Source organism: Pedococcus sp. P2_A3 (assembly GCF_056405035.1).
Genome location: NZ_JBFUCW010000002.1, coordinates 112524 through 168910 on the forward strand (window position 1 = coordinate 112524; position 56387 = coordinate 168910).

55 protein-coding genes and 1 tRNA gene (2 of these 56 cut by a window edge) are annotated in these 56387 nt (G+C 70.5%); 33 read left to right on the forward strand and 23 right to left on the reverse strand.

The annotated features are described in order from the left end of the window. The 3 genes from AC1DX8_RS02555 to AC1DX8_RS02565 form a co-directional block, all read right to left on the reverse strand. Window positions 1-640, reverse strand: partial view of a zinc-dependent alcohol dehydrogenase family protein gene (locus tag AC1DX8_RS02555; protein ID WP_477628476.1) — the 5' portion only. The gene continues 338 nt to the left of window position 1, outside the view; only the first 640 of its 978 coding nucleotides appear in the window; its start codon is at window positions 638-640; the stop codon falls past the left edge of the window. A gap of 255 nt (window positions 641-895) precedes the next feature. Then, window positions 896-1360, reverse strand: coding sequence for a hypothetical protein (locus AC1DX8_RS02560; RefSeq protein WP_477628335.1), 465 nt, complete (start codon window positions 1358-1360; stop codon window positions 896-898). 130 nt (window positions 1361-1490) lie between these two features. Then, a tRNA-Leu gene (locus AC1DX8_RS02565) sits at window positions 1491-1578 on the reverse strand. A gap of 149 nt (window positions 1579-1727) precedes the next feature. Between AC1DX8_RS02565 and AC1DX8_RS02570 the strand changes: the two genes are divergently transcribed. After that, window positions 1728-3056: a M20/M25/M40 family metallo-hydrolase gene (locus AC1DX8_RS02570; protein ID WP_477628336.1), complete on the forward strand. Its 1329-nt coding sequence runs from the start codon at window positions 1728-1730 to the stop codon at window positions 3054-3056. A 54-nt stretch (window positions 3057-3110) separates the two neighbouring features. Here AC1DX8_RS02570 and AC1DX8_RS02575 read toward each other — a convergent pair whose 3' ends face one another. Continuing rightward, window positions 3111-3296, reverse strand: a complete 186-nt coding sequence (locus tag AC1DX8_RS02575; RefSeq protein ID WP_056921039.1) for a DUF5703 family protein — start codon at window positions 3294-3296, stop codon at window positions 3111-3113. Between the two features lie 39 nt (window positions 3297-3335). On the opposite strand from AC1DX8_RS02575, the gene AC1DX8_RS02580 reads away from it, so the two are divergent. Further along, on the forward strand, window positions 3336-3683 hold the full coding sequence (locus AC1DX8_RS02580; RefSeq protein ID WP_477628337.1) for a hypothetical protein: 348 nt from the start codon (window positions 3336-3338) through the stop codon (window positions 3681-3683). 31 nt (window positions 3684-3714) lie between these two features. Here AC1DX8_RS02580 and AC1DX8_RS02585 read toward each other — a convergent pair whose 3' ends face one another. Beyond that, window positions 3715-4653, reverse strand: coding sequence for an aldo/keto reductase (locus tag AC1DX8_RS02585; RefSeq protein ID WP_477628338.1), 939 nt, complete (start codon window positions 4651-4653; stop codon window positions 3715-3717). A gap of 64 nt (window positions 4654-4717) precedes the next feature. On the opposite strand from AC1DX8_RS02585, the gene AC1DX8_RS02590 reads away from it, so the two are divergent. Next, window positions 4718-5776 carry an LLM class F420-dependent oxidoreductase gene (locus AC1DX8_RS02590; RefSeq protein WP_477628339.1) on the forward strand — a complete coding sequence of 353 codons (1059 nt, stop codon included), beginning with the start codon at window positions 4718-4720 and terminating at the stop codon, window positions 5774-5776. 47 nt (window positions 5777-5823) lie between these two features. Further along, window positions 5824-6681, forward strand: coding sequence for an undecaprenyl-diphosphate phosphatase (locus AC1DX8_RS02595; RefSeq protein ID WP_477628340.1), 858 nt, complete (start codon window positions 5824-5826; stop codon window positions 6679-6681). Between the two features lie 4 nt (window positions 6682-6685). Here AC1DX8_RS02595 and corA read toward each other — a convergent pair whose 3' ends face one another. Beyond that, window positions 6686-7666, reverse strand: a complete 981-nt coding sequence (corA, locus tag AC1DX8_RS02600; RefSeq protein ID WP_477628341.1) for a magnesium/cobalt transporter CorA — start codon at window positions 7664-7666, stop codon at window positions 6686-6688. A 78-nt stretch (window positions 7667-7744) separates the two neighbouring features. On the opposite strand from corA, the gene AC1DX8_RS02605 reads away from it, so the two are divergent. Genes AC1DX8_RS02605 through mshC form a run of 4 tightly spaced genes read left to right on the forward strand, consistent with a single transcriptional unit; the run spans window position 7745 to window position 11071 of the window. Further along, window positions 7745-8443 (forward strand): MSMEG_4193 family putative phosphomutase, encoded by a 699-nt coding sequence (locus tag AC1DX8_RS02605; RefSeq protein WP_477628342.1) that lies wholly within the window; start codon window positions 7745-7747, stop codon window positions 8441-8443. Window positions 8444-8452: 9 nt separating this feature from the next. Then, complete coding sequence (locus tag AC1DX8_RS02610; RefSeq protein ID WP_477628343.1) at window positions 8453-8992, forward strand: DUF3090 domain-containing protein; 540 nt, start codon at window positions 8453-8455, stop codon at window positions 8990-8992. 38 nt (window positions 8993-9030) lie between these two features. Then, complete coding sequence (locus AC1DX8_RS02615; RefSeq protein WP_477628477.1) at window positions 9031-9801, forward strand: SCO1664 family protein; 771 nt, start codon at window positions 9031-9033, stop codon at window positions 9799-9801. A gap of 22 nt (window positions 9802-9823) precedes the next feature. Continuing rightward, entirely contained in the window at window positions 9824-11071 is a 1248-nt protein-coding gene (mshC, locus tag AC1DX8_RS02620; protein WP_477628344.1) for a cysteine--1-D-myo-inosityl 2-amino-2-deoxy-alpha-D-glucopyranoside ligase, read from the forward strand. A 36-nt stretch (window positions 11072-11107) separates the two neighbouring features. On the opposite strand, the gene AC1DX8_RS02625 is transcribed toward mshC, so the two are convergent. Beyond that, window positions 11108-11959 (reverse strand): PAC2 family protein, encoded by an 852-nt coding sequence (locus AC1DX8_RS02625; RefSeq protein WP_477628345.1) that lies wholly within the window; start codon window positions 11957-11959, stop codon window positions 11108-11110. 175 nt (window positions 11960-12134) lie between these two features. Between AC1DX8_RS02625 and AC1DX8_RS02630 the strand changes: the two genes are divergently transcribed. Further along, complete coding sequence (locus AC1DX8_RS02630) at window positions 12135-12845, forward strand: HAD family hydrolase (RefSeq protein ID WP_477628346.1); 711 nt, start codon at window positions 12135-12137, stop codon at window positions 12843-12845. Window positions 12846-12857: 12 nt separating this feature from the next. Here AC1DX8_RS02630 and AC1DX8_RS02635 read toward each other — a convergent pair whose 3' ends face one another. Both AC1DX8_RS02635 and metH read right to left on the reverse strand, forming a co-directional pair. Beyond that, the gene (locus tag AC1DX8_RS02635; protein WP_477628347.1) at window positions 12858-13703 is read right to left on the reverse strand and encodes a RecB family exonuclease; all 846 of its coding nucleotides are present in this window, start codon (window positions 13701-13703) and stop codon (window positions 12858-12860) included. Window positions 13704-13751: 48 nt separating this feature from the next. After that, on the reverse strand, window positions 13752-17549 hold the full coding sequence (metH, locus tag AC1DX8_RS02640) for a methionine synthase (protein ID WP_477628348.1): 3798 nt from the start codon (window positions 17547-17549) through the stop codon (window positions 13752-13754). Between the two features lie 59 nt (window positions 17550-17608). On the opposite strand from metH, the gene AC1DX8_RS02645 reads away from it, so the two are divergent. The 4 genes from AC1DX8_RS02645 to AC1DX8_RS02660 all read left to right on the forward strand — a co-directional run bounded on the left by AC1DX8_RS02645 (window position 17609) and on the right by AC1DX8_RS02660 (window position 22498). Next, on the forward strand, window positions 17609-18721 hold the full coding sequence (locus AC1DX8_RS02645) for a site-2 protease family protein (protein ID WP_477628349.1): 1113 nt from the start codon (window positions 17609-17611) through the stop codon (window positions 18719-18721). 11 nt (window positions 18722-18732) lie between these two features. Continuing rightward, window positions 18733-19770: a tRNA (adenine-N1)-methyltransferase gene (locus tag AC1DX8_RS02650; RefSeq protein ID WP_477628350.1), complete on the forward strand. Its 1038-nt coding sequence runs from the start codon at window positions 18733-18735 to the stop codon at window positions 19768-19770. Window positions 19771-19854: 84 nt separating this feature from the next. Continuing rightward, the gene (gene arc, locus AC1DX8_RS02655) at window positions 19855-21594 is read left to right on the forward strand and encodes a proteasome ATPase (protein ID WP_477628351.1); all 1740 of its coding nucleotides are present in this window, start codon (window positions 19855-19857) and stop codon (window positions 21592-21594) included. A 34-nt stretch (window positions 21595-21628) separates the two neighbouring features. Beyond that, window positions 21629-22498 (forward strand): sterol desaturase family protein, encoded by an 870-nt coding sequence (locus AC1DX8_RS02660; protein WP_477628352.1) that lies wholly within the window; start codon window positions 21629-21631, stop codon window positions 22496-22498. A gap of 46 nt (window positions 22499-22544) precedes the next feature. On the opposite strand, the gene AC1DX8_RS02665 is transcribed toward AC1DX8_RS02660, so the two are convergent. From AC1DX8_RS02665 to AC1DX8_RS02675, 3 genes are all read right to left on the reverse strand, one after another. Then, window positions 22545-22967 (reverse strand): DUF3054 domain-containing protein, encoded by a 423-nt coding sequence (locus tag AC1DX8_RS02665; protein ID WP_477628353.1) that lies wholly within the window; start codon window positions 22965-22967, stop codon window positions 22545-22547. Then, window positions 22960-23949 (reverse strand): ribose-phosphate diphosphokinase, encoded by a 990-nt coding sequence (locus AC1DX8_RS02670; protein WP_477628354.1) that lies wholly within the window; start codon window positions 23947-23949, stop codon window positions 22960-22962. Before AC1DX8_RS02670 ends, AC1DX8_RS02665 begins: the two co-directional genes overlap by 8 nt. A gap of 66 nt (window positions 23950-24015) precedes the next feature. Further along, a complete protein-coding gene (locus AC1DX8_RS02675) occupies window positions 24016-25026 on the reverse strand; it encodes an alpha/beta hydrolase (protein WP_477628355.1) in 1011 nt (336 codons plus the stop codon). A 48-nt stretch (window positions 25027-25074) separates the two neighbouring features. On the opposite strand from AC1DX8_RS02675, the gene dop reads away from it, so the two are divergent. From dop to prcA, 4 genes are all read left to right on the forward strand, one after another. Then, window positions 25075-26592 carry a depupylase/deamidase Dop gene (gene dop / locus AC1DX8_RS02680; protein WP_477628356.1) on the forward strand — a complete coding sequence of 506 codons (1518 nt, stop codon included), beginning with the start codon at window positions 25075-25077 and terminating at the stop codon, window positions 26590-26592. A gap of 80 nt (window positions 26593-26672) precedes the next feature. Further along, the gene (locus AC1DX8_RS02685) at window positions 26673-26879 is read left to right on the forward strand and encodes a ubiquitin-like protein Pup (RefSeq protein WP_056914404.1); all 207 of its coding nucleotides are present in this window, start codon (window positions 26673-26675) and stop codon (window positions 26877-26879) included. Beyond that, window positions 26876-27703, forward strand: a complete 828-nt coding sequence (prcB, locus tag AC1DX8_RS02690) for a proteasome subunit beta (protein ID WP_477628357.1) — start codon at window positions 26876-26878, stop codon at window positions 27701-27703. Before AC1DX8_RS02685 ends, prcB begins: the two co-directional genes overlap by 4 nt. Then, the gene (prcA, locus tag AC1DX8_RS02695; RefSeq protein WP_477628358.1) at window positions 27700-28527 is read left to right on the forward strand and encodes a proteasome subunit alpha; all 828 of its coding nucleotides are present in this window, start codon (window positions 27700-27702) and stop codon (window positions 28525-28527) included. Before prcB ends, prcA begins: the two co-directional genes overlap by 4 nt. A gap of 18 nt (window positions 28528-28545) precedes the next feature. Here the strand turns inward: prcA and AC1DX8_RS02700 are convergent, their stop codons facing one another. From AC1DX8_RS02700 to AC1DX8_RS02725, 6 genes are all read right to left on the reverse strand, one after another. Beyond that, on the reverse strand, window positions 28546-29271 hold the full coding sequence (locus AC1DX8_RS02700; RefSeq protein ID WP_477628359.1) for a dienelactone hydrolase family protein: 726 nt from the start codon (window positions 29269-29271) through the stop codon (window positions 28546-28548). A gap of 69 nt (window positions 29272-29340) precedes the next feature. After that, entirely contained in the window at window positions 29341-29976 is a 636-nt protein-coding gene (locus AC1DX8_RS02705; RefSeq protein ID WP_477628360.1) for a peroxiredoxin, read from the reverse strand. Between the two features lie 49 nt (window positions 29977-30025). Continuing rightward, on the reverse strand, window positions 30026-30958 hold the full coding sequence (locus AC1DX8_RS02710) for an alpha/beta fold hydrolase (protein WP_477628361.1): 933 nt from the start codon (window positions 30956-30958) through the stop codon (window positions 30026-30028). A gap of 79 nt (window positions 30959-31037) precedes the next feature. Then, window positions 31038-32030 carry a Rossmann-fold NAD(P)-binding domain-containing protein gene (locus AC1DX8_RS02715; RefSeq protein WP_477628362.1) on the reverse strand — a complete coding sequence of 331 codons (993 nt, stop codon included), beginning with the start codon at window positions 32028-32030 and terminating at the stop codon, window positions 31038-31040. Between the two features lie 6 nt (window positions 32031-32036). Continuing rightward, entirely contained in the window at window positions 32037-33212 is a 1176-nt protein-coding gene (locus tag AC1DX8_RS02720) for a hypothetical protein (protein ID WP_477628363.1), read from the reverse strand. Then, on the reverse strand, window positions 33205-34710 hold the full coding sequence (locus AC1DX8_RS02725) for a coiled-coil domain-containing protein (RefSeq protein WP_477628364.1): 1506 nt from the start codon (window positions 34708-34710) through the stop codon (window positions 33205-33207). Before AC1DX8_RS02725 ends, AC1DX8_RS02720 begins: the two co-directional genes overlap by 8 nt. Window positions 34711-34767: 57 nt before the next feature. Here AC1DX8_RS02725 and pafA point away from each other — a divergent pair, with 57 nt between their 5' ends. The 3 genes from pafA to AC1DX8_RS02740 all read left to right on the forward strand — a co-directional run bounded on the left by pafA (window position 34768) and on the right by AC1DX8_RS02740 (window position 37592). Further along, the gene (gene pafA, locus AC1DX8_RS02730) at window positions 34768-36135 is read left to right on the forward strand and encodes a Pup--protein ligase (RefSeq protein ID WP_477628365.1); all 1368 of its coding nucleotides are present in this window, start codon (window positions 34768-34770) and stop codon (window positions 36133-36135) included. Window positions 36136-36220: 85 nt separating this feature from the next. Beyond that, window positions 36221-37168, forward strand: a complete 948-nt coding sequence (locus AC1DX8_RS02735; protein WP_477628366.1) for an FKBP-type peptidyl-prolyl cis-trans isomerase — start codon at window positions 36221-36223, stop codon at window positions 37166-37168. Between the two features lie 37 nt (window positions 37169-37205). Continuing rightward, complete coding sequence (locus AC1DX8_RS02740; protein ID WP_477628367.1) at window positions 37206-37592, forward strand: FKBP-type peptidyl-prolyl cis-trans isomerase; 387 nt, start codon at window positions 37206-37208, stop codon at window positions 37590-37592. Window positions 37593-37610: 18 nt separating this feature from the next. Here the strand turns inward: AC1DX8_RS02740 and AC1DX8_RS02745 are convergent, their stop codons facing one another. Continuing rightward, window positions 37611-38741 (reverse strand): DUF3866 family protein, encoded by a 1131-nt coding sequence (locus AC1DX8_RS02745; RefSeq protein ID WP_477628368.1) that lies wholly within the window; start codon window positions 38739-38741, stop codon window positions 37611-37613. A 52-nt stretch (window positions 38742-38793) separates the two neighbouring features. On the opposite strand from AC1DX8_RS02745, the gene AC1DX8_RS02750 reads away from it, so the two are divergent. From AC1DX8_RS02750 to AC1DX8_RS02795, 10 genes are all read left to right on the forward strand, one after another. Continuing rightward, window positions 38794-39783, forward strand: a complete 990-nt coding sequence (locus tag AC1DX8_RS02750; RefSeq protein ID WP_477628369.1) for a helix-turn-helix transcriptional regulator — start codon at window positions 38794-38796, stop codon at window positions 39781-39783. Beyond that, on the forward strand, window positions 39780-40763 hold the full coding sequence (locus tag AC1DX8_RS02755) for a helix-turn-helix transcriptional regulator (protein WP_477628370.1): 984 nt from the start codon (window positions 39780-39782) through the stop codon (window positions 40761-40763). Before AC1DX8_RS02750 ends, AC1DX8_RS02755 begins: the two co-directional genes overlap by 4 nt. Before the next feature lie 10 nt (window positions 40764-40773). Next, window positions 40774-41085 carry a hypothetical protein gene (locus tag AC1DX8_RS02760; protein ID WP_477628371.1) on the forward strand — a complete coding sequence of 104 codons (312 nt, stop codon included), beginning with the start codon at window positions 40774-40776 and terminating at the stop codon, window positions 41083-41085. Window positions 41086-41154: 69 nt separating this feature from the next. Next, window positions 41155-41442, forward strand: a complete 288-nt coding sequence (gene tatA, locus AC1DX8_RS02765) for a Sec-independent protein translocase subunit TatA (protein ID WP_477628372.1) — start codon at window positions 41155-41157, stop codon at window positions 41440-41442. Between the two features lie 69 nt (window positions 41443-41511). Continuing rightward, window positions 41512-42282, forward strand: coding sequence for a twin-arginine translocase subunit TatC (tatC, locus tag AC1DX8_RS02770; RefSeq protein WP_477628373.1), 771 nt, complete (start codon window positions 41512-41514; stop codon window positions 42280-42282). After that, entirely contained in the window at window positions 42279-43178 is a 900-nt protein-coding gene (locus AC1DX8_RS02775; protein ID WP_477628374.1) for a YegS/Rv2252/BmrU family lipid kinase, read from the forward strand. Before tatC ends, AC1DX8_RS02775 begins: the two co-directional genes overlap by 4 nt. Window positions 43179-43188: 10 nt before the next feature. Continuing rightward, window positions 43189-46026, forward strand: a complete 2838-nt coding sequence (locus tag AC1DX8_RS02780) for a DEAD/DEAH box helicase (RefSeq protein ID WP_477628375.1) — start codon at window positions 43189-43191, stop codon at window positions 46024-46026. A 355-nt stretch (window positions 46027-46381) separates the two neighbouring features. Continuing rightward, the gene (locus AC1DX8_RS02785; RefSeq protein WP_477628376.1) at window positions 46382-46885 is read left to right on the forward strand and encodes a hypothetical protein; all 504 of its coding nucleotides are present in this window, start codon (window positions 46382-46384) and stop codon (window positions 46883-46885) included. A 303-nt stretch (window positions 46886-47188) separates the two neighbouring features. Beyond that, on the forward strand, window positions 47189-47485 hold the full coding sequence (locus tag AC1DX8_RS02790) for a hypothetical protein (protein WP_477628377.1): 297 nt from the start codon (window positions 47189-47191) through the stop codon (window positions 47483-47485). 137 nt (window positions 47486-47622) lie between these two features. After that, window positions 47623-48963: an HNH endonuclease gene (locus AC1DX8_RS02795; protein ID WP_477628378.1), complete on the forward strand. Its 1341-nt coding sequence runs from the start codon at window positions 47623-47625 to the stop codon at window positions 48961-48963. A 23-nt stretch (window positions 48964-48986) separates the two neighbouring features. Here AC1DX8_RS02795 and AC1DX8_RS02800 read toward each other — a convergent pair whose 3' ends face one another. Continuing rightward, the gene (locus AC1DX8_RS02800) at window positions 48987-49991 is read right to left on the reverse strand and encodes a 5'-3' exonuclease (protein WP_477628379.1); all 1005 of its coding nucleotides are present in this window, start codon (window positions 49989-49991) and stop codon (window positions 48987-48989) included. 39 nt (window positions 49992-50030) lie between these two features. On the opposite strand from AC1DX8_RS02800, the gene AC1DX8_RS02805 reads away from it, so the two are divergent. Further along, window positions 50031-50453 (forward strand): Lrp/AsnC family transcriptional regulator, encoded by a 423-nt coding sequence (locus AC1DX8_RS02805; protein ID WP_477628380.1) that lies wholly within the window; start codon window positions 50031-50033, stop codon window positions 50451-50453. Window positions 50454-50457: 4 nt separating this feature from the next. Here AC1DX8_RS02805 and ybaK read toward each other — a convergent pair whose 3' ends face one another. The 3 genes from ybaK to AC1DX8_RS02820 all read right to left on the reverse strand — a co-directional run bounded on the left by ybaK (window position 50458) and on the right by AC1DX8_RS02820 (window position 53069). Continuing rightward, a complete protein-coding gene (gene ybaK / locus AC1DX8_RS02810; protein WP_477628381.1) occupies window positions 50458-50931 on the reverse strand; it encodes a Cys-tRNA(Pro) deacylase in 474 nt (157 codons plus the stop codon). A gap of 2 nt (window positions 50932-50933) precedes the next feature. Beyond that, window positions 50934-51545 carry a biotin transporter BioY gene (locus AC1DX8_RS02815; protein ID WP_477628382.1) on the reverse strand — a complete coding sequence of 204 codons (612 nt, stop codon included), beginning with the start codon at window positions 51543-51545 and terminating at the stop codon, window positions 50934-50936. Window positions 51546-51623: 78 nt separating this feature from the next. Continuing rightward, window positions 51624-53069 carry a KamA family radical SAM protein gene (locus AC1DX8_RS02820; protein WP_477628383.1) on the reverse strand — a complete coding sequence of 482 codons (1446 nt, stop codon included), beginning with the start codon at window positions 53067-53069 and terminating at the stop codon, window positions 51624-51626. Window positions 53070-53155: 86 nt separating this feature from the next. Here AC1DX8_RS02820 and kdd point away from each other — a divergent pair, with 86 nt between their 5' ends. Both kdd and AC1DX8_RS02830 read left to right on the forward strand, forming a co-directional pair. Continuing rightward, window positions 53156-54244, forward strand: coding sequence for an L-erythro-3,5-diaminohexanoate dehydrogenase (gene kdd / locus AC1DX8_RS02825; RefSeq protein ID WP_477628384.1), 1089 nt, complete (start codon window positions 53156-53158; stop codon window positions 54242-54244). 51 nt (window positions 54245-54295) lie between these two features. Continuing rightward, a protein-coding gene (locus AC1DX8_RS02830; RefSeq protein ID WP_477628385.1) for a phosphoketolase family protein crosses the window boundary here: on the forward strand, window positions 54296-56387 show its 5' portion. Its footprint extends 356 nt past the window's final position; 2092 of the gene's 2448 nt are visible here — the first part of the coding sequence; it begins with the start codon at window positions 54296-54298; its stop codon lies off the right edge, out of view.

The following is a 56387-nucleotide window of genomic DNA, read 5'->3' on the forward strand; positions in this document are numbered from 1 at the left end:
GCCCGTCGGTGAGCCCACGGACGATGGCGACAGCGTCTTCGCGCGAGGGGTTGATGGTGACATCGGCGCCGAACCGCTTCGCGGCCTCGAGGCGGGAGTCAGCGAGGTCGATCGCCACGACGTGGGCCGGACTGAACAGCCTGGCACCCATGATCACCGAGAGGCCGATGGGGCCTGCGCCGACGACCGCGACGGTGTCGCCGGGTGCGACCTTGCCGTTCAACACCCCGACCTCGTAACCCGTCGGCCCGATGTCGGCGAGCATGAGCACTTCCTCATCACTCACGCCATCGGGGACCGGGAACGTGGAGGTGTCGGCGAACGGCACCCGGACGAGCTCGGCCTGCGTGCCGTCGATCTTGTGACCCAGGATCCAGCCACCGCCACCCAGGCACTGTCCGTAGCGACCTTCGCGGCAGAACCTGCAGGCCCCGCACGAGGTGATGCAGGACACGAGGACCCGGTCGCCGGGCTTGACGTTCTTGACCCCTGCGCCGACTTCCTGCACCGTGCCGACCGCCTCATGACCCAGGATGCGTCCGGGCGTGACCGCGGGCACGTCGCCCTTGAGGATATGCAGGTCAGTACCGCAGATGGTCACGGCGTCAACCTTGACGATCGCGTCCGTGTCAGCCGTGATGGCCGGGTCGGGGACGTCCTCTCACGCCTTCTGGCCGGGGCCGTGGTAAACGAGTGCCTTCATGTCTGTCCACTCCTAGATCAGGGCGGCCCGGGTGGCTGCCCACCCCCCAGTGGAGCCGGGGGCTGACCTCGGGGACAGTGCCTTAGGTCCCGCCGCGGAATGCTTCCCGTTGCAGGGCATGCCGATTCATGCGGCGGCCGGGCGCTGGACGATGGACCTCGGGGACCCACCCCAACGCGCCGGGCGCGCTGGTCACGCCAGGCGCTGCGCGCCGAGGCTGGTCCAGTCACTGCGGGCCCCGCGCACCAGGATGTACAGAGCAGGGACGCACCAGGCCCAGATGCCCCACCCGAAGAGCATCAGCAATACGTGGAACGTGATCACGCCCACCCAACCGACGCGCGCTGCCGAACCGCCGCGCAGCAACAGCGCCCCCATGAGCAGCTCTGCGGCCGCCAGGGCCAGCCCCCACCAGACCGGGGCGGCCATGAAGACGTCAGCCCAGCCGGTCCGCACGAACCCGAACAACGGGTGGTCGGCGAAATGGCGGTACGTCTCGGTGTCCGCAGCGACGATGCCGACGTGGATCCCGCCCATCGCGAGGAAGAAGCCTCCCACCGCCCTGGTGGCGGCAGGGACGATGCTGGCCGGCTTGGGCGGCGAGGGTCGACTGTTCCGTGCGATCAGAGCGTTTCGTGACCCCAGGTTCGTGGTCATCAGGTCCACCTCCACTCCCACGATCGTGCGTGCGCGTGGGGCCTCGAAGGGCCGAAGGTCCTGAGGTGCGGCGATGCCGGGCCGGTAAGGGGGCCAGAAAAGCCAGATGCAGGGGCTTTCGCCCCGGCAGTGGTGTCCGGAGGGGGACTTGAACCCCCACGCCCGATAAAGGGCACTAGCACCTCAAGCTAGCGCGTCTGCCATTCCGCCACCCGGACAAGGTGCTTCACAGGCCCCTTGGGGAGCGCCTGCTGCGACCCGGAACGATAGCACGCAGGCCACCTCTTCTCCCAAACGGCCCAGCCCCCAACGAAACCCGGCGAACCGTCACGGGCACGGCATACCCGACGCGCCTAGTCTGGACGCCATGAGCGAGGTCACCGAGCCCACCAGCCCCGTCGACGAGGTCGTGCGCCTGTGCCGCGACCTGATCCGCATCGACAGCACCAACTACGGCGACGGCAGCGGACCCGGCGAGCGTGAGGCCGCCGACTACGTCGTCGCGCAGCTGCGCGAGGTCGGGCTGGAACCCACCGTGGTCGAGAGCGACCCGGGTCGCACCAGCGTGGTGGTGCGGATCGAGGGGGAGGACCGCGAGCGACCGGCCCTCTGCATCCACGGGCACCTCGACGTCGTGCCGGCGAACGCCGGTGACTGGCAGGTGGACCCGCTCGGTGCAGAGCTCAAGGACGGCTGCATCTGGGGGCGCGGTGCGGTCGACATGAAGGACATGGACGCGATGATCCTGGCCAACATCCGCGATCTCGCCCGTCGGGGCGCCAAGCCGCCGCGCGACGTCGTCTTCGCCTTCTTCGCCGACGAGGAGGCGGGTGGGGTCAAGGGCAGCCACCACGTCGTCGACCACCACCCCGAGCTCTTCGAGGGAGTCAGTGAGGCGGTCTCCGAGGTGGGCGGCTACAGCGTCACCGTCCCCACGGCCGACGGCCAGACGCGCGCGTACCTGGTGCAGACCGCCGAGAAGGGCATCCTCTGGCTGCGGCTCACCGCCCACGGCCGCGCCGGCCACGGCTCGGTGCCCAACGACGAGAACGCCCTCGTCCGCCTCGCCGAGGCGATCACCCGGGTCAACGAGCACAAGTGGCCCCGCGAGTACATCGCCTCGGTCCGCGAGCTGCTCGACGGCTTGTCCGACCTGACCGGCACGCCCTACTCCGACGAGGACCTCGACGAGCTCCTCGACCACCTCGGCGGAGCCCAAGGGTTCGTGCGCGGGACCCTCCAGGACACCGCCAACTTCACGATGGCCGAGGCCGGCTACAAGCACAACGTCATCCCGCAGAGCGCCTCGGCATCCCTCGACTGCCGGTTCCTGCCGGGTCACGACGACGAGCTCCTCGACACCATCCGGGAGCTGGCCGGCGAGCACGTCACGGTCGACATCGTCCACCGGGACATCGCCCTCGACGCGCCCTTCGAAGGTCCGCTCGTCGACGCGATGAAGGCTGCCCTGCTGGCTGAGGACCCCGGCGCCGAGGTGCTGCCCTACTGCCTGTCGGGGGGCACGGACAACAAGGCCCTGAGCAAGCTCGGCATCACCGGCTACGGCTTCGCCCCGCTCCAGCTCCCGGCCGACCTGGACTTCGCGCCGATGTTCCACGGCATCGACGAGCGCGTGCCCGTGTCCGCGCTCGAGTTCGGCACGCGGGTCCTCCAGCGCTTCATCGCCACCTGCTGACGGTATGCCGCGTCGCCTGCGACGCGGCATACCCAGCCGGTGCCGGGCCGCGCGTCAGTGCGGGCGGGGCACGCGGATGATCTTGCGACGCAACCAGGTCCGCTGCTGGCCACCGAGGTAGATCCGGGTGCGGTGGAGCTCCCAGTGGCCGTACTCGGCATGCTCGGTCAACGTCCGGCGGATGTCGGATCGTGAATCTGTTCGCGTGAAGCTCACCACGCGGTACTCGTACTCAACCATCGAGCGCCATTTTGCCGCAGAAACCGCTACCGTCGGGACATGACCGCAGACCCGCGTGGCGCGCTGGCCAACCTCATGACCGCGTTCGAGCGGCACCTCGAGGCATCGGCCTCCAAGCGGGGCGAGGAAGACCCGACCGTGATCGCGGCGTACGACGACCTGGCCGACGCCTTCGCGTCCTACGACGACGCCCTCCTGCAGGCCTACGGCGAGATGACGCCCCTCGACATCTATGACGGTGACGACGACGAAGACGACGACGACGAAGACGACGAGGACCGCGAGGACGACGAGGACGACGACGAGCTCGACGACCACGGCGACGAGGACGGCGACGGCAGCGTCTACTCGGGCCTCGACGACGCGGACTACGACGTCGAGCGCTGAGCCGTCAGGTGGACCTGTGGTCCACCTGACCTCAGGCAGACACCTCGTCGAGGGCGGCCACGAGCTCCTCGGGCAGCTCGAGCGACTCGCTGGCCAGTGAGGTCCGCAGCTGGGCGGTGGTGCGGGCCCCGACCACGGGACTGACGACACCGGGACGGTCCCGCACCCACGCCAGGGCGACCTCGGTGGGACTGACGTCCAGTCCCTTGGCGGCGATGGCCAGCGCTTCCACGATGCCGGTGCTGCGGTCGTCGAGGTAGCGCGCGGTGAAGCGCGGGAAGTCCCGCGAGGCAGCGCGGGAGTCGGCCGGGATCCCGTTGCGGTACTTGCCGGTCAGGACTCCGCGGCCGAGCGGTGACCAGGGGAGCAGCCCGAAGCCGAGGGCCTGCGCGGCGGCGAGGAGGTCGGGCTCGGCCGTGCGGTTCGTCAGGGAGTACTCCACCTCGTTGGCCACCAGTGGCACCCGCGCCTGCTCCAGCAGCGACATGGCGCGGGCGACCTGCCACCCACTGAAGTTGGAGACGCCCACGTAGCGGGCCCGGCCGGTGTTGACGGCCCACTCCAGCGCCGACAGCGTCTCGGTGAGCGGGGCCTCGTCGGACCACGTGTGCACGAGCCACAGGTCGACGTGGTCGGTGCCGAGTCGTTCGAGCGAGGTGTCGAGCTGGCCCAGCAGGCTGTGCCGCGAGGTGTCGACGACCCGGTGGCCCGACCGCCGCGAGATGCCCGACTTGGTGCAGATGACGAGGTCCTCGCGGGCCACGTCGTCGTCGATCAGCCGGCCGATGATCTCCTCGGACGCGCCGTCGGAGTAGCCGTGGGCCGTGTCGACCAGGGTGCCCCCGGCGTCGAGGAACGTGCGCAGCTGCTCGCGCGCGCCCTCCTCGTCGGTCGTCCGGCCCCAGGTCATCGTGCCGAGGGCAAGGCGGGACACCGACAGCCCGGAGGTCCCCATTCGTCGCTGGCGCATGGTTCCGTACGGTAGTCGGCCCGCACCGCCGTCTCGCGGTGCACCCGCCGCTAACCTCGCTCCCATGGAACTCGGAGTGAACCTCGGCTACTTCGGCATGGGTGTCGACCAGGACAACGTCGCCGTCGCGCAGGAGGCCGACCGCCTCTGGTATGCCGTGGCGTGGGCCGCCGAGGCGTACGGGTCGGACGTGCCCACGGTGCTCTCGTGGATCGGGGCGCTCACCGAGCGGATCGACCTCGGGGCCGCGGTCATGCAGATCCCGGCGCGGACTCCCGCGATGACGGCGATGACCGCGGCCACCCTCGACACGCTCTCGAAGGGTCGCTTCCGGCTCGGGCTGGGGGTCAGTGGCCCGCAGGTCAGCGAGGGGTGGCACGGGGTGCCCTTCGCCGCGCCGCTGGGGCGCACCCGCGAGTACGTCGAGATCGTGCGGATGGCGCTGCGCCGCGAGAGCCTCGCCTACTCCGGGCGGCACTTCACGTTGCCGCTGCCAGACGGCCCGGGCAAGGCCCTCAAGCTCACGGTGCACCCGCCGCGCCCCGACCTCCCCATCTACCTCGCAGCGGTGGGGCCGAAGAACCTCGAGCTGGCCGGTGAGGTCGCCGACGGCTGGCACGCGATCTTCTTCAGCCCCGAGCACTCGGGCGACCTCGTGCAGTCCGTCGTGACGGGGCGCCGCCGTGCCGGGAAGGGGACCGAGGAGGACCCGCTCGAGGGCTTCGACCTCGCGCCGTCGGTGCCGGTCGTCATCGCCGACGACGTGGAGGCCGCGGCTGACGCGATCCGGCCCTACGCCGCGCTCTACATCGGGGGCATGGGGTCGCGCGAGCAGAACTTCTACAACCAGCTCGCCGTCCGCATGGGGTTCGAGGAGGCTGCCGCGCAGGTCCAGGACCTGTTCCTCGCCAGGCAGCACCGCGACGCGGCGGCGGCCGTGCCCTTCGAGTTCATCGACGCCACGGCCCTCATCGGGCCTCGCGACCGGATCCGTGACCGGATGGCGAGGTACGCCGAGGCAGGCACCGGCACCCTGTCCATCGCCCCGTTCGCGGGTGGTCTCGAGGACCGGCTGCATGTCGTGCGGACGATGGCCGAGCTGATGGGGGAGACTGGCCTCTGACCTCGGCGCCGCACCGCTCCCGGAACCACTGAACCGAAAGCAGACCGTTGACCCTGAGCTATCTCGACGCCCTCATCCTCGGCATCGTCGAAGGCCTGACCGAGTTCCTCCCGGTCTCCTCCACCGGCCACCTGACCATCACCGAGAAGCTGCTCGGCCTGACGGTCGACGCCCCGGGGGTCACGGCCTACACCGCGGTCATCCAGCTCGGCGCGATCGTCGCCACGCTGCTGTACTTCCGCAAGGACATCGTGCGGCTGCTCGGTGCCTGGTTCGCCGGGCTCGGCAGCGCCCAGGCTCGCACCCACCACGACTACCAGCTCGCCTGGGCGGTCATCGTCGGCTCGATCCCGGTGGGGATCGTCGGCTTCGCCGCCAAGGACCTCATCAGCGGGGGCCTGCGCAGCCTGTGGGTCGTCGCCACCGCCCTCATCGCCTGGAGCGCCGTGATGTGGCTCGCCGAGAGCCGTCATGCGGCGTTGACCACCCGGGGTGAGGAGCGCGGTGAGGGACAGGTGACGCTGACCGACGGGATCGTCATCGGCCTGGTCCAGTGCGCAGCCCTGGTGCCGGGGGTGTCCCGCTCGGGTGCGACGATCTCGGCCGGGCTGTTCCGAGGCCTGGACCGGCTCACCGCGACCAGGCTGTCGTTCTTCATGGCGATCCCGGCCCTCACGGCAGCCGGTGTCTTCGAGCTGTTGAGCGAGACCGACCACCTCAAGCTACTCGGCGTGGGCCCGATCATCCTCGGCGTCATCGTGTCCTTCGTGGTGGCCTACGCGTCGATCGCCTGGCTGCTCAAGTTCGTCAGCAGCAACAAGATCACGGCCTTCGTCTGGTACCGCGTGGCCCTCGGCCTCGTGCTGCTCGTGGTGCTGGCGGCCGGGTGGATGACGGCGACATAGGCGCCTACAGCCACCCGGACTTCCGGAAGGCGCGGTAGAGGCCGAAGCAGGCGGCCGCCATGATGCCCACGACGATGAAGTAGCCGTAGTGCCACTTCAGCTCGGGCATGTTCTCGAAGTTCATGCCGTAGATGCCGGCGATCATCGTGGGGACGGCGGCGATGGCGACCCACGCCGAGATCTTGCGCATGTCTGAGTTCTGCTGGACGGTGATCTGGGCCAGGTGCGCGTTGAGGATGTCGGTGAGCAGCCGGTCGTAGGACTCCACGTGGTCGATGACGCGCAGCAGGTGGTCGGCCACGTCCCGGAAGAGCAGCCGCACCTCCTTCTGCGGCAGCGGCGACCGTGACCCGTCGTGGAGCATCTTGAGCGGTGCCGCCAGGGGGACGGCTGCGCGCCGGAACTCCAGGACCTCGCGCTTGAGCCGGTAGATGGTGGCCGAGCTGACCCGGTTGGCGCCGGTGAACACCGACGCCTCGATGTCCTCGAGGTCCTTCTGGAGCTCGGCGTCGATGGAGACGTAGTTGTCGACGAGGCTGTCCATCACCGCGTGCACGACCGCGATGGCCCCGAAGCGCAGCGCGTCGGCATTGCCCTCGAGGCCGTGGCGCACCCCCGCGAGCGGGTTGGCCTCGCCGCGCCGCACGGTGACGACGAACCGGTCCCCGACGAAGAGCATCACCTCGCCGGTCTCGACGTCCGAGGTCTCCTCGATGTACCTCAAGGTCTTCATCACCACGAAGATGGTGTTGTCGAAGAGCTCGACCTTGGGCCGCTGGTTGCCCTTGACGGCGTCCTCGACCGCCAGCGGGTGGAGCTTGAGCTCGTCGTTGACGAGGTCGAACTCGGCGTCGGTCGGGTTCTTCAGCCCGATCCACAGGAACGCGTGCGGGTCGTCGCCACCGCGAAGGTCCTCGAGGGCGTCGCTGAGGTCGCCGCACGGAAGCCGCCGGCCTTGGCGGTAGATGGCCTGGTCCACGATCACGGGCCTACTCCACCACGTCCCGGGCAGTCCCGCGAGCAACCCGCCGTGAAGTTGGACGCCGCGCCGTAGAGTGCGCACGTGCCCACCGTCCTGCTGGTCCGCCACGGCCACTCGAGCGCCAACGGGGACGGTGTCCTCGCGGGCCGGCTGCCCGGCATGCACCTGACCGAGAAGGGCCGTGAGCAGGCCGAGCGGCTCGCCGAGCGGTTCCGCGACCTGCCCGTGGTGCGGGTGGTGAGCAGTCCCCTCGAACGCTGTCTCGAGACCGCCGCGCCCCTCGCAGCAGCCGCCGGCCTCGAGGTCACGGTGGACGACGAGCTGCAGGAGTGCGCCTACGGCGCCTGGACCGGTCGCGCCCTCAAGGACCTGGCCAAGGAACCGTTGTGGCGGACCGTCCAGGACGACCCCGAGACCGCGCGCTTCCCCGACGACGACCGGTATGCCGCCGAGAGCCTGCGCGAGATGAGTGACCGGGTCGTCGCCGCGGTGCGGCGCCACGACGCCGAGGTCTCGGCCGCCTCGGGGCAGTCCGCGCTGTGGGTCGCGGTCACGCACGGCGACCTGCTGAAGGCGACGCTGGCCGAGGCGACCGGGTCGGGCCTGGCGAAGTTCCAGCGGTACACCGCCGACCCCGCGTCGGTCTCGGTCGTGCGGTACGGCGACCCGCACACGTTCCTCCTCGCGGCCAACGACCTGGCCCCGGACCTCTCCCGGTTCCAGCCGCCACCGGACGCGCCCGCGTCGGGCGACGCGGCCGTCGGTGGGGGAGCCGGTTAGAGTTTTGCCATGGGGCTCGTCGAGTTTGATCCACCGGACCGGTTCGTCGCCGGCACCGTCGGTCCGCCGGGACAGCGGACCTTCTTCCTCCAGGCGAGCGAGGGACGCCGACTCACCAGCGTCTCGCTGGAGAAGCAGCAGGTGTCCGTCCTCGCCGACCGCATCAACGACCTGCTCGACAGCTATGCCGGGGGAGCGGGCGCCGACCACGCGGCCGCCGAGGTGGTCGACAACGCCCCGCTGGACACTCCCATCGAGGACGACTTCCGCGTCACCACGCTGAGCCTGGCCTGGGACGAGGGCCGACAGGTCGTCGTCATCGAGGCCCTCGACCGTGATCCCGACGACCCGGAGGCCGGGGTCGACCCCGAGGTCCTCGCCGGGGAACCGCGCCAGATGAGGGTCGTGCTGCCCCCGTCGAGGGCGCGCGCGTTCGCGAGGCGCGCCCAGTCCGTCGTCTCGGCCGGCCGACCCCCCTGCCCGTTCTGCGGTGGCCCGCTCGAACCCGAGGGGCACATCTGCCCCCGCGCGAACGGGTACAAGCGCTGACCCAGCCCGCAGGCGGCCCGTCGGTCACCCTCGACCTCCTGACGCGCGCAGACCTGGTGGTGCTCGGGGCGCTGGCCGACGCCTCCAACCTCGCCCTGCTCGTTCGGCTCGAGGACGACGAGGGACCACTGGCCATCTACAAGCCGATCCGGGGTGAGCGACCGCTCTGGGACTTCCCCGACGGGTCGCTGGCCGCCCGCGAGGTCGCAGCCCACCTGATCAGCTCGGCCGGCGGGTGGGACGTGGTGCCCGAGACCGTCCTGCGCGACGGGCCACGAGGTCCCGGATCGGTGCAGCGCTGGGTGGGCGACCCGACGACGGAGCCCGACCTCGTGGTCGACCTCGTCACCCCGGACGCGGTGCCGCCCGGGTGGCTGGCGGTCCTCAGGGGTGAGGACGAACGAGGGCGTCCCGTCGTCGTGGTCCACGAGGACAGTCCGGTGGTCCGCGCCGTCGCCGCCTTCGACGCAGTGATCAACAACTCCGACCGCAAGGGGTCGCACCTGGTCCGCGAGGGTGACCGCCTCCGTGGTTTCGACCACGGCGTGAGCCTGCACGAGGACCCCAAGCTCCGCACCGTCCTCTGGGGTTTCGCCGGCCAGCCGCTGCCCGACGACGACCTGGCCCGGATCACCCGCGTCCGCGACGCCCTCGCGGAATCCGGGTCGCAGCTGCGCACCGAGCTGGCGCCCCTGCTCACCCCCGTCGAGCTGACCGCGTTGCAGGCGAGGTGCGCCGCGCTGCTCGACCACGCGGCATACCCGGTGCCCTCGGGTGACTGGCCGGCCATCCCGTGGCCGCCGCTCTGAGCCCCACCCGTAGGCTTCCGCTGTGATCTCCTGGCCCACCCCATTCCTTCCCGCCGTGCCCGGCACCGGCCATCCCGTCCAGGTGTTCGACTCGGCGACCGGGACGGTCCGCGCGATCACTCCTGGACCCACAGCACGGATGTACGTCTGCGGGATCACGCCCTACGACGCGACCCACATGGGCCATGCCGCCACGTACGTCACGTTCGACGTCCTGGGTCGAGCCCTGCGTGACGCCGGCCACGACGTCGAGTACGTGCAGAACATCACCGACGTCGACGACCCGCTGCTCGAGCGGGCCACCCGTGACGGTGTCGACTGGGAGGACCTCGCCGCGGAGGAGATCGCGCTCTTCCGCGAGGACATGACCGCGCTGGCCGTCATCCCGCCCGACCACTACGTGGGTGTCGTCGAGAGCATCAAACCGGTGGGTGCCGCAGTGCGTGCCCTGCTCGAACAGGGCGCTGCGTACGCCGTCGACACGCCCGACTCCGAGGGCGACGACCTCTACCTCGACATCTCCACCGACGAGGGGTTCGGGGCGGTGTCGAACTGGAGCCGCGCGCAGATGCTGGCCGTCTTCGCCGACCGTGGTGGCGACCCCGACCGCGCGGGCAAGCGCGACCAGCTCGACCCCCTGCTCTGGCGGGCCGCCCGCGACGGAGAGCCGTCGTGGACGGTGGAGGGCCTGCCCACGGGCCGTCCCGGCTGGCACATCGAGTGCACGGCGATCGCCCTCGACCACCTGGGCATGTCGTTCGACGTGCAGGGGGGCGGCACCGACCTGATCTTCCCCCACCACGAGATGAGTGCGACCCAGGCGGTCGTGCTGACCGGGCAGCGACCCTTCGCCCGCACCTACACGCACCAGGCGATGGTGGGTCTCGACGGCGAGAAGATGAGCAAGTCCAAGGGCAACCTGGTCCTGGTCTCGAAGCTGCGCGCTGACGGCATCGACCCGATGGCCATCCGGCTCGCCCTGCTGGCGCAGCACTACCGTTCCGAGTGGTCATGGACCGACGCAGTCCTGGAACAGGCCCAGGCCCGGCTCGAGACGTGGCGAGCGGCGCTGTCGGTCAACTCGGCCCCAGACTCGGCCGACACGGTCGAGGCGATCCGCACCCGCGTCGCAGATGACCTCGACACCCCGGGAGCCCTCGCTGCCGTCGATGCCTGGGCCACGCAGACGCTCCAGCGCGGCGGAGCCGACAGCACCTCCGCAGGAGTCCTGGCCAGGGCCCTCGACGCCATCCTCGGCATCAGGGTCTAGCCCCAACCGCCCCTGGCGGAGCCGGGCGGACCTGGGTCAGCCGGGCCCTTCCTGCCCACGACGTCGCAGGTAGCGCTCGAACTCCCGGGCGATGGCGTCCCCGCTCGCCTCGGGCAGGTCGGCGGTGTCCTGGGCCTCCTCGAGCGACTGGACGTACTCGGCGACCTCCTCGTCGGTGTCGGCGAGCTCGTTGATCCCACGCTCCCAGGCCTTGGCGCCCTCGGTGAGGTCGCCGTGCGGGATCGTGGCGTCGAGGAGCTCCTCGAGCCGCGAGACCAGCGCGAGGGTCGCCTTGGGCGACGGTGAGTGGCCGGCGTAGTGCGGAACCGCCGCCCAGCAGGACAACGACTGCATCCCCGACTGGGTGGCGGCGTCGGCCAGCACCCCGACGATGCCGGTCGGTCCCTCGTAGCGACTCGGCTCGAGGTCGAACCGGTGGATCACGTCGTCGTCGTCGGAGGTGGCGGTGACCGGGATCGGGCGGGTGTGCGCCACGTCGGCCATGAGGGCGCCGAGCGTGAACACGGTGCTCGCCCCCACCTCTTGGGCGAACTCCATCAGCTCGATCGTGAAGGCCCTCCAGCGGAACGAGGGCTCGATGCCCTGGATGAGCACGACGTCGCGGTCCAGCCCGGCCGAGCGGGCGACCAGGATCCGGGTGGTCCGCCAGTGGATCCGGCGACGGCCGTCCTCCAGGACGACCCGTGGCCGGTTGACCTGGAAGTCGTAGTAGTCCTCGGGGTCGAGCGCCGCGATGGCGTCGGCGTCCCACACGTCGATGAGGTGGTCGATCACGGCGGTGGCCGCCTCGCCCGCGTCGTTCCACCCCTCGAAGGCGGCGATCACGACGGGATTGTTGAGCTCCGGGACGTCTTCGAGTTCGATCACCATCGCTCCTTCCTGGAGAGAACACAGCCTTGCCGAAAACACGGTCTTGAGGCCACACCGCCCCTGCGGGCGGCAGCACTGTCGCGCCCAGCCTACGGTCCATGGTGCGGAGGCCTCTGCACGGCTGCGTATAGTCGGGCGCGCCGTCAACCCCCGCACCCCGAAGGCCGTCGCGATGTCGTCTCAGCAACCGCTCGCCCGCGAGCACCCGGCACCGCGCGCAGAGGCCCTTCCCGCCGCGGTCTTCTGGGACATGGACGGCACCCTCGTCGACACCGAGCCCTACTGGATCAACGCCGAGCACTCGATCGTCGAGGAGGCCGGCGGGGTCTGGAACGACGAGTACGCCCACCAGCTGGTGGGCAACGACCTCATGGTCTCCGCCGAGTTCATCCGCGACAACAGCCCGGTCACGCTCGAGCCGGTCGAGATCGTCGAGGACCTGCTCCGGCGGGTCATCGCCCAGGTCAGCGAGCACGTCCCGTGGCGTCCCGGGGCCATCGAGCTGCTCACCGCGCTGGGTGCGGCCGGCGTGCCCAACGCCCTGGTCACCATGTCCTGGCGGTCGCTGGCCGACAGCGTCGTCACCGCGCTCCCGGAGGGCACCTTCGCCGCGGTCATCACCGGCGACGAGGTGGAGCACGGCAAGCCCCACCCCGAGCCCTACCTCGCGGCCGCGCGGGCCCTCGGCGTCGAGGTGGCCGACTGTGTCGCCATCGAGGACTCACCGACCGGGGTGCGGTCTGCCGTCGCCGCGGGCGTGCCGACCTTGGCGGTGCCGCACGTCGTGCCGGTGCCGGTGATCGTGGGGGCGGTCCAGGCCCCGAGCCTGCGCGGGCTCACTCCCCGCGACCTGCGCACCTTGTTCGACGGGGCGCGGCAGTAGGGGTGGACGACCTCACTCGTCGGCGGGGGTGACCTGGCCGGACACGGCGGGGTTGAGCGCGATGAGCGCGGCGTCGGCGGGCAGCGGTGGGGGAGTGCCACCCCAGGCCGGGCAGAACTCGCGGTAGTCGCACCAGTCGCACAGGCGCGACGTCTTGGGCCGCCAGTCGCCGGTGGTGGCCGCCCGCTCGATCGCGGTCCAGACCGCCTTGAGGTTGCGCTCCAGGCTCAGCAGGTCGTGCTCGTCGGGCGTGTAGCGGACGACCTCGCCGTTGCCGAGGTAGACCAGCTGGAGGAGGCGAGGGATCTCTCCCCGCAGCCGCCACAGGACCAGGGCGTAGAACTTCATCTGGAACAACGCCTTGCCCTCGAACAGCTCGCTCGGCGAACGCCCGGTCTTGTAGTCGACCACCCGCATGGCACCGTCGGCAGCCACGTCGAGCCGGTCGACGTAGCCCCGCAGCACCAGCCCGTCGACGTCGGTCTCGACATACAGCTCGCGCTCGGCCGGCTCCAGCCGGGTCGGGTCCTCGAGGGTGAACCACGTCTCGATGAGGGCCTGCGCGTCACCGAACCAGCCGGCCTCGGTGAGCTTGTCGTCGTCGGCGATCATCGCTGCCAGCTCTGGCTCCTGCTCGACCAGGGCCTCCCACTGCGGTCCCAGCAACGCCTGGGCAGCCGCTGGGGTGCGCTCGTCGGCCGGCAGGTCGAAGAGCCGCTCGAGCACGGCGTGCACCAGCGTGCCCCGCGCGGCGGCCGGGCTCGGCGGCGACGGCAGCTTGTCGATGGTGCGGAACCGGTAGAGCAACGGACACTGCTTGAAGTCCGATGCCCGGCTCGGTGAGAGGGCGGGAACCATGCAGCACACGGTATGCCGCGGCGCCGACAACGGGGCCGCGCCGTGCCGTCAGTCCTCGGGCAGGTACCCGAGGTTGGGGGCCAGCCAGCGCTCCGCCTCGGCGACGGTCCAGCCCTTGCGCTCGGCGTAGTCCTCGACCTGGTCGCGGCCGAGCCGGCCCACGACGAAGTACTGCGACTGCGGGTGGGAGAAGTACCAGCCGGAGACCGAGGCCCCGGGCCACATGGCCATCGACTCGGTGAGCTCCATGCCGGTGTTCTCCTCGACCTGGAGGAGGTCCCAGAGCAGGGCCTTCTCGGTGTGGTCGGGGCACGCCGGGTAGCCGGGGGCCGGCCGGATGCCGACGTACTTCTCCGCGATGAGGTCGGAGTTCTTCAGGTGCTCGTCGGGCGCGTAGCCCCAGAAGTCGTGGCGGACCCGCTCGTGCATCCGCTCCGCGAACGCCTCGGCCAGCCGATCGGCCAGCGCCTCGAGGAGGATGGCGTTGTAGTCGTCCATGGCGGCCTTGAACTCGGTGACCTTGTCATGGGACCCGAGGCCCGCGGTGACGGCGAAGGCACCGACGTGGTCGGAGCGTCCGCTGTCCTTGGGGGCGATGAAGTCGGACATGGCGCGGTTGGGGATGCCCTCGCGGTGCTGGCCCTGCTGTCGCAGCGTGTGCAGGGTCGTCGCCACGGTCTGGCGGGACTCGTCGGTGTAGACCTCGATGTCGTCGCCGACCGAACTGGCCGGAAACAGGCCGATGACGCCATTGGCGCGCAGCCAGCCCTCCTCGACGATCTGGTCGAGCATCGTCTGGGCGTCCTGGTAGAGCCGCGTCGCGGCCTCGCCCGTCGCCGGGTTGTTGAGGATGTCGGGGAAGCGACCCTTCATCTCCCAGGCGAGGAAGAACGGACCCCAGTCGATGTAGTCGCGCAGCTCGGCGATCGGGTAGTCCTTGAAGGTGCGGACGAACTGCGTGACTGAGGTGCTGCGGGCCCCCGACTGGCGCCGCAGCAGCTCCTTCTCCTGGGCGGCCACGAAGCGCGGCACCGGCGGACGGTAGCTGCTCCAGTCGATCGGCGTGGCCAGCTCACGAGCCCGCTCGATCGACACGAGCGGGCGCTCGGTCGACTTGGCCGCGTGGCGAGCCCGCAGGGAGTCGAAGTCGGCCTTGACCTCGGCCATCAGCTTGGGCCGCAGCTCGTCGGAGAGCAGCTGCGCGACCACCGGCACCGACCGCGAGGCGTCCTTCACCCACACGACGGGCCCGTGGTACTTCTGGTCCACCTTCACGGCGGTGTGGGCGCGTGACGTGGTGGCGCCCCCGATGAGCAGCGGCAGCTCGAAGCCCTGGCGCTCCATCTCGGCGGCGAAGTTGACCATCTCGTCCAGGCTCGGGGTGATCAGCCCGGACAGCCCGATGACGTCGGCCTTCTCGGCCCTGGCGGCATCGAGGATCTTCTGGGCCGGGACCATCACGCCGAGGTCGACGACGTCGTAGTTGTTGCACTGCAGCACGACCCCGACGATGTTCTTGCCGATGTCGTGCACGTCGCCCTTGACCGTGGCCATGATGACCTTGCCCTTGGCCTTGTTCTCGGCCACCTCGGCCTCGGTCTTCTCGGCCTCGATGAAGGGGATGAGGTACGCGACGGCCTTCTTCATGACCCGGGCCGACTTCACCACCTGGGGCAGGAACATCTTGCCCGCCCCGAAGAGGTCGCCGACGACGTTCATGCCGTCCATCAGCGGACCCTCGATGACCTCGATGGGGCGGCCACCGCGGGCCGAGATCTCCTGGCGGAGCTCCTCGGTGTCGGTCTCGGCGTGCTCGTCCAGACCCTTGACCAGTGCGTAGGTGATGCGTTCGCCCACCGGCAGGGAGCGCCACTCCTCGGCGATCGCCTCCTGCTTGGTGTCGCCGGTGTTGAAGCGGTCGGCGATCTCGAGCAGCCGCTCGGTGGAGTCGGGACGCCGGTTCAGCACCACGTCCTCGATGCGCTCGCGCAGCTCGGCGTCGACCTGGTCGTAGACCACCAGCGCGCCGGCGTTGACGATTCCCATGTCCATGCCCGCCTGGATGGCGTGGTAGAGGAACACGGCGTGGATCGCCTCGCGCACGGCGTTGTTGCCGCGGAACGAGAACGAGACGTTGGAGACGCCGCCCGACACCAGCGCCCCCGGGAGGTTCTGCTTGATCCAGCGGGTCGCGTCGATGAAGTCGGTGCCGTAGGCGGCGTGCTCCTCGATGCCCGTCGCCACCGCGAAGATGTTGGGGTCGAAGATGATGTCCTCGGCAGGGAACCCGACCTCCTTGGTGAGGATGTCGTAGGCCCGCTGGCAGATCTCCTTGCGCCGCTGGAGGGAGTCGGCCTGGCCGTCCTCGTCGAACGCCATCACCACGACCGCCGCGCCGTACTTGCGACACAGCCGGGCGTGCTCGATGAACGGTTCCACGCCCTCCTTCATCGAGATGGAGTTGACGATCGACTTGCCCTGGACGCACTTCAGCCCGGCCTCGATGACCTCCCACTTGGAGGAGTCGACCATGAGGGGGACCCGCGAGATGTCCGGCTCGGTCGCCACGAGCTTGACGAAGCGGTCCATCGCGGCGACGCCGTCGATCATGCCCTCGTCCATGTTGATGTCGATGACCTGCGCACCCGACTCCACCTGCTGGCGCGCGACGTTGAGGGCGGTGCCGTAGTCCTCGGCCTGGATGAGCTTGCGGAACCGCGCGGAGCCCGTGATGTTCGTGCGCTCACCGACGTTGACGAACAACGACTCCTCGGTGACGGTGAGGGGTTCCAGACCGGAGAGCCGCAGGGCCGGCTGGACCTCCACCGGCACGCGGGGCTTCTGGTCTGCGGCCGCCTTGGCGATCGCGGCAATGTGGTCGGGTGTCGTGCCGCAGCAGCCGCCGAGCAGGTTGACCATGCCGGCCTGTGCGAACTCGCCCACGACGGCGGCCATCGCGTCCGGCGTCTCGTCGTACTCGCCGAACGCGTTGGGGAGGCCGGCGTTGGGGTAGCACGAGACGAAGGTGTCGGCGACGCGGGCCAGCTCCGCGGCATACGGCCGCATCTCGGCGGCGCCGAGCGCGCAGTTGAGCCCCACGGCGAGGGGTCGGGCGTGGCGCACCGAGTTCCAGAACGCCTCGGTGACCTGCCCCGACAGGGTGCGTCCCGACGCGTCGGTGATGGTGCCCGAGATGATGACGGGCCAGCGGCGCTCGTGCTCCTCGAACAGCGTCTCGAGGGCGAAGATCGCGGCCTTGGCGTTGAGGGTGTCGAAGATCGTCTCGACGATCAGCAGGTCGCTGCCCCCGTCGACGAGGCCGCGGGCCTGCTCGAGGTAGGCCTCCACGAGCTCGTCGAAGGTGATGTTGCGCTTGCCCGGGTCGTTGACGTCCGGGGAGATCGAGGCGGTGCGGTTCGTGGGGCCGAGGGCGCCCAGCACCCATCGCGGCTGGTCCGGGGTCTTCGCGTTCATCGCGTCACAGGCACGGCGGGCCAGTCGCGCCGACTCGAGGTTGAGCTCGTACGCGAGGTCCTGCATGCCGTAGTCGGCGAGGGAGATCCGCTGGGCGTTGAAGGTGTTGGTCTCGATGAGGTCGGCGCCCGCATCGAGGTATGCCGTGTGGATGCCCAGGATGATGTCCGGCTGGGTGATGCTGAGCAGGTCGTTGTTGCCCTTGAGGTCGCTCTCCCAGTCGGCGAACCGCTCGCCGCGGTAGTCGGCCTCTCCCAGACCCTCACGCTGGATCATCGTGCCCATGGCGCCGTCCATCACGAGGATCCGCTCGGCGAGCGCGGTCTTCAGCTGGTCGGTGGCATCGGGCTGGAGGGTTGCGGAGTCGGACACCGCTCAAGTATGTCCCAGCGGCCGACTGGAGGTTCGGCGCGTTCACGTATCGTCGGCGCATGACCACCCGGGCGCCCGCGCAGGAACCAGTGGAGTCCGGGCACGGGGTGCGGATCGCCCGCGTGGGCGGCGTGCCCGTCTACCTGGCACCGAGCTGGTTCCTCATCGCCGCGGTGATCGTCGCGATCGTGGCGACGCCCTACTTCCCCGACCGGGTCGGCACCGGCATCGGGATCGGCGTGGTCCAGGCACTCCTCCTGCTCGTCAGCGTCCTGGTGCACGAGGCTGCCCATGCCGTCACCGCCCGGGTCTTCAAGATGCCGGTGATCCGCATCGTGGCGAACCTCTGGGGCGGCCACACCTCCTTCGAGGCGGCCCGCAGCACGCCCGGCCGGATGGCCGCCATCGCCGCTGCCGGTCCCGCCGCGAACGCCGTGCTCGCCCTCGTGGGGTGGGTGGTGCTGCTGGCCACCACCGGTGACCGACTCAGCGCGCTGTTGACCGGGCTGGTCATCATCAACGGCTCCCTCGCGGTGCTGAACTTCCTGCCCGGAATGCCCCTGGACGGCGGACAGGTGGTGGAGAGCCTGGTCTGGAAGGCCACCGGCAGCCGGAACAAGGGCTCCGTGGTCGCGGGGTGGTGCGGACGGGTCCTGACCGTCCTGCTCGTCCTGTGGTTCTTCGTCCGGCCCCTTGCCGAGGGCCAGCAGATCGGCTTCGGGACCATCTGGGTGCTGGTCGTCGGGTCGGTGCTGTGGACGGGTGCGAGCGAGTCGATCCGACGGGGGCGGGCGCTCTCCCAGATCGAGGCCCTGCGCGTCTCCCAGGTGATGGAGCCCGCGGTCTACCTCGACCCCCTCACGCCCCTGCGCGTCGCCATCGACCACCCTGCCGCGGTCGTCACGACGGACGCGCGCGGCATACCGTGCCTGCTGCTGTCGGTGGCGGACGGTGCCATCCCTGCGGGGCTCGACCCGGGCGCACCCCTGACGTCGGCCGTCATGCGCATCCCGGAGGCCAACGTCCTCGAGGTCTCGCCCGACGCGAACGCGCTCGCCGTCGTCGAGGTCATGCAGTCGACCGGCCACCCGGCCGTGGTCCTGACGTGGCAGGGACGCGTCTACGGCATCGCGCACGGCCGGCTGGTCAACGAGGCCGCGGCCCACAACTAGACTCGCCGGTCATGAGCGACGCCCCCAGTTCCAGCACACCAACCGCCGTCGGAGCGGACCTGCGCCGGGGACCGTTCGCGGTCGGGGAGCGGGTCCAGCTGACCGACCCCAAGGGGCGACTCCACACCATCAGCCTGGAGGCCGGGCGCGAGTTCCACACCCACCGTGGACGGCTCGCGCACGACGACCTCATCGGTGCCCCGGACGGGTCGGTCGTCCGCAACACGGCCGGCGTGGAGTACCTCGCGCTGCGCCCCCTGCTCTCCGACTACGTGATGTCGATGCCGCGAGGGGCAGCCGTCGTCTACCCCAAGGACGCGGGGCAGATCATCACGATGGCTGACGTCTTCCCGGGTGCCCGGGTCGTCGAGGCCGGGGTGGGCTCGGGGGCCCTGTCGATGTCGCTGCTGCGTGCGGTCGGCGAACACGGCCACGTGCACTCGTTCGAACGACGCGAGGACTTCGCCGACATCGCCAAGGGAAACGCGCGCGTGTTCTTCGGGCAGGACCACCCGGCCTGGCAGGTCACCGTCGGTGACCTCGTCGAGTCGCTGCCGGCGGCGGAGGAGCCCGGGTCGGTCGACCGGGTAGTGCTCGACATGCTGGCCCCCTGGGAGTGCCTCGACGTCGTGGCCGACGCCCTCGCTCCCGGCGGCGTCATCATCTGCTACGTCGCCACCGCCACCCAGCTGTCCCGGGTCGCCGAGGCCATGCGCGACCACGGCGGCTATACCGAGCCGGAGGCCTGGGAGTCGATGGTCCGCGGCTGGCACCTGGAGGGGCTCGCGGTCCGGCCCCAGCACCGCATGCACGGCCACACCGGGTTCCTCATCACCAGTCGTCGGCTGGCTCCCGGAGTCACGCCGCCGCTGCGCAAGCGCCGCCCGGCGAAGGGCTCCACCGACGAGGAGGGAGCCCTCCAGAGCGGCCTGGCGTTCGGGTCCGAGAGCGACTTCACCGCCGAGGAGATGGGGGAGCGCATCCCATCAGACAAGAAGATCCGTCGGCTTCGCCGTTCTGTGACGCAAACCTCCCCGACAGCGGAGTAGATCGGGGTTAGGTTGGGTCATCGGCCGGGTAGTTCGACGGTCGGTAGCAGTCGTTCGCCACTCTGAGGTCTTGAGGGAGCCGACATGACCGATCACTCCACCCCGGGTGACCACTCCGAGGAGCGCCGCCAGGCCGAGCTCCTCGCCGAGGAGGTCGCCGCCCTGCGCCAGCGCCTCGCCGACGCCCCGGTGCGGTCCCGCGAGCTCGAGACCAAGGTGCTCCAGCTCCAGTCCAACCTCGCCACGGTCTCGTCGCAGAACGAGCGGCTCGTGCGGACCCTCAAGGAGGCCCGCGAGCAGATCGTCACGCTGAAGTCCGAGGTGGACCGGCTGGCCCAGCCCCCTGCTGCCTACGGCGTGATCCTCGAGTCCTACGACGACGCCACCGTCGACATCCTCACCGGTGGCCGGAAGATGCACGTGGCGGTCAGCCCCGCCGTCGACCCCGCCGAGCTGTCCAGTGGTCGCGAGGTGCGGCTCAACGAGGCGATGAACGTCGTGGCCACCTGTGGCTACGAGCGCATCGGCGAGGTGGTGATGATCAAGGAGCTGCTCGGCGAAGGCCGGGTGCTCGTGGTCGCCCACGCCGACGAGGAGCGGGTCGTGCGGATGGCCGAGTCCCTGGAGGGCGAGCCGATCCGCGTGGGTGACGCCCTCATGCTCGAGTCACGGTCCGGGTTCGTCTACGAGCGGATCCCCAAGGCCGAGGTCTCCGAGCTGGTCCTCGAAGAGGTCCCCGACATCGACTACGAGGACATCGGCGGTCTGGCGGGTCAGATCGAGGCGATCCGCGACGCCGTGGAGCTGCCCTACCTGCACCCCGACCTGTTCACCGAGCACCAGCTCAAGCCGCCCAAGGGCGTGCTCCTCTACGGGCCCCCCGGGTGCGGCAAGACGCTCATCGCCAAGGCCGTGGCGTCCTCGCTCGCCAAGAAGGTGGCCGAGAAGGAAGGCAAGCCGGTCGGCAAGTCCTTCTTCCTCAACATCAAGGGCCCCGAGCTGCTGAACAAGTACGTGGGGGAGACCGAGCGCCACATCCGGCTGATCTTCCAGCGGGCCCGCGAGAAGGCCTCGGGTGGCACGCCCGTCGTCGTCTTCTTCGACGAGATGGACAGCCTGTTCCGCACCCGCGGCTCCGGGGTCTCCAGCGACGTCGAGACCACGATCGTGCCGCAGCTGCTGTCCGAGATCGACGGCGTCGAGCGGCTGGAGAACGTCATCGTCATCGGCGCCTCCAACCGCGAGGACATGATCGACCCCGCCATCCTGCGTCCGGGCCGGCTCGACGTGAAGATCAAGATCGAGCGACCGGACGCCGAGAGCGCCCGCGACATCTTCACCAAGTACCTCGTGGCCGACCTGCCCTTGCACGAGCACGACCTGGCCGAGCACGGCGGGTCGCCCCAGGCCACCGTCGACGCCATGATCACCGCGACCGTGGAGCGGATGTACTCCGAGATCGAGGAGAACCGGTTCCTCGAGGTGACCTACGCCAACGGCGACAAGGAGGTCCTCTACTTCAAGGACTTCAACAGCGGCGCGATGATCCAGAACATCGTCGACCGGGCCAAGAAGATGGCCATCAAGGACTTCCTCACGGCCGGTCAACGCGGCATCCGCGTCGACCACCTGCTGGCCTCGTGCGTCGACGAGTTCAAGGAGAACGAGGACCTTCCCAACACCACCAACCCCGACGACTGGGCCCGCATCTCCGGCAAGAAGGGCGAGCGGATCGTCTACATCCGCACGCTGGTCACCGGCAAGAGCGGCACCGAACCCGGTCGCTCGATCGACAACGTCGCGAACACCGGTCAGTACCTGTAGCCAGCGCTAACTTACTCTCGGTAACCTAGGTGGCATGGACCACCTGATGCGTGACCCTGCGCTGCTCGCCGTGCCGTTCTTCGTCCTCTTCATCGTGCTCGAGCTGGTCGCCCTGCGGGTGCTCGAGACCGACGCCCACGCGCCGCGAGCAGAACACGACGCGCCGCGAGCGGGCTACGACCGCCGTGACTCCGCGGCCAGCCTGTCGATGGGGGTCGGCTCGGTCGTGGTCAACCTCGGAGCGCGTGCCCTGGCGCTGCTCGGCTACACCGCCCTGTATGCCGTGACGCCCCTGCGCCTCGACCCGCACGACTGGTGGACCTGGGTCATCGCCCTGCTCTCGGTCGACCTGCTCTGGTACGCCTACCACCGCAGCAGCCACCGGATCCGCGTGCTGTGGGCGATGCACCAGGCCCACCACAGCAGCGCGCGCTTCAACTACACGACGGCGTTGCGGCAGAAGTGGAACCCGTGGGGCGAGCTGCTGTTCTGGGTGCCGTTGCCCCTGGTCGGGCTGCCGCCCTGGATGATCTTCTTCGTCTTCTCGCTGAACCTCACCTACCAGTTCTGGGTGCACACCGAGACGGTCCCGAAGCTCTGGCGTCCGGTCGAGCTGGTGTTCAACACGCCCTCCCACCACCGGGTGCACCACGCGAGCGACGCGGAGTACCTCGACCGCAACTACGGCGGCATCCTCATCGTGTGGGACCGGCTGTTCGGCACGTTCCGCGAGGAACGGCAGCGGCCGACCTACGGCTTGACCCACCCGGTGACGACCTTCAACCCGTTCCGGCTGCAGTACGCCGAGTTCGCGCTGATGTTCCGCGAGGTCAGGCAGGCCCGTCGCTGGCGTGACCGGCTCGGCTACCTGTTCGCACCACCCGGCTGGTCGCCCGAGTCCTGACCCACCGGGCGCAGGGCGAGCTCAGCGAGAGGACCAGCGAAGAGGCTCAGCGGCGCGAGGCCGCCCGGTCGGCCCACCGGGTGAGGCCCTCACTAGCGAAACGCAGCACCTCCACGGCACAGCGCCAGCCGACGAGGAACAGGCCCAGCACCACCACCGTGACGACGCCGAAGCTCCAGGCGAAGCCCCCACCGGTGGCCACCCGCAACGCGAGCCCCAGGATCGCCGTGACGAGCCACACCGTCGTCGACCCGGGCATGCGGACCGGCCAGCCGGTGCGTCGCCGCGCCACCACCCAGCCCACGAGCAGGGCCACCACGAAGGGCCAGGCAACGCCGAGCACGCCCGCCACCGTGACGCCCTCCTCGTGGCTGAGCCGCCCGATCGTCGCGAATAGCAGCACGAAGACGAGGTCGACCGCGAGGGCGACGAGCGCGGCGAAGGGCCGCGTGCCGGTCGGCTCAGACATGGACCTTGTCGAACAGGGAGGCCTGCGGCGGCGCGTGTGTCGGGTCCACGCCATCGAACAGGCTGCTGACCGACTCGCCTGCGTGGATGCGCTTGATGGCCTCGGCGAAGAGCTGGGACACGGAGCGGATCCGGAGCTCGGGCCAGTGGCTCGGGGCCGGCACGGTGTCGGTGGTGATCACCTCGCCGATCATCGGGTGGTCGCGCAACCGCTCGACCGCCTTGCCGGCGAACAGCCCGTGCGTGCAGGCGACGTCGGCGCGGGTGCAGCCGAGGTCGGCCAGCCGGTCGAGCAGCTCGACGATCGAGCCCCCCGTGGCGATCTCGTCGTCGAGGATGATGGCCCGTTTGCCGGTCACGTCGCCCACGATGGAGTCGATGATCACCCGGTCGTCGGCCAGCCGCTGCTTCGACCCGGCGGCGACGGGCAGCCCGAGCAGCCGCGCGAACTGGGTGGCCGTCTTGGCGTTGCCGAGGTCGGGGGAGACGACGACGGAGTTCGTGAGGTCGTTGCCACGGAAGTGGTCGGCCAGCACCCCGATCGCCGTGAGGTGGTCGACGGGCACGGAGAAGAAGCCGTGCACCTGCGGGGCGTGCAGGGTCATCGTCAGCACCCGGTCGACCCCGGCGGCCACGAGCATGTCGGCCACCAGCCGGCCACCCAGCGAGATGCGCGAGGCGTCCTTCTTGTCGGACCGGGCGTAGGCGTAGTGGGGGATGACCGCGGTGATCTGGGCGGCGGAGGCGCCACGCGCCGCGTCGATCATGAGCAGGAGCTCCATCAGGTGCTCCTGCGTGGGCGGCACGAGCGGCTGGACGATGTAGACGTCGCGCTGCCGGCAGTTCGCCAGCAGCTGTGCCTGGAGGCAGTCGTTGCTGAACCGCTTGATCTCGGCGGGGGAGAGCTCGACCCCGAGCGCCTCGCAGATGCGATGGGCCAGCGTGCGGTGCGCACTTCCGCTGAAGACCACGATGTCCCGCAATGGCACTCCTGGTGGATGGGTGTCCGGACTGGCTGGCTTGGTGTCGTCAGAGGGTCTGGGACGAGCCTAACCCCCGCGCCCACGCTGTGGCGCGTCGGCGGCATACAGGTGGGTGCGGATCTCGTCGACGAGCTCCGCGCGGTGCTGCGCGGCGGTGGGGACCATCCCGGGGATGGACGCGAAACCGTGCGGCACCCGGACGTAGTTGGTCAGCCTGACCGGCACCCCGGCCGACTGCAGCGCCGCGGCGTAGCGGAGCCCGTCGTCGCGCAGCGGGTCGAGGTCGGCGGTCTGCACGAGCGCGGGCGGCAGGGCCTCGAGGTCGCCGAACAGCGGTGACACGAGGGGGCTGCGCCAGTCCGACCCGGTGGGGGCGTAGTGCTCCCGGAAGGCGACGATGCTGGCCCGGGTCAGCATCGGGGCGTGGGCGAGCGCCGCGATCGACGGGGAGGCCAGGGTCATGTCGGTCGCGGGGTAGAGGAGCGCCTGGTGGCGCACCGGCGAGTCTCCGCGGTCGCGCAGGAGCTGGGCAGTCACCGCCGAGAGGTTGCCCCCGGCGCTGTCGCCGCACAGGGCGACCCGCCGCGTGTCCGCGCGCAGCTGCGCACCGTGCTCGGCCACCCATGCTGTGGCGTCGGTCGCGTCGAGGGCGGCCGTGGGAGCCGGGTGCTCCGGGGCCAGGCGGTAGTCCACGCTCACGACCACGGCCCGCACCCGCGCCGCCAGGAAGGTGCACAGCGGGTCGTACATGACCACGTTGCCGCGCACGAAGCCACCGCCGTGCAGGAAGACGATGACCGGCACGTCGGTGTCGGTGTCCCGGACCGCGCGTGGACGGTAGATGCGCAGGGGGAGCTCGTAGCCGTCGCGGGCCGGGGCGGTGCCGTAGGTGATGCCCACCGAACGGTCGACGCGACCAGTCACCCACGAGAACGGTGGGCGGTCGGGGGTGACCGTCCCCCGGTCGGCCAGGATCTCCTCCAGGGACTGCCGCTCGACGGGCTTGCGCAGGCCACCGTCGAGAACGGCGGTCAGGAGCGCAGTCCGCGGGTACAGGGAGAAGGGGGAGTGCCGCATGGTCCGCCACTCTCTCACCTAGGGTGAACCCATGAGCGTGGGAGTGGCATGACCGTCCGCAGGGTGATGGGCATCGAGACCGAGTACGGCATCTCCGTGCCGGGCGACCCCGCCGCCAACCCGATGATCCTCTCGGGTCAGGTGGTCAACGCCTACGCGTCCGCCCAGGGCATCCGCGCCGCCCACGCCTCCTGGGACTACGCCGACGAGGCCCCCCTGCGTGACGCCCGCGGGTTCGAGATGGGTCGTGGTGTCGCCGACCCGAGCCAGCTGACCGACGAGGAGGACCCCACCCTCGCCAACGTCGTCCTCACCAACGGCGCTCGTCTCTACGTCGACCACGCGCACCCCGAGTACTCCTCGCCGGAGGTCACCTCCCCGCGCGCGGCGGTCGCCTTCGACCGGGCCGGTGAGGCGATCATGGCCGAGTCGGTGCGGCGGCTCTCCCAGGTGCCGCCGGGGGTCAACCTCTACAAGAACAACACCGACGGCAAGGGCCAGTCCTACGGCACGCACGAGAACTACCTGATGCGACGCGAGACACCGTTCACCGACATCGTCCGGCACCTCGTGCCGTTCTTCGTCGCCCGACAGGTCGTCACGGGGTCGGGCCGCGTGGGCATCGGGATGGACTCCCGGACCGCCGGCTACCAGCTGAGCCAGCGCAGCGACTTCTTCGAGGTCGAGGTGGGTCTCGAGACGACCCTCAAGCGGCCGATCATCAACACCCGCGACGAGCCGCACGCCGTCGCCGACCTCTACCGCCGCCTGCACGTCATCATCGGCGACGCCAACCACTGCGACGTCGCCAACCTCCTCAAGCTCGGCACCACGTCCCTGGTGCTCGCGATGATCGAGGACCGGGCCATCGACGTCGACCTGACCGTGTCCCGCCCCGTCGCGACCCTCCAGGCGGTCAGCCACGACCCCACGTGCACGGCCCTGCTGGAGCTGCGCGACGGCACCAAGCTCACCGCCGTACAGCTGTTGTGGCGCTACCACGCGCTTGCCGAGCGCTACCTGACGAACCGGTATGCCGGTGAGCTGGACGACGACACCGCCGAGGTGATGCGGTGGTGGGCCGTCGTGCTCGACCGGCTGGAGCGCGACCCGATGGAGGCCGCCCGCGAGCTGGACTGGGTGGCCAAGCAGCAGGTCCTGCAGGGCTACATCGACCGTGACGGGCTGGACTGGACCGACTCGCGGCTGCGGGCCATCGACATCCAGTGGTCCGACGTGCGCCCCGAGCGAGGCATCTTCCACAAGCTCCGGGCCGCAGGCCGGTTCGAGGAGCTGGTCAGCGAGGACGTCGTCCTCGAGGCGGTGCGCGAACCCCCGGTCGACACGCGGGCCTACTTCCGGGGCAAGTGCCTGGAGAAGTACCCCGACCAGATCGCGGCCGCCTCCTGGGACTCGGTCATCTTCGACATCCCCGGACAGCCGTCCCTCCAACGCGTTCCGATGCTCGAACCGCTGCGGGGCACCAAGGCGACGGTGGGGCCGTTGCTCGACCGCAGTCCGGACGCAGCCACCCTGTTGCGTGAGTTGGCCTCCGCATCGGGATAGGTTCGGACTAGGTTTCGTAGTACAGGGAACGTCGGCTCCGCACCGGCGCCCCCTGACCGCCACGAGGAGAGGTCACGCCAATGCCCAGCCAAGAGCAGAGCCGGCCACAGCGTCGCGACGACGCCCCCGACGAGGCGCCCGAGCCCACCCCGGCGGCGCCGGAGGCGACGGCTCGCAAGGAGAACCTCGACTCCGACATCGACAGCGTCCTCGACGAGATCGACGGCGTGCTCGAGTCCAACGCGGAGGAGTTCGTCCGCGGCTTCGTCCAGAAGGGCGGCCAGTGACCACTGGAGCCGACGCGGGCAAGCTCCCCGCGGCATACCTCTCGGCTGGGTCTTCCTCGTTCACCGAGTTCGTCGGTGCGCACGACCCGTCACTCCTGCCGTCCCGACGGGTGCTTCCTCCCGGCAGCAGCCTCGAGGCGCCGCACGGCACGACCATCGTCACGGCGACCTTCACCGGCGGAGTGGTGATGGCGGGTGACCGTCGCGCCACCATGGGCAACATCATCGCCAACCGCGACATGGAGAAGGTCTTCGCGGGCGACGAGTACTCCGCCGTGGGCATCGCCGGCACCGCGGGGATCGCCATCGAGCTCGTGAAGCTGTTCCAGGTCGAGCTCGAGCACTACGAGAAGATCGAGGGCACGTTGCTGTCGTTGGAGGGCAAGGCGAACCGCCTCGCGTCGATGATCCGTTCGAACCTCGGTATGGCCATGCAGGGGCTCTCGGTCGTGCCGCTGTTCGCCGGCTACGACCTCGACCGCCAGCTGGGCCGGATCTTCTCCTACGACGTCACGGGCGGCTGCTACGAGGAGCACGACCACCACAGCGTGGGTTCCGGTTCGCTGTTCGCACGGGGTGCGCTGAAGAAGGTCTGGCGCCCCGGGCTCAGCGCCGCCGAGGTCGTCAGCGTGGTCGTGGAGGCCCTCTACGACGCGGCCGACGACGACTCGGCCACCGGCGGCCCGGACGTGGGGCGCCGCATCTGGCCGACGGTTGCCGTGGTCGGCGTCGAGGGTGTGCGCTTCGTGCCCGACGACGAGCTGCGCGAGGTGGTCGAGGCTGTCATCGCCGCACGGCAGGGCAACCCGGGAGGTGCGCGATGACGAGCATGCCCTTCTACGTCTCGCCCGAGCAGCTGATGAAGGACCGGGCCGACTACGCCCGCAAGGGAATTGCGCGCGGTCGGTCCGTGGTCGTCCTCGGTTACGACAAGGGCATCGCCTTCGTCGCGGAGAACCCGTCGCGTGCCCTGCACAAGGTCTCCGAGATCTACGACCGGATCGCCTTCGCCGCCGTCGGCAAGTACAACGAGTTCGAGAACCTGCGGGTGGCGGGGGTCCGGTATGCCGACCTGCGCGGCTACTCCTACGACCGCTCCGACGTGACGGCCCGCGGGCTGGCCAACGCCTACGCGCAGACCCTGGGCACGGTCTTCACCCAGGAGTCCAAGCCCTACGAGGTGGAGATCGTCGTGGCCGAGGTCGGCTCCTCGGCCGACGAGGACCAGATCTACCGTCTGACCTACGACGGCTCGGTGGCCGACGAGCTCGGGTTCGTCGCCATGGGTGGCGCTGCCGAGAGCATCGAGACCGCACTCAAGGACCGCTGGAGCCCCGGCCTCACCCTGGCCGATGCCCTGAGCCTCGCCGTCGAGCTGCTCGGCCAGGACCCGGTCGACCCGAGTGGTGGCGCCCGGCGCACCCTGACGGCCACCCAGCTCGAGGTCGCGGTGCTCGACCGTGAGCGCCCGCGCCGCACGTTCCGTCGGATCGGCGGCGGCCTGCTCGACGCCCTCCTCAGCACCGACGACCCGACGAGCGACGCACCGGCCGAGGACGACCCCACCCCGGGCCGGCACGACACCCTCACTGGCGAGGGCTCGCCGCGCGACGAGTCGAGCAACCCCCAGACGCAGCGTCCCGAGTAGGACCCTGCCGGTCACCGTCTAGACAGGCAGCTTCTCGGCGAGCCAGGCCGTGGTGGTCGCCCAGGCCTCCTGCGAGGCTCCTTCGTGGTGGAACACCGGCGAGGGGTTGTCGAACGCGTGCCCGGCGCCGGCGTAGGTCAGGAACGTGACGTCGTCGTTGGTGGCCGTCAGCGCCGGCTCGATCTCGCGCACGGTGTCGACGGGGATGTAGGCGTCGTCGAGTCCGAAGTGGTGCAGGCTCGGTGCGCTCACCTGCGGGGCCAGCCCGAGCAGGTTCGGCAGGGCCGAGCCGTAGTAGCTCACCAGCGCGTCGGGGCCCGCTCCCGCGGCCCCGGTGACGGCGGCGACGTTGAACGCCAGGCCTCCACCGAAGCAGAAACCGAGCACCCCGACCGGCCCGTCCACGGCAGGGTGGTCCTGCAGCGCGTCCAGGGCAGCGGCGCCGTCGCCCACGGCGGCGTCCCAGTCCACCCTCCCGAGCAGCTCCACGGCGCGGGGGAGACCATCGGCCGCCTCGCTGACCACCTCGTCACCGACCCGCCAGTAGAAGTGCGGGACCAGCACGACGTAGCCGAGGTCGGCGAGGTCCTGGGCGCGGCTGCGGATGTAGTCGGTGACGCCGAAGATCTCCTGGAAGAGCACGACGCCCGGGCCGGTGCCGGCCTCGGGGAGGTAGAGGTCTGCGGGCACCTCCCCGTCGGAGACGGGGACCGGGTAGCTGGCGTACGCGCTGGAGGGAGTCATGCCCCCAACGTAGGCCGCGCCGACCCCGGGTGGGGGACGGCGCGGCACACCTGCTGGATGGTGCTGGCCTCAGGCGGTCGGCGCCTCGGCGTAGCGCAGGTAGGGCTTGACCACCTCGACGTCCTTGAACCGCGCCCGGGCGTCCTCGGTCGTGACGGTGGGCGCCACGATGATCCGCTCGCCGGCCTTCCAGTCCGCCGGGGTCGAGAACGGCCCGGAGTCGTTGACCTGCAGGGCGTCGAGCGCGCGCAGGATCTCGTCGAAGTTGCGTCCGGCGCTCTTGGGGTAGGTCAGCGAGAGCCGCACCTTGCCGGCCGGGTCGATGAGGAAGACCGAGCGCACGGGGGAGGTGTCACCGGCCCCGGGGTGGATCATGTCGTAGAGCTCGGCGACCTCGCGGTCCTTGTCCGCGACGATGGGGTAGGTGACGGCGGCGCCGGACACCTCCTCGATGTCGTTCTTCCAGGCCGTGTGGTCCTCGAGGGCGTCCACCGAGACGGCGAGCACCTTGGTGTTGCGGGCGGCCCACTCGTCCTTCAGCTGCGCCACCCGCCCCAGCTCGGTCGTGCAGACGGGCGTGAAGTCGGCGGGGTGGCTGAACAGCACGGCCCAGCCGTCGCCCTTCCAGTCGTGGAAGGTCAGCTGTCCCTCGGTGGTCTCGGCGGTGAAGTCGGGGGCGTCGTCGCCCAGTCGCAGGGTGGCCATGACGGTCCTCTCGAAGGTAACGCAAAGTTTGTCGAGACCAAACATGCCGTTATCTGCCCGAGGAGTGGATGACTTGTCCGGATGCTGGTACGCCGGACAGCCGTGCCACGGCGTCGGCCACAGCTCGGACCGAATCCGGCTCCAGCAGTGCTCCGTAGTGGTCCGAGGCCAGCCCGGTGACCTCGATGTCGGCCGGCAGCCGGGCGAGCTCGATCCGTTCGGCGGTGTACAGCCCTTCGGGCTGGCCGAGCGGCCCCCGGGCCGCCCAGAGCAGCGCACCGGGGCACTGCAGCGTGTGCACGGCGCTGAGCGTGGCCGGATCGCTCATCAGGTCGGCCCAGTCGGCCCGCACACTCTCGAGCGAGCTCGTCGAGCGCATCTGCCCTGCCGGCCCGGCCAGGTCGTGCAGCAGGTATGCCGTGAGGTCACCTCCCGCGGGGGAGTCCAGCAAGGGCCCCATCGCCGGGTGCTGCGCCCAGTGCCTGAGGTAGTCGGCCCCGTCGTCGAAGGTCATGGACAGGCGGTCCATCGCCGGCCCGATGACGCTGTGCAGCACCTGGTCCACGTCGGCGATCTGATCAACGAGGGTGCCGGGGGACGGGAACGCCAGCCCGCCGTCGACCAGGACGACCCCGGCGACCCGGTCGGGGTGGGTCGCCGCCGTGAGCGCCGCCACGAACGCGCCCATCGCGTGTCCGGCCAGCACCGGCCTCGACAGCCCGTAGTGGTCGACGAGGCGCACGACGTCGGCCACGTGGTCAGCCAGGCCAGTCGAGCGCAACGCCGAGCTCTCGGCCCGCCCGCGCAGGTCGGGGGCGAACACGCGCACGCGTCCGGAGAGGACACGCGCGACCGGCGCCCAGCTCAGGGCGTTCGACGAGATGCTGTGCAGCGCGACCACGTCGGGCGCCCCCGCCTCGGCGTCGGCCAGCACGTGCACGGCCAGCCGTCCGCCGCTGACCTCGACGTCGCCGGTGTGCATCCTCGGACGCTACGCAGGCAGTTCGGCCCCGGACATGGCGGCGATGCCCACATCGGGGCCCTGAGGATGTGGCGGGGACCTAGCTGCGTGCCGCGTCCAGCAGCGCGACCTCGTCGGCGGGGGACAGGCCCGCCTTGCGGGACCGTCCGGGCCCGGTGGCGAGCTCCCACGCCAACGTGTCGGCCAGCGTGTCCTCGAGGGGTCGGGCGACGAGCCCCAAGGCATGCGCTGCGGCGGTGCTGCGCGCCATGAACCCGGCATACTCCGGCAGCGGCAGCCACAGCGGCAGGCTCCGCTCACCCGACCACGGAGCGACCTCGTGGGCAGCCAACCAGTCCTGGTCGACGGACACGAGGGCGTCAGTGTGGCCTGCGACGGAACGGGCCGTGGCCAGGTGGTCGGTCAAGGGGACGACCGGACCGCTGGCGTTCACGACGCCGCTCCCGTGGGACAGGCCGGTGCGCACCAGCCACTGCGCCAGGTCGCGGACGTCGAGCACCTGCGTCAGCAGTGCGCTGTCGGGCACCAGGACCGCGCCCCCGGGATCTGCGGGGTGGGCGAACCGCAGCGGCCAGTACCCGGTGCGGTCGGTGTGGTCGCCCGGGCCGGCGATCAGCCCGGAGCGGGCCACGAGGGCTCGGTCGCCGACGCCGTCCAGCACGAGTCGCTCGCACGCCACCTTGCGAGCGCCGTAGGTGTCCCAGCCTTCGTCATCGCCCTCGTGGGCGGTGAGCAGCTCGGCGCCCTCGTCCGCGTCCGGAACGTCCTCGCGGGCATAGACCGAGGCCGAGGAGACGAACACCCAGGACGCGGCCCTGCCCCCGAGGGCGTGCAGCGCGCTCGCCACCTGGCTCGGCTGCCGGGCGACGTCGACAACGACGTCCCAGTCACGGTCTCGCACGGCGTCGTAGGCGCCGGGCTCGCCCCGGTCGGTGCGCACGACCTCGACCACGTCCGGTGGGGGACCTGACCGGCCCCGGGCCAGGACCGTGACCTCCTGGCCCAGCGCCACGCCGGCGGCAGCGACCTCACGGCCGAGCCAGGCGGTGCCACCGAGGACGAGCAGCGACATGTGGTCTCAGGCCCGGGTGGCCGCCTTCGCGTCGGCCTCGGCGTCCTCGTCGGCGTCCTCGTCCGTCTCGTCGTCCGCCTCGTCGTCCGTGGCGTCGGCGACGCCCTCGACCTGGCTGACCTCGTCCTGGGCGTCCTCGCCCTGGCCGTTCTCATCGGCGGGACCGGTCTGGTCGACCGGCTCGTCGCCCTCCTCCTCGGACTCGGTCTCGTCCACCGGCGCGGCTGCCGAGGCCGCCTGCGCGGGGGCGTCGTGGTGGTCGTCGAGGCCGTCCACCATCGCGGCACCGCCGAGGGTGGCGAGCATCTGCCGGACGTTGCTCAGCTGCGCCGTGATGCTGTCGCGACGCTGCGTCGCCGCGGACAGCTCGCGCTCGGAGTCGCGGCGGATGCGCTCGGCCTGTTCGCGGGCCGCGGCGACCAGCTGCTCGGCCTCGGCCTTGGCCGCTTCCAGAGCGCGCTTGCTCTCGGCCTGGGCCTCCGCGTGGGCGCGCTCGCTGTCGGCCGACAGGGTCGACGCGCGCTCCTGCGCCTGGGTGAGGGCGTCCTCGTGGGCGGCCATCTGGGCGGAGAACTCGGCAGCGGCCTTGTCGCGGCGCTGGCCGAGGGTCGCCTCGAAGTCGGCGGCAGCGGAGGCGGCGCGGGCACGCTGGTGCTCGTAGAACGCCTCGGCCTCCTCCCGACGTGCCGAGGCCTCGCGGTCGGCGTCGTCGAGGATCGCGTCAGCCTGCTGCTTGGCCTTCTCGACCACTTGGGTCGCCTGGGCGTCGGCCTTGGTGCGGACGTCCTCGGCATAGCGGTCGGCCTCCGCGCGCACGCGGTCGGCCTCGAGCGTGGTCGTGCCCTTGAGCGTCTCGGCGTCGGCCCGCGCGTTGGACCGGATCTCGTCGGCTTCCTCGTCGGCGAGGCCGAGGATGGTGCCGATCCGCTCGCCGAGGTTGGCGTAGGTCGGTGCGGCGGCCTTGCTCTGCTCCTCGCGGAGGCTGGCGAGCGCCTGGGCGGCGCCGGCCTGCTCGTCCTGGGCGCGGGCGAGGGCGGCACGCAGCTCGCTGACCTCGACGGTGCGCTCGGCTGCCTCCTGGCGCGCCTGTTCCAGCGCGCCGGCGTGCTCCGCACGCCACTGGTCGACCTGCGCCGGGTCGTAGCCGCGCAGGACGCTGCGGAAGGAGGTCGTGTCACTCATGGTCGTTCCGTTCTTGGTGGGGGATGGGGGTCGGGGGGGTCGGAGCGGCATCGTGGTCGGCTGCCGTGTCTGCGGACTTCTCGGGCACGGCCAGGGCGTTGATCACGCCGGACAGGTGGCCCAGCTGGGTCGTGATGTCCTGGCGACGCGAGGCGAGGGCGGCCACTTCCGACCGTGCGCGCTCGAGCATCGCCCGCGCTTCCTCGCGCACCCGGTCGGCATCGGCGCGGGCCTCGGCCGTGGTCGTGACGAGCTCCTCGCGGGCCTGGCGGTGCGACTCGTGGGTCTCGCGCTGCAGCCGCTCGATCTCCTGCGCGGTCCGCTCACGCACCAGACGGGCAGCCTTCTCGGCCTCCTCGAGGCGCCGGGCCGCACGTTCGTCGGCGGCCTGCTCGGTCTCGGCCGCCGACGAGAGCACCCGCTCGGCCTCGGCAGCGGCGGCCGCGGTCGTGCGCTCTGCCTGCGCCTGGGCGGCAGCCATCACTGCCTCGGCCTGGGCGCGCAGGCGCTCGGACTCCAGCCGGGCGGACTCGCGGTCGGAGCGCGCCCGGTGGGCCGTCTGGGCCAGGGCGGTCTGGATCAGCTGTCGTCGGGAGCGCACTCGCGCCGTCAGCTCGCGGCGGGTCTCCCGGCGCATCCGGCGCACCTCGGCGTCGCCCTCGTCGAGGATCCGGCGCACCGTCTCCTGACCCCACTTGAGGTGGTCCTCGGCCTGCGTCATGATCTCGCCGGCCTCGGCGTGGGCCCGGTCGAGGCGCTCCTGGGCGTCCGCCTGGGCCTGTTCGACCAGGGCAGCCGCCTTGGTGGCGGTCTCCTGCTCGTGGATCGCGGCGGCGCCGATCATCCGCTCCGCCTCGATCTGGGCTTCCTCGCGGTGCTTGGCCGCTGCGGCAGTCGCCTCCTCGAGCAGAGCGGCCCGCGCGGCCTGCGCCTGCTCGTCGCGCTCGGCGAAGTGGGCGTCCATCGTCTCGACGTTGGCGCGGAAGGCGGCGTCCCGCTCGGCCTCGTGCGCGGCATACCGGGCCATGGCGGAGTCGTAGTCGCTCTGGGCGCTGGCTCGCAGGGACTCCGCACGGGTCTTGGCGTCATCGAGCAGCGCCGCCGCCTCGGCGCGGGCCGACGTGACGGCTTCCTCACTGGTGCGGCTGGCCGACTCGGTGAGCATCGACGCCTGTTCCGCGGCGTCCGCGACCAGCGACTCCGCCTCGCGGGTCGCCTGCTCGAGGGCCCGACCGGCCTGCTCACGCTCGCGCACCGCGTCGGCGTGCTGGCGCTGGGCGTCGTCGAGCAGCGACTGGACCTCCTCGCGGATGCGCGCGGCGTCGGCGCGTGCGTCAGCCAGGACCTGGTCGGTCTCGGCACGCATGGCGTCGGCATACGCCTGTGCGCGTTCGAGGATGGACTGGGTGTGCCGCGTGAGGTCGCCGACCTGGGTGGTGGTCGAGCCACTCGCACGGCTCCCCGCGTCCGCTGCGTGGGCGTCGGGCATGGCGCCCATGATTCCACGGTGCGTCAACCTCGCGGACCAGAGGCTGGTAAAGCCTAGAGTGGGTTCATGGACCGGCGGATCTTCGGGATCGAGAACGAGTACGGCATCACGTGCACGTTCGAGGGGCAGCGACGGCTGACCCCCGACGAGGTCGCCCGCTACCTCTTCCGCAAGGTCGTCTCGTGGGGCCGCTCGTCCAACGTGTTCCTCTCCAACGGCAGCCGGCTCTACCTCGACGTCGGATCCCACCCCGAGTACGCCACCCCCGAGTGCGACCACGTCCGCCAGCTCGTGGTCCACGACAAGGCGGGGGAGCGGATCATCGAGGGCCTCGTGGCCGACGCCCAGGAGCGGCTCGCCGAGGAGGGCATCGAGGGCGAGATCTACGTCTTCAAGAACAACACCGACTCGGCGGGCAACTCCTACGGCTGCCACGAGAACTTCCTGGTGGGGCGCGCGGGGGAGTTCCAGCAGCTGTCCGACGTGCTCATCCCGTTCCTCGTGAGCCGCCAGATCACCTGTGGGGCCGGCAAGGTCGTCACCACCTCCAAGGGCGCCACCTTCTGCGTCAGCCAGCGCGCCGACCACATCTGGGAAGGCGTGTCGTCGGCGACCACCCGCAGCCGGCCGATCATCAACACCCGCGACGAACCGCACGCCGACGCAGAGCGCTACCGGCGGCTGCACGTCATCGTCGGTGACTCGAACATGAGTGAGACCACCACCATGCTCAAGGTGGGCTCGGCCGACCTGGTGCTGCGGATGGTCGAGGCCGGCATGGTCGTGCGCGACCTCACGCTGGAGAACCCCATCCGGGCCATCCGCGAGATGAGCCACGACATGACCGGTCGCAAGACGGTCCGCCTCAGCAACGGTCGCGAGCTCTCCGCGCTGCAGATCCAGTCCGAGTACCTCGAGCGCGCGCAGGCCTTCGCCGACCGCGAGGGGCTCGAGGACCCGATCCACAAGCAGGTCCTCGACCTGTGGGAACGCACCCTCCGGGCGGTCGACACCGGCGACCTCTCGCTGGTGGACACCGAGATCGACTGGGTGATCAAGCACAAGCTGATCAGCGGCTACATGGCCAAGCACGACCTGCCCATGGAGCACGCCCGCATCGCCCAGCTCGACCTCGCCTACCACGACGTCAACCGCGAGCGCGGGGTGTTCTACCTGCTGCAGAAGCACGGTCGGGCAGCACGCATCACGACCGACCCGGAGGTCTTCGAGGCCAAGAGCGTGCCGCCGCAGACCACGCGGGCCAAGCTGCGCGGCGACTTCATCAAGGCCGCCCAGGAACACCGTCGCGACTTCACGGTCGACTGGGTGCACCTCAAGCTCAACGACCAGGCCCAGCGCACCGTGCTGTGCAAGGACCCGTTCGCCGCGGTCGACGCACGCGTCGACCGGCTCATCGAGGGCATGCGCGGCTGAGGGAACGTTTCGGACAAATCGGGCTTTGCCAGCCGTGAAGGTTATGGTGGGCGCTGGTTCCCGCCCCCAGCGAAAGTCCTCCATCGTGCATCTGCGACGTTTTCCTGCCCTCACTGCTGCCGCCCTCGCGGCAGCCCTGGCGCTCACCGGTTGCGGTGACTCCAAGGACACCAAGGGCTCTCCGCTCGACAAGATCACGGTGACCGGGGGCAGCGACACGACGGCCCCGACCGTGACGGTCAACCCCAAGCCGCTCTCGGTGACCGAGACGACGACCAAGGTGGTCAAGGCGGGCACCGGTGCTCCGGTCAAGGGCGACGAGATCGTCAGCCTCAAGTACGTCCTGCTCAACGGCAAGGACTCCTCGGTGCTCGACAGCAACTTCGGCAAGCAGAACCTCGGCCTCAACCTCGGCGCGAGCGACCTGCTCCCCGGCCTGAAGAAGGGCCTGGTGAACCAGAGGATCGGTTCCCGCGTGCTCGTGGCCATGCCGCCCAAGGACGCCTTCGGCACCCAGGGGAACGCCAACATCAAGGTCGGCGCCACCGACACGGTCGTGTTCCTGATGGACGTGCTCTCCGCGACCAAGCCACTGGCGTCCGCCGAGGGCACCGAGGTCAAGCCGGCCGCCGGCCTGCCCACCGTGACCGTGGAGACGGGCAAGCCAGCGACGATCGCCATCCCCAAGGGCGCCAAGCCGCCGACCAAGACCGTCGGCCAGCTGCTCATCCAGGGCTCGGGAGCCAAGGTCGAGGCGGGCCAGATGATCCGCGTGACCTACACCGGCGCGCTGTGGAAGGACGGGTCGATCTTCGACTCCTCCGCCAACAGCCCCACCAAGTACTTCGAGACCGTCATCGGCAAGCAGCAGGTCATCAAGGCCTGGGACGCGCAGCTCGTCGGCAGGACCGTCGGCAGCCGTGTCCTCATGGTCGTCCCACCGGCCGACGGCTACGGCGCCGCCGGCAGCCCCCCGAAGATCAGCGGCACCGACACCCTCGTGTTCGTCGTCGACATCCTCGCGGCCTACTGAGCCAGCCCCACCACCACCCCTGCGAAGGAGCAGCCCCATGGGTTTCGACCCCAACACCACCAAGCCCGAGATCGACTTCCCCGGCGACGCGGCCCCGGCCGAGCTCGTCATCGAGGACCTCACCGAGGGTGACGGCCAGGAGGCCGGCGCCGGTGACACCATCTCCGCCCACTACGTCGGAGTCGCGCACTCCACCGGTGAGGAGTTCGACGCCTCCTGGAACCGTGGCGCCCCGCTCGACTTCCGTCTGGGCGTCGGACAGGTCATCCGCGGCTGGGACGACGGCATCGTCGGCATGAAGGTCGGCGGGCGTCGCAAGCTCGTCATCCCCCCGCACCTGGGCTACGGCGACCGTGGCGCCGGCGCGGCGATCAAGCCGGGTGAGACCCTGATCTTCGTGGTCGACCTGGTGGACGTGCGCTGACCGGGCAGTCCTGAACCATCAGCTCTCCAGCAGCCGGGCGGCATACCGCCCGGCTGCTGCGCTGTAGTGGAAGGCCGCGTGGTCCTCGTCGAGGCCACGGCCCATGGTCGACAAGCGCACCGGCACGCCGCGCAGGGCCGCGTCCAGCCCCTCGGCGTCGACCTCCCGCACGCGGAGGGCGCCCTGGGCGCTGCGCACCATGGCGTGGGCCTGGTCGGCGACCAGCAGCCCGAACTCCGACGGGTCCGTGGGCAGCGGGACGTCGGCCGCCACGAGGCAGATCCGCCCGTACGCCGTCGTGCTGTGGTGCGAGATCCCTCGGTGCCGCTCCCGGGCGTCGGCGTCCGACACCCGCAACGCAGCCACGCCGCGTCCGCCGAGCGTCCCGACGGCGTTGAGGGCCTCCCCGGCGGCGACCCCCGTGAAGCCCCACGGCGTCCCCGTCCCGACGTTCCCGGGCCCCTGGATGACGACTGCGATGTCGGCCTCGAGCACGTGGCGCGCCGCCAGGAGCCCGGAGTGCAGGGTGACCGCCTCGTGCTCGCCGCCGTAGGCCTGGCCCACGGTGACCGTGCCGGCCAACCAGCCGTGGTCGGACAGCGTGGCGACGTTGCGCGAGAAGGCGATGGGCAGCGCGCCGCCATCGGTCATGAGGTAGACCACGCGGGCTCGCGGCCGGTCGAGGCGGATGCCGGCCAGGACCGCGGGCAGGGCCGAGTGCAGGTCGGCCACCACGACCGGCATGCCCTGCAGGTCACCGGACACCGCGAGTGGTCCGGTCATGACCGCGTGGTGCGGGCTGTCCTGCTCGTCCACTGCCATGAACATCTGCTGCTGCGGGGTGTACCTCGCCTTGACGATGTGCCCTTCGGTGGACTCGGGATCGGCCGGCAACCGGTCGGGCGCGGCCACGATGAACGCCAGCCCGCCGGTGCCGAGCCCCCGGAGCAGGGCCGACGCGTTGAGCAGCACCCGATCGCCGACCTGCGGCTCCCCGACGAGTGCCGTGTACGCGAGCGCGCGGACCAGGTCGTCGCTGGTCAGGGCCTCCGCGGCGGCCGCTCGGGGGGTGAGCCGCACGGCATACTCCACGGCGCCCGGCCAGCGGCCAGTCACCTGCTCGACCGTTCCCTCGCGCCACTGCATCACGACACGCAGACTAGCCACGAAGGGCGGGTGCCACTCGGGTAGCGTCGGGCGGGTGAGTTCCCCCACCGGTCCGGCGGCCAAGACCGAGCGCCTGCTCAACCTCGTGCTCTGCCTGCTCTACACCCGCCGCCCCCTGCCCAAGTCGCGGATCCGTGCCGTCGTCCCCCAGTACGGCGACGCCACGAGCGACGAGGCCTTCGACCGGATGTTCGAGCGCGACAAGGACGAGCTGCGCGAGCTCGGCATCCCGCTCGTCACCGAGGACATCGGTGGCGCCTGGGACGACGAGGTCGGCTACCGCATCGACCAGCGTGAGTACGCCCTGCCGGACATCTCCTTCGAGCCCGACGAGCTGGCCGTGCTCGGTCTGGCCAGCCGCACCTGGGCGCACGCCTCGTTGGCCGGTCCCGCCGCGCAGGCCCTGCGCAAGCTCAAGGCGGCCGGCATCGAGCGCGACGGCGACTCCCTCGTGGGCATCGAGCCGCGCCTCGGCACGAGCGAGCCGGCCTTCGAGCCGGTGAAGAACGCCGTCGTGGGGCAGCGCACGATCAGCTTCGGGTACCGCACCGGCGGTGAGGGTGCGGTCCTGACCCGGGTGGTGCAGCCCTGGGGGCTCGCGTCGTGGCACGGCCGCTGGTACCTCACCGGGTTCGACCTCGACCGCGAGGCGGCGCGGGTCTTCCGGTTGTCGCGCATCGACGGCGACGTCACCGAGGTGAAGAAGGCCCCGCCGTATGCCGTGCCGGCCGACCACCGCGCGCAGGAGATGATCCGCACCTCGGTGGGGGAGCAGCCGACCCGCGACGCGGTGGTCAGGGTGCGGGCCGACCGGGGCAACACCCTGCGCCGTCGGGCCACGAGCACGACCGACCTGGGGGAGTGGTCCCAGCTGGTCGTGCCGTTCGGCGACGCCGACGCGCTGGCCGACGAGGTGTGTGGCTATGGCGCAGACGTCGTCGTCAGCGCGCCGGCCGAGGTCCGTGACCTCGTGGTCCAGCGCCTGCGCGGAGCGCTGGCGGCACACACCGGTGGTGCGGCATGACGCCCCCGCCCAAGAAGGCCAGGACCGTGCAGGAGACCGCGACCGACCGGCTGGCTCGCCTGCTGACCATGGTGCCCTGGCTGGTCGCCCGCCAGGGCATCGACCTCGACCAGGCCGCTGCCGAGCTGGGCATCAGCGTCGAGCAGCTCGAGACCGACCTGCGGCTGCTCTATCTGTGCGGGTACGGGCAGATGCCCGACGAGCTGATCGACGCGCAGTGGGAGAACGGGCGCGTCTTCGTCACCAACGCCGACACCATCGCCCGACCGCTGCGGCTGGGGCGTGACGAGGCCCTGACCCTGATGGTCGGGCTCCGGGCGCTGGCCTCGGTGCCGGGGCTGGGGGAGCGGGATGCCATCGAGCGGGCCATGGCCAAGCTCGAGCAGGCCACCGGTGCCAGCGCCGAGGCCGCGGCCCGCGTCGAGGTGGCGATCAGCGAGGGGGTGGAGGCCGACCTGCTCTCCGATGCCCGGCGAGCCGTCGAAGGGCACCGGCGGGTGCACCTGCGCTACCTCGTGCCCAGCCGCGACGAGGCGACCGAGCGCGACGTCGACCCGATGCGCGTGGTGAACCTGGACTCGCGCTGGTACCTCGAGGGCTGGTGCCACCTGGCCCAGGACACCCGCACCTTCCGCATGGACCGGATCGCCCGGCTCGACGTGCTGGACGAGGACGGCACCCCTCCACCGGACGCCCAGCTGAGGGACCTCGACCTGGGAGCGTTCACCCCCCGTCCCGACGACACCCGCGTCACGGTGCGGCTGCTGCCCGGGGCGACCTGGGTCAGCGACTACTACCCCGTGGACTCCGTGGAGACCGCGCCGGACGGGTCGCAGACGGTCACCCTGCGGACCGCCGACACGCTCTGGCTGCGCCGGCTGGTCTGGCGGCTCGGGGGACGCGGCACCGTCCTGGCCCCCGCGGAGGTGGCCGCGTCGGTGCGTGAGGGGGCGCAGGAGGCGCTGGCGGCGTACGAGTAGGGTCGTTGCCGTGTGGTGGTGGATCCTGATCTGGGCCCTGCTGGTGCTGGTCGCGCTGGCCTACCTGGCGACCCGTGCTTGGGGCGTCTGGGGCCAGTTCAAGGAGCTCACAGCAGAGGTCAGCCGCTCCTCCCGGACGGTGGCCGCCCTGCAGGCCGAGAGCGACCGCCTCGGCGAGCGTCCTCCTCCGCCCCAGCCTGACATCTTCGGCGACCCCCGCGTGCTGCGGCGGGAACGCGAGGCCACCCGCGCCTCGTTGAAACAGCAGCGGCGCGCCCGACTGGCCGCGCGGCGTCCCAGCTGGGCGCGGCACCTAGACTGACCTCCACGTGCCGCACCCACGGCATGATCGAGACATGGTCACCCCGGTGGCCGAGAGGAATTGAGTACCATGCGCGGACTGTTCGAGGGCTGGCACCTCATCATCTTGCTCGTCCTCCTGGTCGTGCTGTTCGGCTTCAAGCGTCTCCCGGATGCCGCTCGGTCGATCGGTCGTTCGATGCGCATCTTCAAGTCCGAGGTCGACGAGATGAAGAGCGAAGGCAAGTCAGCGGCCAGCTCCGACACCGTGAAGGGCGAGACGGTCAAGGACGCCGGAGCAAGTCCCGGCACCGAGGGCACCAACCCGATCCGCGAGGACAACGCGCCGCGCACGGACAACAGCTCCGGCGCCTCCTAGTCCACCGGAACCTCTCACCCGCGAACGACGACCATGGCCTTCCGGCGTGCCCGCAACCCTGAGGGGCGCATGTCTCTGGGTGACCACCTGCGCGAGCTCCGCCGTCGGTTCCTCATCTCGGCGATCACCCTCCTCGCGGGCGCGGTGCTGGGCTGGATCTTCTACGAGCGGGTCTACGGCCAGCTCGCCGCACCGTTCAACGACTACAAGGACCAGAACCCCACCAGCGTCATCAGCCTGAACTTCGGCAACGCCACGGCCGCGTTCTCCCAACAGGTGAGCCTGTCGATCTTCGTCGGGGTGTTGCTGTCGAGCCCGGTGTGGCTCTACCAGCTGTGGGCCTTCATCGTGCCGGGCCTGACGAAGAAGGAGCGCCGGATCTCCCTGGCCTTCATCGCGGCCACCGTGCCGTTGTTCCTGTCCGGCTGCGCACTGGCCTACTACGTCCTGCCGAAGGTGTTGGACGTGCTCTACGGCTTCACGCCTCCGGGTGCGTCCAACATCCAGCAGGTCAGCGACTACTTCTCCTTCGTCACGAGGTTCATCCTGGCCTTCGGCTGCGCCTTCCTGATGCCGGTCTTCCTCGTGGCCCTCAACGCCATCGGAGTCCTCCCGGCGTCGGCGATGGTCAAGGCCTGGCGGCCGGCCATCTTCGGGATCTTCGTCATTTCGGCCGTCGCCACCCCGACGCCGGACGCCTTCACGATGTTCCTGATGGCCATCCCCCTCTGCGTGCTCTACGTCGCGGCCATCCTCGTCAGCAAGCTGATCGAACGAGGGCGGCGCAAACGCCGTCCGGACTGGGTCGAGGTGCCCGACGACGAAGCATCGTCATTGTGAGCAAGCGCGTCGGCCTCGTGGTGAACCCGACGTCGGGCAAGAACCGCGGCATGGCCCTGGGGCTCGAGGTGGCCCAACGGATGCGGGCAGCCGGACACGACGTCGTCGACCTCTCCGACGAGACGTATGCCGCCGCCCGCGACCGCGCGCTCGGCGCCATCGCGCAGGGCCTGGACGTGCTCGCGGTGGTCGGTGGCGACGGCATGGTCCACCTCGGCGTCGAGCTCGCGGCCGAGACCACGACGACCTTGGCCATCATCGCGGCCGGCACGGGGAACGACGTCGCTCGGGGCCTCGGTCTCCCCGTGCACGACCCGGTCAGGGCAGCCGACCTCGTCAGCACCGGTGTGCCCCGCACGATCGATGCCGTCCGCCACGTCGACGCCCACGGTGGCCGACACTGGTACGTCGGCGTGCTCGGCGCAGGCTTCGACTCACTCGTGAACGAGCGGGCCAACACCTGGCCGTGGCCCAAGGGGCAGATGCGCTACAACCTCGCCATCCTGCGAGAGCTCCCGCTGTTCAAGGCGATTCCCTACGTCCTCACCGTCGACGGGGTCCGGCACGAGGCCAAGGCGATGCTCGTCGCGGTCGGCAACGGGCCCAGCTACGGGGGAGGGATGCACGTGCTCCCGGACGCCGAGTTCGACGACGGGTTGCTCGACGTGCTCCTGCTCCACGAGATCAGCACCCTGGAGTTCCTCAAGGTCTTCCCGAAGGTCTTCAAGGGTGCCCACGTGGGCCATCCGGCCGTCGAGATCATCCGCGGGCGCTCGGTCACGCTGGAGGCCGACGGCATCGTGGCCTACGCCGACGGCGAGCGGTTCGCACCGCTCCCGCTGACCGTCGAGGTGGTCCCCGGCGCGGTGACGGTGCTGGCGCCCGCTGCACCGTAGGCTCGGGAGCATGTCGACGCCCGCTGAGCGATACGCCGCAAGCGCCAGCCGCGCGGCATACGAGAAGTCGGAGCTGGCCACCTTCGCGGCCACGGTGGGCTTCCCCCTCGACGACTTCCAGGTGCAGGCCTGCCAGGCCGTGGAGGCGGGTCGTGGGGTGCTCGTCGCGGCGCCGACCGGAGCCGGCAAGACCATCGTCGGCGAGTTCGCCGTGCACCTCGCCCTGTCGGGTGGGCGCAAGGCGTTCTACACCACCCCGATCAAGGCGCTGTCCAACCAGAAGTACAACGACCTCGTGCGGCGCCACGGTGCCCAGAACGTCGGGCTGCTCACCGGCGACTCCTCGATCAACGGCGAGGCACCCGTCGTCGTCATGACGACCGAGGTGCTGCGCAACATGATGTATGCCGGGTCGCGCACCCTCCACGGGCTCGGTTTCGTGGTGATGGACGAGGTGCACTACCTCGCCGACCGGTTCCGCGGAGCCGTGTGGGAGGAGGTGATCATCCACCTGCCGCAGGACGTGCAGGTCGTCTCGTTGTCAGCGACCGTGAGCAACGCCGAGGAGTTCGGCGCCTGGCTCTCGGAGGTGCGCGGCGGCGTCGACATCATCGTCTCCGAGCACCGGCCGGTGCCGCTGTGGCAGCACATGATGGTCTCCCAGTCGATGTACGACCTGTTCGTCGACGAGGCGTCCGCGCCGGTCACGGGGATCGACGCGACCCGTGTGAACCCTGAGCTCCTGCAGGCGATCCGCCAGTCGGAGCAGCGCGGCCGCTGGGACGAGGGAGCCCGCCACGGATCGCAGTCCGACCGACACGGTCGGGGAGGCCGGGGCAAGGCGCCCCGCGGGCCTGGTGGTGGTCACGGTGGACGGGGTCTGGCCCGCGCGTCCGGAGGCCGTCCCGGTGGGGGAGCCACGCGGTCGGAGGTGGTCCAACAGCTCGAGCGGGAGGGGCTCCTGCCCGCGATCACCTTCATCTTCAGCCGGGTCGGCTGCGAGGCGGCCGTGGGCCAGCTGCTGCGCGACGGCGTGCGGTTGATCCCCGAGGCGGAGGGCGACCGGATCCGTCGGACCGTCGAGGAGCGGGTCTCATCGCTGGCCGACGAGGACCTCGGTGTGCTGGGTTACTGGGACTTCGTCGACGGCCTCACCCGCGGGTTCGCCGCCCACCACGCGGGCATGCTGCCCACCTTCCGCGAGATCGTCGAGGAGCTGTTCACCGCGGGCCGGATCCGCGCGGTGTTCGCCACCGAGACGCTCGCCCTGGGCATCAACATGCCGGCGCGCACCGTGGTCATCGAGAAGCTGGTCAAGTTCAACGGCGAGACCCACGCCGACGTCACACCCGCCGAGTACACCCAGCTGACCGGGCGGGCGGGCCGCAGAGGGATCGACATCGAAGGTCACGCCCTCGTGCAGTGGAACCGGGGGATGGACCCGCTCGCGGTCGCAGGCCTCGCATCCACCCGCACCTACCCGCTCCGCTCGTCCTTCCGGCCGACCTACAACATGGCAGTCAACCTGGTCGCCCAGGTGGGTCGTGAGACCGCCCGCGAGATCCTCGAGACGTCGTTCGCGCAGTTCCAGGCCGACCGCGCCGTGGTCGGGATGGCGCGGGCGGTGCGCAAGAACGAAGAGGGCTTGGAGGGGTACGCCGAGGGGATGGCGTGCCACCTCGGCGACTTCGCGGAGTATGCCGCGCTGCGCCACGAGATCGCCCGGCTCGAGAAGGACGGGGCCCGAGAACGATCGGCCAGCAGGCGCGCCGAGGCGGCAGTCTCGTTGGAGACGCTGCGGATCGGTGACGTCATCAAGATCCCCTCAGGTCGCCGTGCGGGCTATGCCGTCGTCGTCCAGCCGTCCAAGTCCTACCGGGGCGAGACGCCTGCGCCGACCGTGGTCACCGAGGACAAGCAGCTGCTCAAGCTGACCCTCGTCGACGTGCCCACGCCGGTCGAGGCGATCGCCCACGTCAAGGTGCCGCCGCACTTCAACGCCAAGAGCCCCAAGGCGCGCCGCGACCTCGCCACGTCGTTGCGCATCGCGGTGCCCCACGACCCGCCACCGTCCCGCTCGCGCGGCTCCGCGGCATACGCGGGTAGCGCCGAGGACGGACGGATCCCCGAGCTGCGGCGCCAGCTCAAGGCCCACCCGTGCCACCAGTGCCCCGACCGCGAGGACCATGCCCGGTGGGCGGAGCGGTGGTGGAGGCTCAAGCGCGAGACCGTCGGGCTGCAGCGCAAGGTGGAGGGTCGGACCAACTCGGTGGCGCGGACCTTCGACCGGATCTGCACGCTGCTCGGCGAGATGGGCTATCTCTCGGACAGCGGTGACCTCGTGACGGCGCAGGGCGAGAACCTGCGCCGCCTCTACACCGAGAAGGACCTGCTCGCCGCAGAGTGCCTGCGCCTGGGGGTCTGGAAGCGGCTCGACCCCGCCGGGCTCGCCTCGGTCGTGTCGGCCCTGATCCACGAGCCGCGGCGCGACGAGACCGACCCGTCGCCGCGGATGCCGAACGAGGACGTGGCCGAAGCGATCCGCGAGATGAACCGGCTGTGGTCGGTGCTCGAGGACCGAGAGCGCGAGCTGGGGCTGCCGCTGACCGGCGACCCCGACGCGGGCATGGCCTGGATGATGCACCGCTGGGCCAGTGGTCGTCAGCTCGAGGAGGTGCTGCGCGGGTCCGACATGGCGGCCGGTGACTTCGTGCGGCGGTGCAAGCAGGTGGTCGACCTGCTCGGACAGATCGGCGACGCGGCTCCCGAACCCACGCTGCGCGCCACGTCGCGCAAGGCCATCGACGCCGTGATGCGCGGAGTCGTCGCCGCCGACCGGCTCGACTGACCGGAGTGTCCTCATGCCCCAACGGGGGCCTGTCGGCGCGGTTCAGCCAGCGGTCGTAAGTCACGAGCGGCGGAGGATGGGTGTTCACCCTGGGTTGGTCTGCTGACACGCGCTGTGCGCAGTGAGCGGATGGTTGTGCACCCCTAACGCCAGTCCCCGTCGAGCTCGGCCAACTGCGTCCGAGTCTCGGACAGCAGGGCGGAAGGAAGAACTACTACAAAGTCATAGCTCTCAACGTCTTGGCCCACGCTCAAGATGAGCTGATCATCGCTCATGCCCCACAACTGCACGCGCAGATCCCGTGCTGCACGTCGGCCTGGACTCGACCGCTGGGACGGGATGGCACCATGTGCATGTGAGTAGCGCAGTGGTTGTTCGCTCGCCCGGCTATATCGCCCTGTGCGGCGGGATCGTGGCCGTGTTCCTCGCCATCTCAGTCGGCGCCTTCCTGGACCCCACGTTGAAAGACTCCGGTGGCCCTGACTGGATGTTCTGGGTTGGCGCGACTGTTCTCGTTGGCCTGCTCCTGCGGGCGCCATTCGTGGGACTCGTGATCCGCGGTGACCGCATCATCCGCCGCACATGGGTGCGTTCTTGCTCATGGAGCGCGAGCGACATCACCCGGGTGGGCCCGGCGAGCTATTCGGGAAACCTCAACCGGAACTCCCGGTCGCGCCGCTTTCGCATGGTTGTCCTCACCGTGCGCGATGGCTCCACTATGAAGGCGGTCGAGGTCCCAGAGGTCTCGGGCGGTCGCCGCACGATGGAGGATCGGCTCGGAGTGCTTGCCGCGGCGCTGAACCTGCAGGAGCCGGCGCCTGTGGGGCATCACAACCCAGAGGGACCGTCGGTCCCTTAGGAGGCCGCGCTCCGCGGACATCGGCACAAGCAGATCGCGGCATGTGAGTGCGATGCACTTCCAGAGCGTGCAGGATGTCTGGTCGTGCCCCAAGATGCCATGCCGACGCTCGAGTCCCGACTCCGACAAATGGCCTCAGAGGAGCAGCGTCGGACGGCGACCGAGCTCGCGTCCGTCGTACTTCCGCTCGCAGAACTGGGTTCGCTCGGACTGCCAGCTGGGGGACTTGGTCCCATCGCCGACGCGATTCGGGCGCGGACCAGCATTCCATCAGTAGACGCGGCACGCCACGCTCTGTTCTCCATGCCGGAAATGAGCCGGGACGAAGAGCCCGAGGATCTTGCCTCCTGGTTCGCGTTCGGGGCACTCGTCGCTTGGATCTACGCGGCCGATGCGAACACGACCTCAGCCTCCGACGGGGTCGTCCACACGTTCAACCGCGTGTCCGAACTTCTGGACGAGATCGACAACGATCTCGGGGATACCCAGCTGCTGAACAAACTGCTGCTGGTGATGAACGGCCTGGGCGGGACGACCGAGTCGTGGGCCACGCTGTCCCAAGGCGTACGGGAAGCCGTCGATCGGCTTCGCTCTCGCTAACTCGAGGTTGCCCGCACATCGGTGCGGGTGCAGCCGGTCAGCGCAACGCTTCCGCTAGGGAATCTGATCGAACAGGGCGAGCGGCGCGGGGCGTGTGCCTCCATTCGGCTGTCAGACCTGGACTGTAGATTGGACACATGTTCGAATCGGGGGATGGGCGACAGGCGGTCGAGGTCGTGCGCGCCTTTGTGGCGTCGCTGGCCGTCCTCGAGGGCTGCTCGGATGCCGAGCGGATCGACCTGATCAGCGCGCTGGAGTCGCTGAAGGGTTCCGCGGCGGCAGCACAGGCACGACTGTCCGTCGCGTTCGCCGAGTCGCAGGAAGCCGCCCAGGCCGCTCCCGGCCTCCCTGCCCGCGAGCGGGGCAGGGGAGTGGCAGCCCAGGTCGCGTTGGCGCGACGCGAGTCACCACACCGGGGGTCGAGACACCTGGGCTTCGCTCGGGCCATGGTGCACGAGATGCCCGAGACGATGGCGCACCTCACGGCAGGACGGCTCAGCGAGTGGCGGGCGACGATTCTGTGCCGCGAGACGGCCGTGTTGTCCGCCGACGACCGGCGCGAGGTCGACCGGCAGCTGGCTGCCGACCTTCCCACGATGGGTGACGCGCAGGTGGCACGAGCTGCGCGAGGGTTCGCTGCCACGCTCGACCCGGCGGCCATGGCCAGCCGGGCCAGCAAGGCCGCGACCGAGCGCTGCGTGTCCCTGCGACCGGCACCCGACACGATGACCTACCTGAGCGGACTGCTCCCGGTCTCGCAAGGCGTTGCGACGTACGCGGCGCTGGACCGTCGGGCGAGCGAGCTGATCGCCGCGGGAGACGAGCGAGGGCGCGGCCAGATCATGGCCGACACGCTGGTGGAGCGGGTCACCGGTCAGGCGACTGCCGATGCCGTTCCTGTCGAGGTGCAGCTCGTGGTGCCCGCCGGCACCCTGATGGGTTCGACCGACGAGCCGGCCGAGGTGGTGGGGGGTGGCCCGATCTCGGCCGATTCCGCACGCGCCCTGCTCAGCGCCTCCACCGAAACTGACGCGAGGATCTGGTTTCGTCGACTCCTGACCTCCGTGGACGGCACACAGCTCACCGGGCTCGAGAGTCGTCGACGGTTGTTTCCCGAGGCGCTCAAGCGCTTCCTCCTCCTGCGCGACAAGACCTGCCGCACTCCGTGGTGCGATGCGCCGATCCGGCACACCGACCACGTCGTGGCTGCTGGTCGGGATGGGCCCACCAGTGCCGCCAACGGGCAGGGTCTGTGCGTTGCCTGCAACCAGGCCAAGGAGGCCGAAGGGTGGAGCGCACGGGTTGTCGCAGACGGACTGACCGGTGCGGGCCGAACAGGACGACACCGAGTTCGGCTGCGCACTCCCACCGGCCACACCTACGACTCCACCGCACCGCCGCTGCTCGAAGCCCGCAGAGCGAGTCCGGACTTCAGCTGGGTCGAGCACTCTCTCGAAGTCAACCTGGCCGCCGCGTAGCTCGACCCTGCGCCTCGAATCTGCTAATCGATGCGCAGCGCCGACAGGACCCGGTTGAACGAGCTGGTCACCCCGAACTCACTGGCGACCTTGCTCATCAGCACGGGATCGGCCACCTCGGTCGGCAGGGCGAGATCCGCGTGGGCCACGGGCGCATCGCGAGTCACCCTGACCACCGTCGGGGCCACATCGAGGTAGGCCGTGGCGGCCTCGAGGTTGGCCCGCCGGGCTCCCTTGATGGCCGGGTCGCCCGAGTCGATCGCTGCGCGCAGGCCCGCGAGCGAGCCGTACTCGGCGATGAGCTGAGCCGCGGTCTTGTCTCCGATGCCCTTCACCCCGGGGAGGCCATCACTGGTGTCACCGCGCAAGACGGACATGTCGAGGTAGGCATCACCGGTCTCCACGGCATACCGCGCCCGCAAGTAGGCCTGGGTCGCCAGATCGGGCTCACGGACTCCACCCTTCCCGGTGTAGAGAACGCGCACCCCTCGAGCGTCGTCGACGAGCTGGAGGAGGTCGCGATCACCCGTGACGATGTCGACCTCCATGGTGCCGCCCCACCTCGTGGCGAGTGTGCCGATCACGTCGTCGGCCTCGAAGCCATCAGCGCCGAGCCGGGCGATCCCCAGAGCCGCCAGTGCGTCGACGATCACCGGCACCTGGGGCGCCAGGTCGTCCGGGACCTCCTCGGCGACGGTGTCCTCAGAGGCCGGGTGGGCCTGGTCCGGCACGTCGCTCGACAGCGGCGCGGGCGACTCCTGGGTCACTCGGTGGGCCTTGTAGCTGGGCAACAGGTCGACCCGCCACTGCGGCCGCCAGTCGTTGTCCCAGCACGCCACGAGGTGCGTCGGCTGGTGGGTGGTGACGAGCGAGGCGATCATGTCGAGGAAGCCGCGGACCGCGTTGGTGGGCGGCTGCGACGGGTCGCTGCGCTGGTCGGGGACGCCGAAGAACGCGCGGAAGTAGAGCGAAGCGCTGTCGAGCAGCATGAGACGGCCGGTGCTGGCGAGCGAGGTCATGGCGGACATGCTCCCACCTGACGGCCCCGACCTCAGTAGGGTGTGGACGTGGAAGACCTCGATCGTCGCATCGTCGACCTGCTGCGCGCCGACGGCCGGATGAGCTACACCGACCTGGGCAAGGCCATGGGCCTGTCCACGTCTGCGGTGCACCAGCGCGTCCGCCGGCTCGAGGAGCGCGGCGTGGTCAAGGGGTATGCCGCGCTCGTGGACTTCACGGCGCTCGACCTCCCGCTGACGGCTTTCATCTCCATCTCACCGCTGGATCCGGCTGCCCCCGACGACATCCCGGACCGGCTCCGCGACATCACCGAGCTCGAGGCCTGTCACTCCGTGGCGGGGGAGGAGAACTACATCCTCAAGGCCAGGGTGCGCACCCCCGGCGACCTCGAGGGTCTCCTGGCCAGGATCCGAGCCGCTGCCAACGTGGCCACGCGGACGACCGTCGTGCTCTCGACGCCCTGGGAGTAGCCCCTCAGCGAGCGATCGAGGCCACCCGAGCCTTGGTCGCGGTCACGAGGTCGGCTGGCGCCAGCGAGAGGTCCAGACCACGCCGGCCCCCCGAGACGTAGACGCGGTCGAACGCCAGGGCCGACTGGTCGACGACGGTGGGCAGCGCCTTCCGCTGGCCGATGGGGGAGATCCCTCCCACGACGTAGCCCGTGGAACGCTCGGCGGCAGCCGGCTCGGCCATGGTGACCTTCTTGAGGCCGAGCGCCGCGGCGACCGCTTTGAGGTCGAGCTGGCGGTCGACGGGGACGACCCCCACGGCGAGTCCGGAGTCACCGGCGACGAGGAGGGTCTTGAACACCTGACCGGGCGGGACCGACAACGCCGCGGCGGCTTCCAGTCCGTAGGAAGCCGCCGCGGGGTCGTGGTCGTAGGCATGCAGCTCGAAGGCCAGCCCGAGCCGGGTCAGGGCCGTCGTGGCGGGGGTGCCTGAGGCCAAGCTCAGCGCCGCTCGACGCGCTTCACGAGCGACCAGGCTGCGGGGAGCAGGCCGGCCGCCGCGGCGATCTTGAGGGCGTCACCGATGAGGAAGGGCGTCATGCCCGCCTTCAGACCGGCCTGCAGGTCCATGCCGGTCGCGTTCATCAGCCACGACACCCCCACGGCGTAGATGACCAGGTTGCCGAGCACCATGGTGATCGCCGTCCTGGCCACCGTCCGGTCACCTCCGCGCTGGGCCAGCCAGCCCACGAGGGTCGCCGCGATGACGAAGCCGATGACGTAGCCGAAGGTGGCACCGCCCCAGCCGTCCTGGTGCCCGGCGAACCAGTTCACGCCGAGGCCGCCGGCCACCAGGTAGGTGCCGACGCTGAGGAGGGCTCGCAGGCCACCGAGTGAGGCGCCGGTGAGCAGGACGGCGAACGTGCCGAGCGTCAAGGGCACCGGTGTGCCGGGCAACGGGATGCTCCACTGCGAGAGCAGGCCGATGAAACCGGCACCCGCGGCGATGAGGGCGAGGTCGCGGACCCGGGTGCCGACGGAATCCGGGACGCCGGCGACGGCGGGGACGTAGTCAGCGAGGACGCGCTTGTGGGGGAGGGCGATAGCAGTCACGGGAGCAACCTAGCGAAACCCGGCCACGCGACCTACGCACGTCTCGCGTCGACCGCGTCACACCCGTGACGAGCCCCCTCAGACCAGCGACGCCTCGCGGCTGGCGGCGGCGCGCTCGACAGCCACGGCGTGGGCGGCCTCGTGGTCGCCCTCCTCGCGCCACCACTGCTGACCGGCCTCCGGGAGCGTGTAGATCGGGTCGTAGTAGACGTAGTCACGCGACAGGGCGTCGGTGTCTGCGCCCTCGATGGAGGTGCGGTAGTTCTTGCGCCAGAACGACATGCCGCGCTCGGTGTCGTAGCTGTCGACCTGGTGCACCCAGCGCTTGCCCACGTACGGGACGTCGCACACGATGCGCGGCGTGGCGAACCCGGGGAGGTAGCCCATCATCGAGTGCTGCAGGTGCTGCGCCTCGGCGAGCGACAGCCGCCAGTGCTCGGAGAACGGGATCATGTCGCACATGTAGAAGTAGTAGGGCGTGATCATCGCGTCGTCCTGCAGCGCGAAGCAGAGGTCGAGCAGCTGCTCGGTGGAGTCGTTGACCCCACGCATGAGGACACCCTGGTTGCGCACATCCCGCACCCCCGCCTCGAGCATCGCCTTCGCGGCGTCGGCCACCAGCGGCGTCACGGACTGGGCGTTGTTGACGTGGGTGTGGATGGCGAGCGAGACACCGCGCGAGCGTGCCTTGGCGGAGACCCGGGCCACGCCCTCGACCACGTCGGACTGCAGCCAGTGCTGGGGCAGCCCCATGAGGGCCTTGGTGGCGAGGCGGATGTCGCGGATGTTGTCGACGTCGAGCAGCTTGTCGAGGAAGCCCTCGAGGTTCTTCCAGGGCATGTTGGCGACGTCACCGCCGGAGACCACGACGTCGCGCACCTGGGGCGTCTGCTGGAGGTAGGCGAGCATCGCGGCGTAGCGGTCGACCGGCTTGCCGGTGAGCTTGAGCTTGTCGATCACCGGCGTGGAGTTGCCGACGAGGTCCATGCGGGTGCAGTGGCCGCAGTACTGCGGACAGGTCGGCAGCAGCTCGGCCAGCACCTTCGTGGGGTAGCGGTGGGTCAGGCCCTCGGCCACCCACATGTCGTGCTCGTGGAGGCTGTCGCGCGTCGCGTGCGGGTGGGACGGCCAGTCCGTGCGCCGGTCGGAGAAGACGGGGAGCATGTAGCGACGGATCGGGTCGGCGTAGAACGCCCGCGTGAACTCGGCGCCGGCCGCGGGCATCGTGCCGTCGGCCCAGGTCAGCTCGCTGACCATGGTGTTCATCATCTGCGGGGGCACCAGCATCGACATGGTCGCCCGCTCGGCCTGGTCGCGCTCGAGGTCGGCGTAGAACGCGTCGCTCAGCAGGTCGCCCATGAGCTCACGCAGCTGCTTGAGGTTCTTGACACAGTGCGCCCGCTGCCACTGGGCGCTGGCCCAGTCGGTGGCGGTGACGTCACGCCAGCCGGGGAAACGGGTCCAGTCGGGCTCGACCAGCTCGCGGTGCCGGTAGACATAGGGCTGCTCGATCGCGGTGCTCATACGTGGCAGGATACGGGACAGGTTCCGATGAAATCGACAATCGACCGCACAATTTGCGGCGTGTGTCGCTGTTGATGGGAGATTCTGTGTCTGCGTCGATCGAAAGGCGGGCGTCGATCGAACGCCGACCCACGCCGTCCTCGCCGGTGGGCCTGCACCGCGTGCTCGAGCCGGCCGGAGCCTGTCTCCCGCAGGCCGCCACACGCCTCGACGCCTCGCCAGAGCTGTGGCCCGACGAGGTGCGCATCGCGATCGAGACGCTCAACCTCGACGCCGCGTCGTTCCGGCAGCTCTCCGAGAAGCACGGGGCAGACGGCGACGCCGTGCGCTCCGAGGTCCTCGACATCGTGGCGACCCGGGGCAAGATGCAGAACCCCGTCACCGGCTCGGGCGGCATGCTCATCGGCACGGTCGCCGAGGTCGGGCCCGAGTCCTCCCTGGGCCTGTCGGTCGGCGACCGCGTCGCGACCCTCGTCTCGCTCTCGCTGACCCCGCTCGTCATCACCGACGAGCTCGCCGGCTGGGACGGCCGGTCCGAGCGCGTCCCGGCCGAGGGGCACGCCATCCTGTTCGGGCGCTCGATCGCCGCCCAGCTGCCCGACGACCTCGACCCGGCCCTCGCCCTCATGGTGATGGACGTCTGCGGCGCACCAGCGCTCGTGGCGCGCGTCGTGCGCGAGTATGCCGAGCGCGGACTCGCGCCGACGGTGGCGGTCCTCGGTGGGGCCGGCAAGTCGGGCTCACTCTCGCTCGCGGCTGCCGCCGACGCGGGCGCGGGACGGCGGATCGCCGTCGTGCCGTTCCAGCGCGAGGCCGACCTGCTCTCGGGTACCGGGCTGGCGGACGAGGTGGTCATCGCCGACGCGCGCAGCCCCCTGGGGCTCTCCGAGGCGGTGGCGGCGGCAGGCGGACCGGCTGACGTCACCGTCGTCTGCGTCGACGTGCCGGGGTGCGAGCAGCCGGCCATCCTGTCGACCGCGCAGGGCGGCACGATCATCTACTTCTCCATGGCCACGAACTTCGCCGCGGCTGCCCTCGGCGCCGAGGGCGTGGCTGCTGACGTGCGCATGCTGGTGGGCAACGGGTACGTGCCCGGCCACGCGGCATACGCGCTCGAGCTCATCCGGAAGGACGCCGCGGTGCGCGGGCTGTTCGAGGGACGCCTCGAGGACTAGGAGGACCAAGGGCCTATCGCTGCGCCACGGCTGCGTGGTGGGGTGGGGCGCATGCCGGAGAACTCCGCTGTGCCCGACGCCCTGTCCTACTCCGCCGAGGACCTCGACCTCGACCTTCGGTGGTGGGCCGCAGCCAACTACCTGACGGTCGGACAGATCTACCTGCGCGACAACGCCCTGCTGCGCGAGCCGCTGACCCTGGCGCACACCAAGCCGCGCCTGCTCGGCCACTGGGGCACCAGTCCCGGCCTCTCGATGATCTACGCGCTGGTGAACCGACGCATCCGGGAGACCGGCTCCGACTGGCTCTACGTCACGGGCCCCGGGCACGGAGGTCCCGCGCTCGTGGCGGCGGCCTGGCTCGAGGGCACGTACAGCGAGGTCTACCCGCACATCGGTGACGACGCCGAAGGCGTGCTGAACCTCTTCCGCCAGTTCTCCTCACCCGGGGGAGTGCCCAGCCACGTCAGCGTGCAGACCCCGGGCTCGATCCACGAGGGGGGCGAGCTCGGCTACGCGCTGGTCCACGCGGCCGGTGCCGCCTTCGACCACCCCGACCTCGTCGTCGCGTGCGTCGTCGGCGACGGCGAGGCCGAGACCGGACCCATGGCCGCGTCGTGGCGTCTGCCCACCTTCCTCAACCCCCGGCGCGACGGCGCCGTGCTGCCGATCCTGCACCTCAACGGCTACAAGATCGCCGGCCCGACCGTGCTTGGCCGCACCTCCGACGACGACGTCGAGGCCTACCTGCGCAGCCAGGGCTGGGACCCCGTGACCGTCAGCGGCGACGAGCCGCAGGTGGTGTTCCCCGCCTTCCGTGCAGCCCTGGCCGCTGCGCACGACCGGATCCGCGACATCCAGGCTGGCGCGCGGGAGGGCGAGGGCCCGGCCGAGCCGGTGCGGCACTCCTGGCCGGCCATCGTGCTGCGCACCCCCAAGGGCTGGACCGGGCCCGCCGTCGTGGACGGCAAGCAGGTGGAGGGCACCAACCTGTCCCACCAGGTGCCGTTGTCCGGACTGGCCACTGACCCCGAGCACCTCAGGATGCTCGAGGAGTGGCTGCACACCTACCGACCCGAGGAGCTCTTCGACGCCGACGGCCGACTCGCGCCCGAGCTGCGGTCCCTGGCCCCGGAGGGAGACAAGCGGATGTCGGCCACTCCCTACGCGAACGGCGGGCGGTTGCGGGTCGACCTGCCGCCGCTGGACCTGACGACCCACGAGTTCTCGGTGTCGCCCTCCACCCGGGGACAGCTCTCGTTGGAGAACACCATCACCTCGGGTCGCCTCATGCGCGACGTGTATGCCGCGACGTCCCGTCCCGACGGCGGCGGCACCTTCCGGCTCTTCTCGCCGGACGAGACGGCGAGCAACCGCCTCCAGCCGGTGTTCGAGGTCACCGAACGCTGCTTCATGGGCCCACTGCGGGACACCGACGACCACCTCGGCCCGGACGGCCGGGTGATGGAGGTGCTGAGCGAGCACCTCTGCGAGGGATGGCTCGAGGGCTACCTGCTCAGCGGCCGCCACGGGGTGTTCGCGACCTACGAGGCGTTCGCGATGGTCTCGGCCTCCATGGCGATCCAGCACGTGAAATGGCTCCAGCACGCCCAGGAGCTGCCGTGGCGGGCCGACGTGTCGTCCCTCAACGTGTTGCTCACGTCGACCTGCTGGCGCAACGACCACAACGGCTTCTCCCACCAGGGCCCGGGCCTGATCGACTGCCTCATCCCGTTGTCGCCGGAGGTGGTGCGGGTGTGGTTCCCGCCTGACGCCAACACGACCCTCTCGATCACCGACCACTGCCTGCGCAGCACCAACCACGTCAACCTCATCGTCGTCGACAAGCAGCAGCACCTGCAGTACCTGTCGCTCGAGGAGGCCCACGCCCACTGCGCTGCGGGAGCGGGCGTGTGGGAGTGGGCCAGCACCTGTGGCCCGGACGACGAACCCGACATCGTGCTCGCCTGCGCCGGGGACGTGCCGACGCAGGAGGCGCTGGCGGCGGTCGAGCTGCTCGCCGAGCACGTGCCCGGCCTTCGGGTGCGGTTCGTCAACGTGGTCGACTTCATGGCGCTGCTGCCCGAGAACGACCACCCGCACGGCTACTCGGACAGCACGTTCGACGGGCTGTTCACCCAGG

Coding starts and splice junctions, on each gene's coding strand:
- AC1DX8_RS02685 (WP_056914404.1), top strand. CDS start 26,673: ATGCCCAGCCAAGAGCAGAGCCGGCCACAGCGTCGCGACGACGCCCCC.
- AC1DX8_RS02715 (WP_477628362.1), bottom strand. CDS start 32,030: ATGTCGCTGCTCGTCCTCGGTGGCACCGCCTGGCTCGGCCGTGAGGTC.
- AC1DX8_RS02725 (WP_477628364.1), bottom strand. CDS start 34,710: ATGGGCGCCATGCCCGACGCCCACGCAGCGGACGCGGGGAGCCGTGCG.
- AC1DX8_RS02585 (WP_477628338.1), bottom strand. CDS start 4,653: ATGCGCCAGCGACGAATGGGGACCTCCGGGCTGTCGGTGTCCCGCCTT.
- AC1DX8_RS02740 (WP_477628367.1), top strand. CDS start 37,206: ATGGGTTTCGACCCCAACACCACCAAGCCCGAGATCGACTTCCCCGGC.
- pafA (WP_477628365.1), top strand. CDS start 34,768: ATGGACCGGCGGATCTTCGGGATCGAGAACGAGTACGGCATCACGTGC.
- AC1DX8_RS02650 (WP_477628350.1), top strand. CDS start 18,733: ATGAGCGACGCCCCCAGTTCCAGCACACCAACCGCCGTCGGAGCGGAC.
- prcA (WP_477628358.1), top strand. CDS start 27,700: ATGACGAGCATGCCCTTCTACGTCTCGCCCGAGCAGCTGATGAAGGAC.
- AC1DX8_RS02580 (WP_477628337.1), top strand. CDS start 3,336: ATGACCGCAGACCCGCGTGGCGCGCTGGCCAACCTCATGACCGCGTTC.
- AC1DX8_RS02590 (WP_477628339.1), top strand. CDS start 4,718: ATGGAACTCGGAGTGAACCTCGGCTACTTCGGCATGGGTGTCGACCAG.
- arc (WP_477628351.1), top strand. CDS start 19,855: ATGACCGATCACTCCACCCCGGGTGACCACTCCGAGGAGCGCCGCCAG.
- AC1DX8_RS02560 (WP_477628335.1), bottom strand. CDS start 1,360: ATGACCACGAACCTGGGGTCACGAAACGCTCTGATCGCACGGAACAGT.
- AC1DX8_RS02755 (WP_477628370.1), top strand. CDS start 39,780: ATGACGCCCCCGCCCAAGAAGGCCAGGACCGTGCAGGAGACCGCGACC.
- AC1DX8_RS02610 (WP_477628343.1), top strand. CDS start 8,453: ATGGGGCTCGTCGAGTTTGATCCACCGGACCGGTTCGTCGCCGGCACC.
- AC1DX8_RS02705 (WP_477628360.1), bottom strand. CDS start 29,976: ATGGCCACCCTGCGACTGGGCGACGACGCCCCCGACTTCACCGCCGAG.
- AC1DX8_RS02795 (WP_477628378.1), top strand. CDS start 47,623: ATGTTCGAATCGGGGGATGGGCGACAGGCGGTCGAGGTCGTGCGCGCC.
- tatC (WP_477628373.1), top strand. CDS start 41,512: ATGTCTCTGGGTGACCACCTGCGCGAGCTCCGCCGTCGGTTCCTCATC.
- AC1DX8_RS02645 (WP_477628349.1), top strand. CDS start 17,609: ATGACCACCCGGGCGCCCGCGCAGGAACCAGTGGAGTCCGGGCACGGG.
- AC1DX8_RS02630 (WP_477628346.1), top strand. CDS start 12,135: ATGTCGTCTCAGCAACCGCTCGCCCGCGAGCACCCGGCACCGCGCGCA.
- AC1DX8_RS02720 (WP_477628363.1), bottom strand. CDS start 33,212: ATGAGTGACACGACCTCCTTCCGCAGCGTCCTGCGCGGCTACGACCCG.
- AC1DX8_RS02665 (WP_477628353.1), bottom strand. CDS start 22,967: ATGTCTGAGCCGACCGGCACGCGGCCCTTCGCCGCGCTCGTCGCCCTC.
- AC1DX8_RS02635 (WP_477628347.1), bottom strand. CDS start 13,703: ATGGTTCCCGCCCTCTCACCGAGCCGGGCATCGGACTTCAAGCAGTGT.
- AC1DX8_RS02710 (WP_477628361.1), bottom strand. CDS start 30,958: ATGCACACCGGCGACGTCGAGGTCAGCGGCGGACGGCTGGCCGTGCAC.
- AC1DX8_RS02820 (WP_477628383.1), bottom strand. CDS start 53,069: ATGAGCACCGCGATCGAGCAGCCCTATGTCTACCGGCACCGCGAGCTG.
- AC1DX8_RS02660 (WP_477628352.1), top strand. CDS start 21,629: ATGGACCACCTGATGCGTGACCCTGCGCTGCTCGCCGTGCCGTTCTTC.
- dop (WP_477628356.1), top strand. CDS start 25,075: ATGACCGTCCGCAGGGTGATGGGCATCGAGACCGAGTACGGCATCTCC.
- AC1DX8_RS02790 (WP_477628377.1), top strand. CDS start 47,189: ATGCCGGAAATGAGCCGGGACGAAGAGCCCGAGGATCTTGCCTCCTGG.
- tatA (WP_477628372.1), top strand. CDS start 41,155: ATGCGCGGACTGTTCGAGGGCTGGCACCTCATCATCTTGCTCGTCCTC.
- AC1DX8_RS02700 (WP_477628359.1), bottom strand. CDS start 29,271: ATGACTCCCTCCAGCGCGTACGCCAGCTACCCGGTCCCCGTCTCCGAC.
- AC1DX8_RS02780 (WP_477628375.1), top strand. CDS start 43,189: ATGTCGACGCCCGCTGAGCGATACGCCGCAAGCGCCAGCCGCGCGGCA.
- AC1DX8_RS02570 (WP_477628336.1), top strand. CDS start 1,728: ATGAGCGAGGTCACCGAGCCCACCAGCCCCGTCGACGAGGTCGTGCGC.
- AC1DX8_RS02575 (WP_056921039.1), bottom strand. CDS start 3,296: ATGGTTGAGTACGAGTACCGCGTGGTGAGCTTCACGCGAACAGATTCA.
- AC1DX8_RS02800 (WP_477628379.1), bottom strand. CDS start 49,991: ATGTCCGCCATGACCTCGCTCGCCAGCACCGGCCGTCTCATGCTGCTC.
- AC1DX8_RS02675 (WP_477628355.1), bottom strand. CDS start 25,026: ATGCGGCACTCCCCCTTCTCCCTGTACCCGCGGACTGCGCTCCTGACC.